The following is a 55233-nucleotide window of genomic DNA, read 5'->3' as shown; positions in this document are numbered from 1 at the left end:
ACCCTGCCAGGACGTAGCGATGAACCGAGTGCTGTACCCAGGCACCTTCGATCCCATCACCAAGGGTCACGGCGATCTGATCGAACGTGCTTCACGGCTTTTCGACCATGTGATCATCGCGGTCGCCGCCAGCCCCAAGAAGAACCCCCTGTTCAGCCTGGAACAGCGGGTGGCGCTGGCCCAGGAGGTCACCAAGCACCTGCCGAACGTCGAGGTGGTGGGCTTCTCCACCCTGCTGGCGCACTTCGTCAAGGAGCAGAAGGCGAATGTCTTCCTCCGCGGCCTGCGCGCGGTTTCCGACTTCGAGTACGAGTTCCAGCTGGCCAACATGAACCGCCAGCTCGCCCCCGACGTGGAAAGCATGTTCCTCACCCCGTCGGAGAAGTATTCCTTCATTTCTTCGACGCTGGTCCGGGAAATCGCCGCTCTCGGCGGGGATATCAGCAAGTTCGTGCATCCGGCCGTGGCAGACGCCCTGGCGGAACGTTTCAAGCGCTGATCCGCGTCTCTTCGCCGGCCTCCCGTCGGCGCCCCGCGTGCACTGCGGGCGCCGATGCGGCACAATTCCGCTATTCCCGTTACCGATGCCGTGGCTGTCCGTCGCGGTTGGAGTTGTTAGATGTCCCTGAAAATCACTGACGATTGCATCAATTGCGACGTCTGCGAACCCGAATGCCCGAACGGCGCGATCTCGCAAGGCGAAGAAATCTATGTGATCGATCCCAATCTCTGCACCGAGTGCGTCGGCCACTACGACGAGCCGCAGTGCCAGCAGGTCTGTCCGGTGGACTGCATTCCCCTCGACGACGCCAATGTCGAGAGCAAGGACCAGTTGATGGAGAAATACCGGAAGATCACCGGCAAGGCCTGATCCCCGCCGGCGCCTGTCCTTCAGGGACGGTTCGCGCCCCGTCCGACGCGCTTTTGGCTATCCTTGGCAATCCAGTCTGAGGCGTTCGCGGTCCCGTCCCGCGAACGCCGCTGAACAGTGAGCCGCCATGTCCTTCCTGAACCTGCCCGTCCGTACCCTGGTCGCCGCCTGCGGCCTGTCCCTGCTCAGCCTCGCGGCGCATGCCGACAGCTTTCGCGGCGACGCCCACGCACCGCAGCAGGCCGCCGTCGCCACGCCGCATCCGGCCGCGACCGTCGCCGGCCTGGAAACCCTGGCCAATGGCGGCAACGCCTTCGACGCCGCGGCGGCCATCGCCGCTGCCCTGGCGGTAGCCGAGCCTTACGGCTCGGGACTCGGCGGCGGTGGATTCTTCCTTCTGCGCCAGGCCGGCGCGCAGCCGACCTATCGCTTCCTCGACGCCCGCGAGCGCGCGCCGAAGGCCGCCTACGCCGACATGTACCGGCGCAACGGCAAGGTCGACCCCAGGCTGTCCGTCGACGGCCCGCTGGCGGCGGCGATCCCCGGCTTGCCGGCGGCGCTGGTCGAATTGAGCGGCCGCTACGGACGCAAGCCCCTGGCCGACAACCTGGTGCCGGCGATCCGCCTGGCGGTGGATGGCGTATCCGTCGACCGGGTCTACCGCGACCGCGCCGCCATGCGCCTGGAAGCGATGCGCAAGGACCCGGAAACCGCGCGGATCTTCCTCGACAAGGGCGGAATCCCCGACGAATGGAACCTGCTCCGCCAACCGCAGTTGGCACGTACCCTGGAACGCCTCGGGCGCTACGGGCGGATCGGCTTCTACGAAGGCGAGACAGCGGACAAGCTGCTCACCGGGGTCCGCGCCGGCGGCGGCATCTGGAGCGCCGCCGACCTGCGCGACTACCGGGTGATCGAACGCCGCCCCCTGGAGGTGAAGCTGGCCAACGGCCGCGAACTGATCAGCGCACCGCCGCCCTCGGCCGGCGGCGTGGCCCTGGCGCAGAGCCTGCAGATGCTGGAACAGCTGCCGTGGCAGAAAGCCGAGCCGGTACAGCGCGCCCATTACGTGCTGGAGGTCCTGCGCCGTGCCTACCGCGATCGAGGCCTGCTCGGCGACCCGGACTTCGTCGCCAACCCGCTGCCCAGGTTGCTGGCGCCGGACTACCTGAAGCGCCTTGCCGCCGGCATCGACCCGCGCCGCGCCACGCCCAGCTCGGCGCTGCCGGAGGCGCCGGCCTGGCGCGAAGGCGACCACACCACCCACTTCGCGGTGATCGATGCCCAGGGCAACGCGGTGGCCGCCACCCTCTCGGTGAACCTGCCGTTCGGCGCTGCCTTCACCGTTCCCGGTACCGGCGTGGTGCTGAACAACGAGATGGACGATTTCGCCGCCGACACCCAGGGCGCCAACAGCTACGGCCTGGCCGGCAGCCAGGCGAACGCGGTGGCGGCCGGCAAGCGCCCGCTGTCGAGCATGAGCCCGAGCTTCCTGGAAAGCCCGACCGACTTCGCCGCCTTCGGCACCCCTGGCGGCAGCCGCATCCCGAGCATGGTGCTGATCTCCATGCTGCAGTACTTCGACGGCCGCCCGGTCGGCCAATGGGTCGCCGCGCCGCGCTACCACCACCAGTACAAGCCGGACGTCGTCGAGTACGAACCGCGCGCCTTCAGCGATGCCGAGGCCGCCGAACTGCGCCGGCGCGGCTATCAGCTCAAACGCCTGGAGCGCAGCTACGGCAACCAGCAGGTGCTCTACTGGGACAAGCGCAGCGGCCGCGTCGACGCCGCCAGCGACCCGCGCGGGATCGGTTATTCGGCGTTTTCCCCGGAGATGCAGGCACAGCCCCAGGCGCACTGAACCCCAGGAGAGCGGCGAAACGAGAGACAGCGCTCAAAAACGCGGATACCAGCGATCGATGATGGCCTTTTGACATCCATCCATGCTAGCTTGCGCGCCGCCGCGCAGGCGGCTCACACGGATACTGGATAATCAAAAGCAAGGAAACCCGATGTCGCTGTTTCGTCCCCTCCTGATCGCCTCCACCCTCGCCCTCGCCAGCGGTTGCGCCAGCGGCCTCAACTCGCAGCAGACGGCCGAACTTGAGTATTACGAAGCCCGCAACCTGGCGGTCATCGAGAAATCCCCCGGCACCGGCGCGGCCCTCGGCCTGCTCCCCGGCGGCGGCTCCTTCTACGGCCGTTCCTACGGACTCGGGGTGGTCAACCTGCTGTTCTGGCCGCTGTCGATCCTTTGGGACCCGGTGAGCGGCTACGACGCATCCCAGCGCATCAACTACACCGCGACCCGGGTGCACCTGGAGAAGCTGCGCCAGCGCGACTTCGACGAACTGCAACGGCTGGCCGACAACGGCGCATTGGACGGTGCCACGCTGGCGCGGAAGCGCCAGGACGTGGAAACGAAATACCGCTACACCCCCTGAACAAGAAAAAGCCGATCGATGACCGGCCGGGTCCTCCTCGACCGACAGGGCGCCCCGGCCCACGCGTAGACGTCTCGCCGACGAGTCCGGCTGGCAATCCAGGCGGCGGGCCTCACTGGCTCGCCGCTTCAGCCGCCTGCTGCGCATCCTCCGCACTGGCTTCCACCGCCTCCGGCTCAGACGGGGCGCCCTCCATGCCTCGGCCGGAGTGCCGGCGATCGGCGACACCGGAGCAGTCGGCGACGCCGGACAGCTCTCCATCCAGCGCAGCGTGAATCCAGTTTTCCAGGCGGGTGTACCAGGCTGCGTTCGCGGCGCTCTCCAACCAGGCGATGGCATCCGCATCCTGCTGCTGTGCGGCCTTTTCCAGCCAGAGCCGCGCTTGCAGCTTGTTCATCCCGGCACCGGAACCGTTCCAGTAGGCCTCGCCCACCTTGAACTGGGCACGGGCATCTCCCTGGGTCGCAGCCTTGCAGAACCACTGGAAGGCCTTTTCCCGGCTGCCGGCATAACGGTCCAGCAGGGCGGCTTCCTCGTCTGAAGTGGCGGAATAGACGCCTTGCGAGTCGTCCAGGTAGAACCATCCCAGATTGGTTTCGGCGTCTTCGCTACCGCTGGCCGCCGCGCGTTCGAACCAGGTCCCGGCCTTCACCCGGTCCTGGTCGACCCCTTCGCCTCTCCAGTAGAGAACGCCCATTTCATTCTGGGCGGCGGCATCCCCCTGCTCCGCGGCCTTCCGGAACCAGCGTGCCGCCTCGGTCTTGTCCTGTGGCCCGCCGTCACCATCGCGATAGAGCATGGCCAGTTGGATCTGCGCGCGGACCATCCCCGCAGCGGCCGCCTTGCCCCACCATTCGCGCGCGCTGGCGTAGTTCTGTTGCTGGTAGAAGTAGGCGCCGAAATCGAACAGCGCCTGCGGCTCACCCGTCTCGGCAGCCTGGCGGAGGCGGGTGAATTCGGCGAACAGTTCATCGCCGCGCTTGTCGCCCTGCTCGGCCTTGAACTGCTCCGTGCCGAGGTCGGACACCGCATCCTCCGCCCAGGCGAACGAGGGTACGGCAAGAGCAAGGACGGACAGGAACACCCACTGACTGAACATACGCGAAATCCTTATCTTGGTTGAGTCGGTCGGCCACCCCTGGTCGACCTTGTGACCTTGCTGGTCAGCAGGACACTGTCACCATCGGAGAATCCGATCAAGTGCCGCGAACGATCCGTGCGGAGCATCTGTCATCGGCCGATGCGGCGCTATAGCTGCCGCCTGCCGTGGCGGAAGAAAAGACTTAGCCCAATCTCCGTGCCCCCTGCAATGCATCGAGAAAACAAAAAGCCGGTCGATGACCGGCTTTTTTCATTCCGTTGGAGACTCAGCTTTCGTCGTGGTTATAGCCGCTGGTGGTGCAGCCCAGGCAACGGACGAAGGCTTCCTTGCCCGGATCGACCACCAGCGCCTGGCCGGCCTTGCCGACGCTGCCGCTGGCCGCGGTGAACGGCAGGCTGACCACGAAGGCCACCGCCCCGACGGCCGTGGCGGCGATCAGGAAGGGACGGGCGATGAGCAGATCGCCGATCATGGCGTACGCGGGGGGCGCTTCGACGGTGTACATCGGGTCGCCGCTGGCGTTTTCCTGCACGGCATCCGCCAGCGCGGGCATGGACGAGAGCCCGGTGGTCAGCGCCAGCACGAGCGCGGTGGTGCGAAACAGGTTCATGGAGGCGGTCCTTTCTGGTTTTTGGTTGGGCAGATATCGCCTAACTATAACAGCGCTGCGGGTAGTGCCAGCGTGACCGCCTTCAATCGCCGAGGAATGCGTAGTGCGGCTTTTTCGGGATGAACGGCCGGTAGAAGCCGATCAGGCTGCACAGGTCGGCGTCCTCGTTGCCGGTCGGCCAGAAGGGTTCGCCGATGACGATCCGCCGGTTCTCGTAGTCCAGCGCCGCCGGCACCACCGGCACGCCGGCGCCACGGGCGATGTGGTAGAAGCCCATGCGCCAGCGGTCGACCTTCTTGCGCGTGCCTTCCGGAGCGATGATCAGCATGAACTCACGGTGCTCGCGGAAGGCCTGGATCGCCTGGTCCACGGTATTCAGCTTCAGGTGGCGCTGGATCGGGATACCGCCCCAGCGCCGCATCAGGCCGCCCAGCGGGCCGTTGAACAGGGTGTGCTTGCCGAACCAGCGGGCGTTCAGGCGCAGGACGAACTTGGCGGCAAGGAAGGCCACGAAGTCCCAGTTCGAGGTGTGGTGGGCGCCGATCACCACGAACTTGTCGAGCGCGGGCAATTGGCCCTCGATCTTCCAGCCGGAGAGTTTCAGCATGGCATGGCCGAGCGACTCGACCAGGGTGTTGCGAGGCAGGTAATTGCCGGACATCGTGCACCTTTCTTATGGCAGGCCGCTCACCGTGGCGGCCCTTCTTGTGGCGGTAGAGTATGCGCGGCGCGGCGCTTCAGCGTTGGCAGCGCGGGCAGTACACGCTGGCGCGCTGGCCTAGGCGGATCTCGCGCAGGGTGCTGCCGCAGACCTTGCAGAACTCCCCGCCACGGCCATAGACGAACAATTCCTGCTGGAAGTAACCGGGCTGGCCGTCGCCGCCGACGAAATCGCGCAGGGTGGTGCCGCCGCGCTCGATGGCGATCGCCAGGATCCGCTTGATCTCCTCCGCCAGGCGCAGGTAGCGCGCCTTGGAGATGCTCCCGGCGGGCTTGCGCGGATCGATGCCGGCGGCGAACAGCGCTTCGCTGGCGTAGATGTTGCCGACCCCGACCACCACCGCGTTGTCCATGATGAACGGTTTGACCGCCATGCTCCGCCCGCGCGACAGCTCGAACAGACGCTGGCCGGCGAAAGCGTCGGTCAGCGGTTCCGGGCCGAGGTTGCGCAGCAGCTCGTGTTCCAGTGGCGCCAGGCTCCAGAGCATGGCGCCGAAGCGCCGCGGATCGGTGTAGCGCAGGGCCATGCCCGAGGCCAGCTCGATGTCGACGTGCTCGTGGCGACTGGCCGGGGTGCCGCTCTCCACCAGCCTCAGGCTGCCGGACATGCCCAGGTGGCTGATCAGCGTACCGGCCTCGGCGCCCAGCAGCAGGTACTTGGCGCGGCGCTCGACGCTGACGATGCGTTGTCCGGACAGGCGCACGTCCAGGTCTTCGGGGATCGGCCAACGCAGGCGCCGCTCGCGCACGATCACGCGCTCGACGCGCTGGCCTTCGAGGTAGGGGGCGATGCCCCGGCGGGTGGTTTCGACTTCGGGTAGTTCGGGCATGGCGGCAGCAATCCGGTTGACCGCGGCACCTTAGCAGGAAGCGCCGCGGCGCGGCCAGTCAGTAGCTGCCCTGGCCGACGCCCAGCTCGAGGATCGAGCCCTTGAGGTTCTCGAAGTCGTAGTCGGTGAGCCCGACGTAGTCCAGCACCAGCGCGCCGATGCTGTTCCACTCGTGGTCTTCCGGCTGGTTGCCGAGAATCCGGTGCGAGCCGCAGATGTGCTCGGCCATCTTCAGGATCGCCAGCAGGTTCTTCAGCTGGGTGTCGCGGGCCGACTCGTCGCCGAAGATCGACAGCGCGTTGTGGTGGTTGGCGATCGCCTCGCAGACGTGCTCCGGCAGGCGCCAGGAACGCGCGGTGTAGTAGCCGACCACCGCATGGTTGGTGTTCAGCACGCGGTTCTCGGTGTCCACCACCCGGCGTTCGTCGCTGGCGGCGGCATAGGCCTCCTCCAGCACCGCCATGTAGTGCGGGAAGCGCTTGAGCATCAGCGGAATGCCGCAGTTGTGGAACAGGCCGAGGGCGTAGGCTTCGTCCACCGACTCGTAGCCGACCCGCTTGGCCAGGCTCAGGCAGCTCATGGCCACGTCCTGGGCGGTGTCCCAGAAACGGTTGAGGGTGACGATGGTGTCGTCGCTCATCTCGCCCTTGATCGACTGGGCATTGATCAGGTTGATCACCGAACGACTGCCCAGCAGGTTCACCGCGCGCTGGATCGAAGTGATGCGGTTGGCCAGGCCGAAGAACGGCGAGTTCACCAGTTTCAGGAGGGCGCCGGAAAGGCCCGGGTCCTGGCTGATCAGCCTGGCGATGTTCTTCAGGTCCGGATTGGGCATGACCTGCTCCATCTGCAGGTCGACCATGATCTGGGGTTGCGGCGGCACGCTGATGCCTTGCAGGGCCTGGCGGATCTGCTCGGCGGTGAGTTCTTGGACCATGAGGGCGGGGGCGAAAGTTGACGGTGTGCGCAGTTTACCCGGAGAACCCCGCCATGGGGCGGGCTTCTGCCGGAAAAGCGGCGCCAGGCAACGGGCATGGAACTTTTCCCGCAGCCGCCAGGGTCGGAATGTATACCCCCATCCGATATCGGGAGACACGCCATGACCCAATCCCTGCACGGCAAGGTCGTCGCCGCCCTGGTGACCGACGGTTTCGAACAGGTCGAACTGACCGGTCCGAAAAAAGCCCTGGAAGACGCCGGCGCCACGGTAAGGATTCTTTCCGACAAGGCCGGCGAGGTGCGCGGCTGGAACCATCACCAGCCAGCCGACGCCTTCCGCGTCGACGGCACCTTCGAAGACGCCAGCCTGGACGACTACGACGCCCTGCTGCTGCCCGGCGGGGTGATCAATTCCGACCAGATCCGCAGCCTGGCCAAGGCCCAGGAACTGGCGATCCGCGCCGAACAGGCGAGCAAGCCGGTGGCGGTGATCTGCCACGGCGCCTGGCTGCTGATCTCCGCCGGCCTGGTGCAGGGTCGTACCCTGACCAGTTGGCCGTCGCTCAAGGACGACATCAACAACGCCGGCGGCCACTGGGTGGACCAGGAGGTAGCGGTGGACGGCAAGCTGGTGAGCAGCCGCAAACCCGAAGACATCCCGGCCTTCAACCGTCGATTCATCGAAATCCTCGCCGGCTGAACGGCCCGCGTTCGCGCAGCGGCGAATCCCGTCGCTGCGCTATAATCGCGCTCTTTTGCCGGAGCCTTTCCCATGACCCTGCCCAGCTTGCGTCTCAAAGCCAACGCCGAGCGCCGCCTGCGCGCCGGCCACCTGTGGGTCTACAGCAACGAGGTGGATGTCGCCGCGACGCCGCTGAACGCCTTCGCCGCCGGCGACCAGGCGGTGCTGGAAATGGCCAACGGCAAGCCGCTGGGCATCGTCGCGCTGAGCCCGAACAATCTCATCTGCGGCCGCCTCATTTCCCGTGATACCAAGCACGTTCTCGACAAATCGCTGCTGGTTCATCGCATCAACATCGCCCTCAGCCTGCGCGAGCGGCTTTTCGACAAGCCGTTCTACCGGCTGGTCTACGGCGATTCCGACCTGCTGCCCGGCCTGGTGGTCGATCGCTTCGGCGACGTGCTGGTGGTGCAACTGGCGTCCGCGGCCATGGAACTGCGCAAGGACGAGGTGCTCGCCGCCCTGCTGCAAGTGCTCAAGCCCGCCGCCGTGCTCTGGAAGAACGACTCCAGCGCGCGCGACGCCGAGGGCCTGGAGCGCTACGTGGCCAACGCCTACGGCGAAGTGCCGGAGTGGGTCGCGCTGGAAGAGAACGGCGTGAAGTTCGAGGCGCCGGTGCTGGCCGGGCAGAAGACCGGCTGGTTCTACGACCACCGCATGAACCGCGCGCGCCTGGCGCCCTACGTGCAGGGCAAGCGGGTCCTCGACCTGTTCAGCTATATCGGTGGCTGGGGCATCCAGGCCGCCGCCTTCGGCGCCAGCGAAGTGATGTGCGTGGACGCGTCCGCCTTCGCCCTCGACGGCGTCGAGCGCAACGCGGCGCTGAACGGCGTAGCGGAGAAGGTCGCCTGCGTCGAGGGCGACGTGTTCGAGGCCCTGCGCGAGCTGAAGGCCGCCGACGAACGCTTCGACGTGGTGATCGCCGACCCGCCGGCCTTCATCAAGCGCAAGAAGGACCTGAAGAACGGCGAGGCCGCCTACCGCCGTCTCAACGAACAGGCCATGCGCCTGCTGAGCAAGGACGGCATCCTGGTCAGCGCCTCCTGCTCGATGCACCTGCCCGAGGACGACCTGCAGAACATCCTGATCGGCAGCGCCCGCCATCTCGACCGCAACATCCAGCTGCTCGAGCGCGGCGGCCAGGGCCCCGACCATCCGGTGCACCTGGCGATCGCGGAAACCCGCTACATCAAGAGCCTGACCTGCCGGCTGCTGCCCAACGGCTGAGCCCGTCCCGGCGGATGAGCGCCTGCGTTCATCCGCCCTACGGCCACCGCCTCTCGCGGCGCGACGGGCGGCGCAAGAGGCCAACCCTGGTCGCGACGCGCCGCTCCGCCGACCGCCAGCCTTCCCCATTCGCCCGCTCTGGGCTTAGAATCCGGGCATTCCTCGCCAATCATCCCCCGGCGGGCAGTGAGCCCAGGCCGTCGCCAATGGTGACCCCATTCAGACCCCGGCCAACTCCGTACACTCGGCTATTCCCCGTTTGCATCCGGTTCCTTCGACGCTCACGATACAGTCATAACCCGAACCTGATTAGCCGCAGGAAATCGTCATGCCCGATTACCGCTCGAAAACCTCCACCCACGGCCGCAACATGGCCGGCGCCCGCGCCCTCTGGCGCGCCACCGGGATGAAGGACGAAGACTTCAAGAAGCCGATCATCGCCATCGCCAACTCCTTCACCCAGTTCGTGCCCGGCCACGTGCACCTGAAGGACCTCGGCCAACTGGTCGCCCGCGAGATCGAGAAGGCCGGCGGCGTGGCCAAGGAATTCAACACCATCGCCGTCGACGACGGCATCGCCATGGGCCACGACGGCATGCTCTATTCGCTGCCGAGCCGGGAGATCATCGCCGACTCCGTGGAATACATGGTCAACGCCCACTGCGCCGACGCCATCGTCTGCATCTCCAACTGCGACAAGATCACCCCCGGCATGCTGATGGCGGCGCTGCGCCTGAACATCCCGGTAGTGTTCGTCTCCGGCGGGCCGATGGAAGCCGGCAAGACCAAGCTGGCCAGCCACGGCCTGGACCTGGTCGATGCCATGGTGGTGGCCGCCGACGACTCCTGCTCCGACGAGAAGGTCGCCGAGTACGAGCGCAGCGCCTGCCCGACCTGCGGCTCCTGCTCCGGCATGTTCACCGCCAACTCGATGAACTGCCTGACCGAGGCGCTCGGCCTGTCGCTGCCGGGCAACGGCTCGACCCTGGCCACCCACGCCGACCGCGAGCAACTGTTCCTGCGCGCCGGGCGCCTGGCCGTGGAACTCTGCCAGCGCTACTACGGCGAAGGCGACGACAGCGTGCTGCCGCGCAACATCGCCAACTTCAAGGCCTTCGAGAACGCCATGACCCTGGACATCGCCATGGGCGGCTCGACCAATACCATCCTGCACCTGCTGGCCGCCGCCCAGGAGGCCGAGGTGCCGTTCGACCTGCGCGACATCGACCGCCTGTCGCGCAAGGTGCCGCAACTGTGCAAGGTGGCGCCGAACATCCAGAAGTACCACATGGAAGACGTGCATCGCGCCGGCGGCATCTTCTCCATCCTCGGCGAACTGGCCCGCGGTGGCCTGCTGCACACCGACGTCCCCACCGTGCACAGCCCGAGCATGGCCGACGCCATCGCCCAGTGGGACATCACCCAGACCCGCGACGAAGCCGTGCACACCTTCTTCAAGGCCGGTCCGGCGGGCATCCCGACCCAGACCGCGTTCAGCCAGAACACCCGCTGGCCGAGCCTGGACGACGACCGCGCCGAGGGCTGCATCCGCAGCGTCGAGCATGCCTATTCCAAGGAAGGCGGGCTGGCCGTGCTCTACGGCAACATCGCTCTCGACGGCTGCGTGGTGAAGACCGCCGGGGTCGACGAGTCGATCCACGTGTTCGAAGGCAGCGCGAAGATCTTCGAAAGCCAGGACGCCGCGGTGAAAGGCATCCTCGGCGACGAGGTGAAGGCCGGCGACATCGTGATCATCCGCTACGAAGGACCGAAGGGCGGGCCGGGCATGCAGGAAATGCTCTATCCGACCAGCTACCTGAAGTCCAAGGGACTGGGCAAGCAGTGCGCCCTGCTCACCGACGGACGCTTCTCCGGCGGCACCTCGGGCCTGTCCATCGGCCACGCCTCCCCGGAAGCCGCCGCCGGCGGCGCCATCGGCCTGGTGCAGGACGGCGACAAGGTGTTGATCGACATTCCCAATCGCTCGATCAACCTGCTGGTCAGCGACGAAGAACTCGCCGCCCGCCGCGCCGAACAGGACAAGAAGGGCTGGAAGCCGGCCGCGCCGCGTGCCCGCCGCGTCAGCACCGCGCTCAAGGCCTACGCCCTGCTCGCCACCAGCGCCGACAAGGGCGCGGTACGCAACAAGGCGCTGCTGGACGGCTGAATCGTCCCGCGACGAAAAAAGCCCGGTCCCGCGCCGGGCTTTTTCATTCGCGCGTGCGCACGCCGAATGGCGGATAACCGCAAGCGGTCATTCGCCCTACCGCTCACCCACGCTCCAACCGTAGGGCGCATACGCCACCGGCGTTATCCGCCGACATGCGGCGCAGCCAGGCCTGGGCGAGACCGCGTTCGCCCAGTAAAATCGCGCTCTTTTTCCCCGGACCGCCACCATGAGTTCCCTGCAAAGCCCGTCGGACGCCAGCGCCCGCAACGACCTGGTCTATGGCCTGGACGACCGTCCCAGCGCTCCCATCGCCCTGCTCGCCGCCCTCCAGCACCTGCTGGCGATCATCGTGCCAATCGTTACCCCCGGCCTGCTGATCTGCCAGGCGCTGGGCGTATCGCCGCGCGACACCAATCTGATCGTGTCGATGTCGCTGGTGATCTCCGGCATCGCCACCTTCGTCCAGTGCAAGCGCTTCGGCCCGTTCGGCGCCGGACTGTTGATCGTCCAGGGCACCAGCTTCAACTTCGTCGGCCCGCTGATCGCCGGCGGGGCGCTGATGGTCAAGCAGGGCACGCCGGTGGAAAGCGTGATGGCGGCGATCTTCGGCGTGGTCATCGCCGGCTCCTTCGTCGAGATGGGCATCTCGCGCATACTGCCGTTCGTCAAGCGGCTGATCACCCCGCTGGTGACCGGCATCGTCGTGCTGATGATCGGCCTGACCCTGATCAAGGTCGGCCTGATCAGCATGGGTGGCGGCTTCTCGGCGATGTCCAACGGCACCTTCGCCAACGGCGAGAACCTGCTGCTGTCCGGCGTGGTGCTGGGCATCATCGTGGTGCTCAACCGCATCCCGGTGGTATGGATGCGCAGTTGCGCCATCGTCATCGCCCTGGCCGTCGGCTACGCGCTGGCCGGCTACCTCGGCCGCCTGGACTTCACCGGCATGCACCAGGCCGAGCTGTTCCAGGTACCGACCCCGCTGCACTTCGGCCTGGACTTCTCCTGGCCGCTGTTCATCCCGATGCTGGTGATCTACCTGGTCACTTCCCTGGAAGCCATCGGCGACGTCACCGCCACCAGCAAGGTGTCGAAGCAGCCGGTGGAAGGCCCGCTGTGGATGCAGCGGATCAAGGGCGGCGTGCTGGTCAACGGCGCCAACTCGTTCCTCGCCGGTATCTTCAATACCTTCCCCAGCTCGGTGTTCGCCCAGAACAACGGGGTGATCCAGCTCACCGGCGTGGCCAGCCGCTACGTCGGCCTGTGGATCGCCGCCATGCTGGTCCTGCTCGGCCTGTTCCCGAGCGTCGCCGGCGTCATCCAGGCGGTGCCGGAACCGGTACTGGGCGGCGCGGCGATGGTGATGTTCGGCGCGGTGGCCGCTTCGGGCATCAACATCCTCGCCGGCATCCAGCTGGACCGCCGCGCCCTGCTGATCATCGCCGTGTCCCTGGCCCTCGGCCTGGGCGTTTCGCAGGTGCCGGAGTTCCTCGCGCACATGCCCGCGGCGCTGCGCAACGTGCTGGAATCCGGGGTCGCCACCGGCGGCATCTGCGCCCTGCTGCTGAACTGGTTCCTGCCGGAAAGCCCGGTCCAGAAGGCCGGACACTGATAGGCGCGGCGCCACCTCCGGGTGGCGTCGCGGTTTTCGCCGAAGGGTTTTCGTACCCGGCCAATGGTTGGGTATGATCGACGGCATGGCCATGCCCGTCGGCCACCCTCTTCCGTCCCGCAACCCGGACCCGCGCCCATGCCCCAGTCCCGCCGCCCGTTGCGCATCGGCCTGATCGCCGACACCCATGGCCTGCTCCGGCCCGAGGCGCTGGAACGGTTGCGCGGCTGCGACCAGTTGATCCATGCCGGCGACATCGGCAAGCCGGAAATCCTCGCCGAGCTGGAACGCCTGGCGCCGCTCTCGGTGGTGCGCGGCAACAACGACACCCAGGACTGGGCGGCGGACATCCCCGAGCGCCTGCTGCTGAAGATCGGCCGGCTGACCCTCTACGTACTGCACGACCTCAAGCGACTCGACCTCGACCCGGCCGCCGAAGGCATCGACGTGGTGGTCGCCGGACATTCGCACAAGCCGCTGAAGGAAGAGCGCGACGGCGTGCTCTACCTCAACCCGGGCAGCGCCGGGCCGCGGCGCTTCAGCTTGCCGATCGGGATCGGCGTGCTGGAAGTGGCGGGGAAGAAGATCGAGGCGGAGCTGATCACCCTCTGACCCCGCCTGGAACCGTCAGCGGCGCTCCCATACCTCGAAGGCGTAGGCAGGCGCATCGTCAGCCGCGGCGTGTTCGATGCTCGACGCCAGGCGCCAGGCCGCACCATCGATCTCGGGGAAAAAGGCGTCGCCCTCCGGCGCCAGGCCAACCCGGGTCAGGTAGAGACGCGCGGCGCGCGGCAAGGCCTCGGCATAGAGCTGGGCGCCGCCGATCAGCATCAGTTCGTCGGCGTCCTCCGCCTGCGCCCACGCCTCGGCGCGCGCCAGCGCGGCGTCCAGGCTGGCGAACACTTCCGCACCCTCCAGTGCCAGGCCGGCCTGGCGGCTGACCACCAGGTTGAGCCGGCCCGGCAGCGGCCGACCCAGCGAGTCCCAGGTCTTGCGCCCCATGATCACCGGCTTGCCGAGGGTCATCGCCTTGAAATGCTTGAGGTCGGCCGGCAGGCGCCAGGGCAGGCGGTTGTCGATGCCGATCGCGCGGTTCTCGCCAAGGGCGGCGATCATCGCCAGCGGTCGTGCCATGGGGTTACCTCATCGTGGAAGGACAAAGGCGCGAGGATAAACACTCGCGCCGGCGGACTCCAGGCCCGGCCTACAAGGGATTGGCATACGGCGGCACCTGCATGAAGAAGGTGCCATCCTCGTTGACCTGGGTGGTACCGGTCGCCAACACCTTGCGGTAGTCCTGCAGGTTGAAGGTCAGCACCTGGTCCGGGGTCTCGGTCTTCAGCAGCACCTGGGCGTAGGTGATGAGGATTTCGAAGATCTTCAGGTCGCCGGACTGTAGCCAGAGGAAGGATGGGCCCGCCGCGGCCGGCGGGCTGAACACCGGCGACGGCTGGCCGGGCGCCTGGGAGAAACGCAGGTGCAGCCCCTGGTCGTCGAGCCAGGCCTCCTGTACGTGGCCATCGATGCCCAGCAGCGGGAAGACCTTGCGGTAGTCCAAGCGCATGGCGCTGCCGACCAGGCTCGCCCCCGGCCGATCGAGGCTGACCAGCGCCGACATCGGCAAGCCGACCAGGCTCATCGCCCCGTACAGCGGCAGACCGATCACCTTCAACTGGTCGGGCCGATAGACCAGCGCGCCGCTGGCCGCGTCCACCTCCACGCCGCCGCCCAGCCGCAGCGGCAGCCAGGGCCCTACGCCGAGCGGACGCACCCGCCCCTCCACCTCCAGGCGTCCCGCCGCACTGCTCATGCGGAAGTCCTTCAACATGGTCCCGTCGTAGGCGAGGATGTGCTCGTTGAACAGGTTGGCCAGCTGCCGCGGGCTGAGCAGCACCTCACCCTCCATCACCTGGAAATGCATGTCCTGCGGGCGGTCGAAGTCCACCGGCTGGCCGGCCCGGTTCGGCACCAGCCAGCCCTTCACCTCGGGCACGTGGAAACCGATGTTGCCGCGCAGGTACATGTCCACGTTGCGCAGCAGTATGCCGACGCCATCCTGGCCGGAATCCGCCGGCCCGGCCGTACGCATGGGCAGCGGCACCGGCGCCGGCGGGACCTGCCGGTACCAGCCCTCGCGCAGCAGGGCCAGTTCGCGTTGCTGCCGGTCGATGGCGCTTTCGGCCTGGACCGCGCTGGCCGCCAACAGGCACCAGCCAAGCAGCACGCCCCACGGACGCCGGCTCACAGCCGTGCCTCCAGCGGCGCCGGCGCCTTCACCGGCGACACGGCGATCTGCACCATGCCGTCCTCGCGCAGGCGGATCACACCGTTCTGCAGTTGCCGCCGGTAGTCGTAGAGATTGAACAGCAGCGGCTGCCCCGGGCTGAGGCTGGTGAACAGGGCGTAGGCCTTGACCAGCACGGTGCGCGCCATCTTGATATCGCCGCCCTCGATGAACATGTAGCTGTCCGGCGCCCGTAATGCCGGCCATTGCAGGTCGGCCAGGGAGTCGCCGAGGGCGAGTTGCATGCCGCCGTCCGCCAGGGCCAGGCGACTGACGCGGAAGTCCAGGCGCGGCGGCGGGAACAAACCGTCGAGGTCGACGCGGATGCGGTTGCCGACCAGCTCCATGTGCCGGGTCTTCAGCTTCAGCACCTCGGACATCTCGATCGAGGCCGCCGCCAGCGACGAAGTGACCTCGACCCCGTCGACGAAGATCCGCCGGGGTACCAGGGTCACCTCCAGCGGACCGCTCAGCTCGATCTCGGTGAGCATCCGCAGCGGCCGCCAGCGCCCCTTGCGCAACAACTCGCCACGCACTTCCTGGCCGTCCTTGCGGGTGCTCATCCTGAGGTTGCGCACGGCCGCGCGGGACGCGGCGAGGTCCTGGTTGAGCAGGGTCGCCAGGGTGGCGTCGCTGACGAATATCTCGCCGGCCTGGATCCGCGCCACCATCGCCGTCGGATCGTCGAGCGACAAGGGCGCGCCGGGACGAGTCGGTTCCATGCGGATCAGCATGCGCTGGATGAAGAAACCGATGTCGTCGTGCAGGCGGAAGTCGGTATCGGCGATCCACAGTCGCGAACTCGCCGATCCCGAGCCGCGGGCGCCGACGCTCGCCTCCAGCGTACGCGGCGGCACGGCGCTCATCAGGCTGTCCGGCTGGCGCCCCCAGTCATCGGTAGCGGCCGTCGGCACACGCGCTTCGACACGGGCCGGCGGCGCCACGGCCTGGCCGCCACCGTGGGCATCGAAGGCCAGCCAGGCGCCCAGCAACAGGCAGGCCAGTTGCAACGACAGGCAGGGAAACGCGGAGGCAGGTTGCGCGGAAGCCATCACCGATCCTCTTATTGTTATGCGAGCGCCGTCACCCTATACCCTGCCCCGGCCGTCCGCCCCTTTCGTTGGATTGGCCGGGAAAACGCCGACGTCGTCACGCTGGCGGCGATTGTCACGGGAATGTCGCGAAACGGGCAAAGAAGTATCACCTGGCTGCGTCACTCTGCTGGACTGGAACACTCCCGAACCGCCGACGAGGACCCGTCATGCAACCAGCCTTCCTGCGCCGCCACCTCGGCGCCGCCTGCCTGATGCTCGCCGCTGGCCTGGCCAGCGCCGCCCACGCCGACACCGGCAACGTACAACGCGCCATCGACTGGGCCCAGGGCCAGGCCTCCGTCCGCCACCCGGCCGGCCACGAACGCTCGCCGCTGGTCATCGCCCACCGTGGCGCCAGCGGTTACGTACCGGAACACACCCTGGGCGCCTACGCCCTGGCGGTGATGATGGGCGCCGACTACGTCGAGCCGGACCTGGTGATGACCCGCGACGGCAAGCTGGTCGCCCGCCACGACAACGAGCTGGGCCTGACCACCGATGTCGCCCAGCACCCGGAATTCGCCGACCGCAAACGCACGCAGAAAGTCGACGGAGTGGAACTCACCGGCTGGTTCAGCGAAGACTTCACCCTCGCCGAACTGAAGACCCTGCGCGCCATCGAGCGCATCCCCACGATCCGCCCGGGCAATGCGCGCCTGGACGGCACCTTCGAGATCCCCACCCTGCAGGAGATCATCGACCTGGTGAAAAGCCTGCAAATCAGCCAGCAACGCACCATCGGCCTGTACCCCGAGATCAAGCACGGCACCCACTTCCAGCGCCTCGGCCTGGCCATGGAACGCCCGCTGGTGAAGACCCTGCACCGCAACGGCTACCTCGGTCCGCGCGCGCCGGTATTCATCCAGTCCTTCGAGGTGAACAACCTGAAGGAACTCAAGCGCCTCACCGGCATCCGCCTGGTCCAGCTCTACGGCAGCGGCCAGCCCTACGACCAGCAGGCCAGCGGCGGCAGCCTGACCTACGCCGAGATGGCCACCGCCAAGGGCCTGCGCCAGGTGGCGCGCTACGCCTACGGGGTCGGTCCGGACAAGAGCTACGTGATTCCTCGCGATGCCAACGGCAACCTCGGCCAGCCGACCCGCTTCGTCGGCGACGCCCACGCCGCCGGGCTGAAGGTGCATCCCTACACCTTCCGCGCGGAAAACAGCTTCCTTCCGGCGGAGTTCCGCAGCGCCGACGGCAACCCACAGTCGCGCGGCGACCTGGCCGGCGAGATCAGGGCCTACCTCGACGCCGGCATCGACGGCCTGTTCAGCGACCAGCCGGACGTCGCCGTGCGCCTGCGCGAGCAGCGCTGACGCAGCCCGACCGGCGCTCGTACGCGGGCGCCGGCCTCATGGACACTCGATGTAGCCGTCGAAGGGCTGTGCCTTGCCCTTCTCCAGCGCCTGCCGCCTGATGTTCCGGCAGATCCGCCGATCGCGCTCGTGCATGGCGTCGATCGACGGGTTGCCGGTGGGCTCCACGTTCTTGTGGTCGTTGACGCCAAAGGTCACCAAGGGCTGCTCCGGCTCCACCCGGAAGCGCGACGGCGTTTCCTTCTCCTCCTTGCGCGACGGCGGATCCGCCGCCAGGGTCGGCAACTGGTCGGCCTGCACGCCATAGCGTTGCAGCAAGGAGCCATCGGGCAACTCGTCGGCCAGCGCGCCCGCCATCCCCAGCAACAGCGCCAGGGGGTATCGGCGTACTACCTTCATCTCAGTGTTCCTCTCGCTACCGGCGCCGAACGCTTTCGCCACGGCGCCAGTCAAAATCCCACACCCCGCCGCCAGCCGGCTGGCAAGCCAGCATGAGCCGCCGGGGCGCTTTTTGCTATGTTTGGCGCTGATCAGACGCCGTTGGCCGGGCACGATTCACGCTCGGCAGGGAAATCGACACAGGAGGTGACTTGAGTCACACGACGCATCCCGGCCTCGACGCCCTCTGGCTGACCGAAGCCGTTCGCCTGCGCGAGGAGCAGGCCGGTCCGCTGGAAGACAGCGAGGCGCTTCGCCAGGCGCTGGCCCAGGGCGGTTCCCTGCCGCGCCGTATTCTCACCCGCGCCCACTGGCTGGGCCGCCGCGAGGGCCTGCTGGACGCCCAGCGGACCTGGCGCCAGGGTTCGCGGCTGGCGCTGGCCCTGCTGCTGGTGCTGGCCCTGGCCAGCGGCGCCGGACTGGCCTTCGCCGCGCTCGGCGATGGCCAGCGCCCGGTCAACGTGTTCTGGGCGCTGGCCAGCCTCCTCGGCCTGCACCTGCTGACCCTGCTCGGCTGGGCCCTCGGCCTGCTCGCCGGCGGCGAGGCCGCGGGCGCGCTCGGCCGGCTCTGGCTGTGGCTCAGCGGCAAGCTGGCGCGCGATGCCCGCGCCGCGCACCTGGCGCCGGCGCTATTGGTCCTGCTCGGCCGGCGCCGGCTGGCGCGCTGGGGCCTCGGCGCGCTGGTCCACGGGCTCTGGCTGCTCGGCCTGCTGACCGCGCTGGCCATGCTCCTCGGCCTGCTGGCGACCCGCCGCTACGGTTTCGTCTGGGAAACCACCATTCTCGGCAGCGATACCTTCATCGCCCTCACCCAGGCGCTCGGCGCCCTGCCGGCGTTGCTTGGCTTCCCGTTGCCGGACGCCGAGCTGATCCGCGCCAGCGGCGACGCCGCCCTGGCCAGCGAAGCCGCACGGCACGCCTGGGCCGGCTGGCTGGTAGGCGTACTGCTGGTCTATGGGGTCCTGCCGCGCGCGCTGCTCGGTCTGTTCTGCCTGTGGCGCTGGAAACGCGGCCTGGCCGACCTCGACCTGGACCTCGACGACCCAGGCTACAGCCTGCTGCGCGAACGCTTGATGCCGGCCAGCGAACGCCTCGGCGTCAGCGACGCGGCGCCGGACTGGCTACCGGAGCCGCAGGGCGGCCAGTCCGGCCAGGAAGCCGCCGGAGCGGTGCTGGTGGCGGTGGAGCTGGACGATCGCCGGCCCTGGCCGCCGAAGCTCGCCGAAGGCGTCGCCGACGCCGGCATCCTCGACGACGGCCAGCAGCGCCGTCGCCTGCTCGAACAACTGACCCGCTACCCGCCGGCGCGCCTGGCCATCGCCTGCGACCCGCGTCGCTCGCCGGACCGTGGCACCCTGGCACTGCTCGGCGAACTCGCCCGCTGCGCCGCCAGCACCCGCATCTGGCTGCTCCAGGCTCCGCCCGGCGAAGCGCTCGACAGCGACCGCCTGGGCGACTGGCACACCGCCCTGGAGCGCCTGCAACTGCCGCACGGCGAGACCTCGCCGCTGGCCTGGCTGGAGACCGGCCATGACTGAGCCGCTGATCCTGGCCGTGGTCGGCCACACCAATACCGGCAAGACCTCGCTGCTGCGCACCCTGACCCGCGACCGCGGATTCGGCGAAGTCTCCCATCGCCCCAGCACCACCCGCCACGTCGAGGGCGCCAGGCTGTCGGTGGACGGCGAAGCGCTGCTGGAACTCTACGACACGCCCGGCCTGGAAGACGCCATCGCCCTGCTCGACTACCTGGACGCCCTGGAGCGCCCCGGCGAGCGTCTCGATGGCCCGGAACGCATGGCGCGGTTGCTGGACAGCAACGAAGCGCGCGGGCGTTTCGAACAGGAAGCCAAGGTGGTCCGCCAGTTGCTCGCCTCCGACGCCGGGCTCTACGTGATCGACGCCCGCGAACCGGTGCTGGCCAAGTATCGCGACGAACTGGCGGTGCTTGCCGGCTGCGGCCGGCCGCTGCTGCCGGTGCTGAACTTCGTCGCCAGCCCGCAGCATCGCGAGGAGGAGTGGCGCGCCGCCCTCGCTCGCCTGGGCCTGCACGCCCTGGTGCGTTTCGACAGCGTGGCGCCGCCGCTGGACGGCGAACGGCGCCTCTACGAGAGCCTGGCGCTGCTGCTGGAGCGCGCCCGGCCGCAACTCTACCGGCTGATCGCCGACCATGAGACCCAGGCCGCCGCGCGCCTGCGCGCCGGGCAACGGCTGATCGCCGAATTGCTGGTTGACGTCGCCGCCTGTCGGCGCCTGGTGCCCGGCGGCGAAAGCGCCGTGCAGGAGGCCACCCGCGACCTGCACCAGCAGGTGCGCAAGCGCGAGCAGGCCTGCGTGGAAGCGTTGCTGCGGCTCTACGCCTTCGCCAGGGACGACGCCCGCGCCGCCGACCTGCCGCTGCTCGACGGCCGCTGGGGCGACGATCTGTTCAATCCGGAGACCCTGCGCCAACTCGGTATCCGCCTCGGCGGCGGGGTTGCGGCCGGCGCCGCGGCCGGCGCCGGCATCGACCTGCTGGTGGGCGGCGTCACCCTTGGCGCCGCCGCCGCCCTCGGTGCCCTCGCCGGCGGCGCCTGGCAGACCGTCGGGCACTACGGCTCGCGCCTGCTCGGCAAGCTCAAGGGCGCCCGCGAGCTGACTGTCAACGACGCCGTGCTGCGCTTGCTTGCGCTGCGCCAACGGCAGCTCCTGGCAGCCCTGCAAACGCGCGGCCACGCGGCGATCGAGGCGATCCGCCTGGAGACCCCGGAGGACAAGCAGTGGCGCGAAGGCAAGCTGCCGGAAGCACTGCGCAAGGCGCGCGCGCATCCGGAGTGGTCGTCGCTGAACGGCAGGCGGGTGGGCGGCAGCGACCGCCAGGAACAGATCGACGCGCTGGCCGAATTGCTGGAGAGCGGGCGCGGGGAATGACAGACTGGGCGACGATCGCCCAAGAGGTAGGCCCATGCCCTTCGTTTCCTACGCGCAGAACCTGGAAGACGTCCGACTCTGGCGGGCCCTGAAGCTCTTTCCCAGGGGGTTCTACATCGACGTCGGTGCCAACCACCCGCGGATCGACTCGGTCACCCTGGCGTTCTACGAGCGCGGCTGGCGCGGCATCAACATCGAACCGCTGCCCCATCTGCACCGCGAGCTGGAGCGGGAGCGGCCGGAAGACCTCAACCTGAACCTCGCCATCGGTGAGCGCGAAGGCCGCGCCACGCTCTACGAGATGGCCGCCTCGGGTCTCTCCACCCTGGACCCCGAGCTAGCCCGCCAGCGCCAGGCCGAGGGCTGCACGGCCACCCCGCGCGAAGTGATGGTCAGCACCCTGGACGCGATCTGCGCGGCCCATGTCGAAGGGCCGATCCACTTCCTCAAGATCGATGTCGAAGGGCTGGAAGGCGCGGTGCTCCGCGGCCTCGACCTGAACCGCTGGCGCCCGTGGCTGATCCTCGCGGAAACTCCGTTCGACCACGACCCCGAGTGGAAAGCGCCGCTGCTCGCCGCGGGCTACCGTTTCGTCCACTTCGACGGCCTCAACGGCTATTACCTGGCGGAGGAACAGGCCCGCCTGGAAGGCGCCTTCGCGCTACCGCCGAACCTGCTGGACGACTTCCAGCTCTGCCATGGCCACGCCATGAGCCATCCGGTCGCACCGCTGGAGCAGGCCCTGGAGCAGGCGCTGCAACGCGCAGAAGATGCGGAGCGGGCTTTGCGGGACTGGCGCGCGCTTCCCTGGTACCGCCGCCTGTTCGGTTGAGCGGAGCCGACGGCTCCGCCGAAGGGTCAGACCGCGACCGGTGCCTTGATGTGCGGATGGGCCTCGTAGCCGACCAGCTCGAAGTCCTCGAAGCGGAAGTCGAACAGATCCTTCACCTCGGGATTCAGCTTCATGCTCGGCAACGGCAGCGGCTCGCGGGTCAACTGCAGGTCGGCCTGCTCCAGGTGGTTGGCGTACAGGTGGCAATCGCCGCCGGTCCAGATGAACTCGCCCGGCTGCAGGCCGGCGACCTGCGCCACCATCAGGGTCAGCAGGGCATAGCTGGCGATGTTGAAGGGTACGCCGAGGAAGATGTCCGCCGAACGCTGGTAGAGCTGGCAGCTGAGCTTGCCGTCGGCGACGTAGAACTGGAACAGCGCGTGGCAGGGCGGCAGGGCCATCTCGTCGATCAGCGCCGGGTTCCAGGCGGAGACGATCAGCCGGCGCGAGTCCGGATTCTTCTTCAGCATCGCCATCAGGTTGGCGATCTGGTCGATGTGGCGGCCGTCCGGCGCCGGCCAGGAGCGCCACTGGTAACCATACACCGGGCCGAGGTCGCCGTTCTCGTCGGCCCACTCGTCCCAGATCGAGACGCCGTGCTCCTTGAGGTAGGCGATATTGGTGGAGCCCTTGAGGAACCACAGCAGCTCGTGGACGATCGACTTGAGGTGGCACTTCTTGGTGGTCACCAGGGGGAAGCCCGCGGCCAGGTCGAAGCGCATCTGGTGGCCGAACACGCTATAGGTGCCGGTACCGGTGCGGTCGCTCTTGAAGGTGCCGTGCTCGCGCACGTGGCGCATCAGGTCGAGGTACTGTTTCATCGGAGGCTCGGATCGATATCGGTGCGGCGCCGACGTGGCGGCTCCCACCGAGGGATGACAGAAGGATGGCCAAGTCTACGGCGACGGGGCCGGCATCGCCAGTTCGGCGCGACCGGCGCAAGCCATGCACGCCCTGGAGCGGAAAGCCGGCTGCCCGGAGCGGATGACGCCTGCGACGTTATCCGCCCCGGGCACGAAAAGCGGCTCAGGCCGTCTTCGGCTGCGCCGCGTCGCGGCGGTAGGCCCAGACCATCAGGGCAATGCCGGCCAGCACCATCGGTACGCAGAGCACCTGGCCCATGGTCAGCCAACCCCAGGCGAGGTAGCCGAGCTGGGCATCCGGCACGCGGACGAACTCGACGACGAAGCGGAAGATCCCGTAGCACAGCACGAACAGGCCGGAGACCGAGGCGGTCGGCCGGGGCTTGCGGGTGAACAGCCAGAGGATGACGAACAGCGCCACGCCTTCCAGGGCGAACTGGTACAGCTGCGACGGATGCCGCGGCAGCGGGCCGCCGTTGGGGAAGACCATGGCCCAGGGCACGTCGCTGACCTTGCCCCACAGTTCCGAGTTGATGAAGTTGCCGATGCGCCCGGCGCCCAGGCCGATGGGCACCAGCGGGGCGATGAAGTCCATCAGCTGGAAGAAGCTCTTGCCATGGCGCTTGCCGAACCACCAGACCGCCAGCATCACGCCGAGCAGGCCGCCATGGAAGGACATGCCGCCTTTCCAGACCTCGAAGATCAGCGTCGGGTTGGCGATGTACTCGTCCAGGTTGTAGAACAGCACGTAGCCCAGGCGGCCACCGAGGATCACGCCGCAGGCGACCCAGAAGACCAGGTCGGAAAGGCGCTCCTTGGTCCAGGTCGGGTCGAAGCGCTTCATCCGGCGCGACGCCAGCAGCCAGGCGCCGCCGATCCCGATCAGGTACATCAGCCCGTACCAGTGGATCTTCAGCGGGCCGATGGCCAGCGCAACCGGATCGATCTGGGGATACGTCAGCATCGATAACTCCTACGACAGAAAAGCGAGATCGGGGGTCAGGAAACTTATGCCCACGCTGAACAGCAGCAGGGCGAACAGTCGCTTGAGTACACGCGGCGACAAACGATGCGCCAGGCGCGCGCCGAAGCGGGCGAATAGCATACTGGTGGCGGCGATGCCGACCAACGCCGGCAGATAGACGTAGCCCAGGCTCCACTCCGGCAACTGCGGGTTGTGCCAGCCGACCGCGATGAACGACAGGGCGCCGGAAATGGCGATAGGCAGGCCGCAGGCCGAGGAAGTCGCCACCGCCTGCTGCATCGGCACGCTGCGCCAACTGAGGAAAGGCACGGTCAGCGAACCGCCGCCGATGCCGAAGATCGCCGAGGCCCAGCCGATCACCGCGCCGGCCAGGGTCAGGCCGCCCTTGCCGGGCACCTGGCGATTGCCCTTGGGCTTGAGGTCGAGGACCATCTGCAAAGCGACCAGGATGGCGAACACCCCGATTATCTTCTGTAACAGCGGCCCCTTGATCTGCGCCGCGGTCAGCGCGCCGAGGGCGCTGCCGACGAGGATGCCGAGGGTCATCCAGGCGAACACCGGCCAGCGCACCGCGCCGCGCCGATGGTGTTCGAGAATGGAATTGATCGAAGTGAAGACGATGGTCGCCAGGGAGGTGCCGACCGCCATCTGGGTCAGGACGTCGCCGCCGAAACCGTGCGCGGTGAAGCTGAAGACCAGCGCCGGGACGATGATCAGGCCGCCGCCGACGCCGAACAGTCCGGCCAGCACGCCGGCACAGGCGCCCAGCACGATATAGAGGAGAAACTCCATGCACGCCCCCGTTGGAAAGCCGGCATGGTAACGGAATTGCGCGCCGCGCGGCAGGCGTCGTGCTTGAACGGCGATGGCGGATGCCTTTAGCCTGACGGCCAGCCCATTCCAAGGATCGCGCATGTGCCTGATCGTCTTCGCCTGGCAACCGGGGCACGCCCTGCCGCTGCTGGTCGCCGCCAACCGTGACGAGTTCTATGCCCGCCCGAGCCTGCCACTGGCGGCCTGGGAGGACACCGAGGGGGTATTCGCCGGGCGCGACCTGGAGGCCGGCGGCACCTGGCTGGGGCTCGGCCCGGCCGGCCGTTTCGCCGCCCTGACCAACGTCCGCGATCCGTCGCAGCCTCTCGGCAAGCGCTCCCGTGGCGAACTGGTGGCGGACTTCCTGCGCGGCGGCGGCAACCCGGCCGACTACCTGGCGCAGGTCGCCGAGCGCGCCGCGGACTATTCCGGCTTCAACCTGCTCATTGGCGATCGCCATCAGCTCTGGCACTACAACCCCCGCGTAGGGCCACCGCGCCTGCTGCCGGCGGGGATCTACGGGCTGTCCAACGCGGCCCTCGATACGCCCTGGCCGAAGCTGCTCAAGGCTCGCGCCGCCCTCGCCGAGCAGCTTGCCGAACCGCATCCGCAGGCCCTGCTGGAGCTGCTGGCCGACGCAACGCCGGCCGCCGACGGCCAGTTACCGGATACCGGCGTGGGTCTGGCCACGGAACGCCTGCTCTCCAGCGTGTTCATCGCCAGCCCGAGCTACGGCACTCGCGCCAGCAGCGTCGTACGGGTACACGCCGACGGCACGCGGGAGATGATCGAGCGCAGCTTCGGGCCGTCCGGCGCCCGGCTCGGCGAGGTCAGCCTGGTGCTGCCGCCAGGCTGACCCTTCAGCAACAGGCCACGCAATCGCGACGCTGCTTGGCCCGATAGAGGGCGTCGTCCACCCGGCACAGCAGCAGGTCGAGGGTCTCGCCATCGTTCAGCACGCCGACGCCGAAGCTGGCGGTCAACCGCTCGCCCATCTCGAAGGACTGCGAGCGAACCCGCTGGCGCAGGCGTTCGGCCAAGGCCGCCGCGGCCTCCAGGCCGGTTTCCGGAAGCAGCAGGATGAACTCCTCGCCGCCCCAGCGCGCCAGCACGTCGACCTCGCGCAGCTCGCTGGCGACCAGGCGGCCGAAGGCGACCAGCACGCGATCGCCGGTGGAGTGGCCGAACAGGTCGTTGATCCGCTTGAAGTGATCGACATCGATCATCACCAGTGCCGTGGCGCGTCCATGGCGCTGCCGGCGCATCCATTCATGGTGCAGGCACTGCTCGAACTTGCGCCGGTTGTACAGCTCGGTGAGCGGATCGATTTCGCTCAGGCGCTGGGCCTCGGCCATCTTCGAGGCCAGCGCCTGGTTGACCCGGTGCAGCGCCTCGGTGCGCTCGGCCACCAGGTCCTCGAGACGCCGGTTCCAGTCGAACAGTTCCTCGTTGCGCTGCTGCAACTCCAGCTCGACCAGCTTGCGCTGATGGATCTCGTGGTGCGCACCGATCATCCGCCGCGGCTCGCCGCGCTCGTCGAACTCGACGAAACGCCCGCGATCGCTGATCCACAGGTAATCCCCGCTGTAGGTGCGGCAGCGGTATTCCTCGCAGTATTCCGGGCTTTCGCCGTCGAGGTAGGCCTGGAAGCTGGCCATCACCCGCGGATAGTCCTCGGGATGGATGATGCTCCTCCAGGTCTCCACGCTCTCCGGCAGGCTATGCGGCGGATAGCCGAGCATCAGGTACCAGCCGGCGCTGCGGCTGACCTGGTTGGTCGCGATGTTCCAGTCCCAGATCCCGTCGCTGACGATCTCCAGAGCATATCGCAGGGTTTTCTCAAGGTCTTCGCGTGACAGCGGAAGAAGACCTGGCGGCTTCGACGCCCGTTCGTCCATTTTGCGGCAATCCCTCGCACGTTCGACTGGCCAGTGGCCTCTACCGAATGGCAGGCAGTCTATACGCTTGCGGGGAAAGCGTAAGCGCCGCACGACGAAGCGTCCGGCGCGCGGGAAATCAGGGCTGGACGGTAGCCGCCGGGTTGATCACGCGACCCAGGCCGAGGTTGCGCAACGCCAGGTGCAGCGAGCTGTGGATGACCTGCGGGTTGTCGAAGGTGAGCAACTGGCCGAGCAGGTCCCGGGCCTTGTCCAGGGTGATCTGGCGCAGCAGCCACTTCACCTTGGGCAGGTTGGTGGCGTTCATCGACAGGCTGTCGAAGCCCATCGCCATCAGCAGCACGGCAGCCGCGGGATCGCCGGCCATCTCGCCGCAGATGCTCACCGGCTTGCCTTCCAGGTGGGCATCGTCGACCACCTTCTTCAACGCATGCAGCACGGCCGGATGCAGGTAGTCGTAGAGGTCGGCGACCCGCGGATTGTTGCGGTCGACCGCCAGCAGGTACTGGGTCAGGTCGTTCGAACCGACCGAAAGGAAGTCGACCTGGCGGGCCAGCTCGCGGGTCTGGTACACGGCGGCGGGAATCTCGACCATCATGCCGATGGGCGGCATGGCGATGTCCACGCCCTCGTCGCGCACCTCGCCCCAGGCGCGGTGGATCAGGTGCAGGGCCTCTTCCAGCTCGTGGGTGCCGGAGATCATCGGCAGCAGGATGCGCAGGTTGTCCAGTCCTTCGCTGGCCTTGAGCATGGCGCGGGTCTGGACCAGGAAGATCTCCGGGTGGTCGAGGGTGACGCGGATGCCGCGCCAGCCGAGGAACGGGTTGTCTTCCTTGATCGGGAAGTAGGACAGCGCCTTGTCGCCGCCGATATCCAGGGTGCGCATGGTCACCGGCAGCGGGTGGAAGGCACTGAGCTGCTCGCGGTAGATCGCCAGCTGTTCCTTCTCGCTGGGGAAGCGGTCGTTGATCATGAACGGCACTTCGGTGCGGTACAGGCCCACGCCCTCGGCGCCACGCTCCTGGGCGCGGGCGACATCGGCGAGCAGGCCGGTGTTGACCCAGAGCGGCATGCGGTGGCCGTCGAGGGTCTCGCAGGGCAGCTCGCGCAGGGCCGCCAGGCCCTTGCTCAGCTCGCGCTCCTCGGCGACCACGTCGCTGTACTGGCGCACCAGCTCGGCGGAGGGGTTGGTGTAGACCTCGCCGTGGTAGCCATCGACGATCAGGTCGATGCCGTCGACCTTGGAGTACGGCAGGTCGACCGCCCCCATCACCGTGGGGATGCCCATGGCACGGGCGAGGATCGCCACGTGCGAGTTGCCCGAGCCGAGCACCGAGACCAGGCCGACCAGGCGCCCTTCCGGCACCTCGCCGAGCATCGCCGGCGACAGCTCCTCGCTGACGATGATGGTCTGCTCCGGGTAGGTCAGGTTCTGCTTGCGTTCTTCCTGCAGGTAGGCGAGCAGGCGGCGACCGATGTCCTTGACGTCGGAGGCGCGCTCGCGGAGATAGGCGTCGTCCATCAGCTCGAAGCGCTGCACGTGCTCCATCACCACCTGGCGCAGGGCGCCCTGGGCCCACTGGCCGGTACGGATGATGCGCTTGACCTCGTTGCCGATGGAGGCATCGTCGAGCATCATCAGGTAGACGTCGAACAGCGCGCGTTCTTCCTTGCGCAACTGGCTGGCGAGCTTGCTCGACAGCGCGCGCATGTCGGCGCGAACGCCCTCCAGGGCCTGCTTGAACAGGGCGATCTCGGCGTCGATGTCGTCGACCTGCTTGTCCGGCACCACTTCCAGGTCGGCCGGCGGCAACACCACCACCGCCTTGCCCACCCCGACCCCGGGGGCGCCGGGCACGCCGACGAACTTGGCTTCCTGGATGCCCTTGCCGAGCTTGCCCAGGCCGCGGATCGAACCGGTCGCCTCGGCATGCGCGATGACCCCGGCGAGCTGGGCGCTCATGGTGACGAGGAAGGCCTCCTCGCCTTCGTCGAACTGGCGGCGTTCCTTCTGCTGCACCACCAGCACCCCCATCACCCGCCGATGGTGGATGATCGGCGCGCCGAGGAACGACGCGTAGCGCTCCTCGCCGGTCTCGGCGAAATAGCGGTAGCGCGGGTGAGCGGCGGCGTTCTCCAGGTTGAGCGGCTCCTCGCGGGTGCCGACCAGGCCGACCAGGCCTTCGCTGGGGGCCATGCTGACCTTGCCGATGGAACGCTTGTTGAGGCCTTCGGTGGCCATCAGGACGAAACGCTGGGTCTCGGTGTCGAGCAGGTACACCGAGCAGACCTGGGTACCCATGGCTTCCTTGACCCGCTGCACGATGATGCCCAGCGCCGCCTTCAGATCCTTGGCGGAGTTCACTTCCTGGACGATCTTGCGCAGCGTGTTGAGCATGCTCGGGGCCTTGTCTCCGTGTTCAGTCCCGCGCCAGAAGGCGCGGGGCCAGTTCCTTCAGGGCGCGGCGGTAGACCTCGCGCTTGAAGGTCACCACCTGTCCCAGGGGGTACCAGTAACTCACCCAGCGCCAGCCGTCGAACTCGGGCTTGCTGGTGATATCCATGCGCACGCGCGCCTCGTCGGACATCAGCCGCAGCAGGAACCATTTCTGCTTCTGGCCGATGCACAGCGGCTGGCTGTGGGTCCGCACCAGGCGCTGCGGCAAACGGTAGCGCAGCCAGCCGCGGGTGCAGGCCAGGATGCGCACGTCCCCGGCCTCCAGCCCGACTTCTTCGTTCAATTCGCGATACAGCGCCTCTTCCGGCGTTTCGCGATCATTGATGCCTCCCTGCGGGAACTGCCAGGCTTCCTGATTGATACGCCGCGCCCACAGCACCTGCCCCGCCTCGTTGGCGAGAATGATGCCGACATTCGGGCGAAAACCATCGGAATCGATCACGCTGGGACATCCTCGAAATCGCATGTGCCCGCATTGTTCCATAAAGCTTGTGATAGCGGCAACGCGCGGCTTTGCGACTCGTGCGGGGAGGATACAGGGCCGGCAAAAGCCGGTAGGCTAGGGGTTTTCCCAAGGCCCGGTGGGAGCCTTCGCAAAAGGCTCTCGCGGCCCTCCCGCCACCCGCCAACCGATGGAGTCACCCCGTGCGTCTGGCCCTTTTCGATCTCGACAACACCCTGCTCGCCGGCGACAGCGACCATAGCTGGGGCGAATGGCTGTGCCAGCGCGGCCTGGTCGACGCCGCCGAATACCAGGCGCGCAACGACGCCTTCTATGCCGACTACGTGGCCGGCAAGCTCGACGTCCTTGCCTACCAGGCCTTCACCCAGGCGATCCTCGGTCGCACCGAGATGGCCCAGCTGGAAACCTGGCACCGCCAATTCATGCAGGAAGTGATCGAGCCGATCGTGCTGGCCAAGGGCGAGGCGCTGCTCGCCGAGCACCGCGCCGCCGGCGACCGGCTGGTGATCATCACCGCCACCAACCGCTTCGTCACCGGCCCGATCGCCGAACGACTCGGGGTGGAGACCCTGATTGCCACCGAGTGCGAGATGCGCGACGGCCGCTACACCGGGCAGACCTTCGACGTGCCCTGCTTCCAGGGCGGCAAGGTGGTTCGCCTGCAACGCTGGCTCGACGAGAACGGCCTGGACCTGGAAGGCGCCAGCTTCTATAGCGACTCGCTGAACGACCTGCCGCTGCTGGAAAAGGTCAGCCGGCCGGTGGCCGTCGACCCCGATCCGCGCCTGCGCGCCGAGGCGGAAAAACGCGGCTGGCCGATCATTTCCCTGCGTTGACCCACTGACAAGTGCGCCGTCCGACGGGCGGTGCCACGGCGGACCCAGGATGCCCCACACCGCCCCCGCTCCCGGCTCGCTGCGGCCGGTCGTGATCGTCGCCCTGGTCACCGCGCTATGCCTGGCCGGCGATTCGATGCTTTATATCGCCCTGCCGATCTACTGGCACGAGGTCGGCCTGGAAGCGCTCTGGCAGGTCGGCGTGCTGCTGTCGATCAACCGCCTGATCCGCCTGCCCTTCAATCCGCTGATCGGCCGCCTGTACAAGCACCTGGCACTGAAGACCGGCCTGCTCCTGGCGGTCGTCATCGGCGTGCTGAGCACCGCCGGCTACGGCCTGGCCAGCGGTTTCCTGGCCTGGGTGCTGCTGCGCGGACTGTGGGGGGTCGGCTGGTCGTTCTTCCGCATCGGCGGGCTCTCGGCGGTGGTCTACTGCGCTGCCGACCACCAGCGCGGCCGCGCCATGGGCCTGTACAACGGCCTCTACCGCCTGGGCAGCCTGGTAGGCATGCTGCTCGGTGGGCTGCTGGTGCCGGTCCTCGGCCTGCCGGCGCTGGCGCTGTCCTTCGCGATCCTGGCACTGCTCGGCCTGCCGCTGCTGGCGAAGGGTTTCGACCTGCCGGAGAGTCCCGCCGGACATGCGCGGACCTCCGCCGCAACGGCATCCACCAGCATCGCCAGGCGCCCGCCGCCGCGCGGCCTGGTGATCCTCAGCGGCTTCGCCACCGCGCTCCTGATCCAGGGCGTGCTCGCCGCCACCCTGAGCGCGCTGATCGCCCGCAGCTTCGGCACCGAGGTCAGCCTGCTCGGCCTGGCGCTCAGCGCCGCCGGCCTCTCCGGGATCATCCAGGCCCTGCGCTGGTCTTGGGAGCCCTGGCTGGCCGGGCGCTTCGGTGCCTGGTCGGATGGCCCGCGCGGGCGTCGGCGCTTCTACGTGGCTGCGCTACTGGTCGGCGCAATGGGCTTCGGCCTGCTTTCCAGCAGGCTGCCCATTCTCGCCTGGCTGGCCATCGCCCTGCTGGTGATGCTGGTCGCCACCGCCCTCACCACCCTGACCGACGCCCTCGCCGCCGACGTCGCCCGCGCCGGCGACGTGGTCGGCTTCATGACCCGCTACTCCATCGTCCAGGACCTCGGTGCCGCGCTGGGCCCGGCCCTGGCCTTCCTCCTGCTGGAGCGGCCCGGCGGCTTCGCCTGGTTGTACTGGGGCGGCTCCCTGGCGTTCCTGGTCCTGGCGTTGCTCTGGTTGCGCCGAGGGGACTCTCAGACCGGCTTGTTGACCATCAGGTAGAAGATGACCATGAAGGCGATGAAGGCCGGCCAGCCGAGGATGAACCAGGCGTTCATGTAGCGGTACGCCAGCGGTTCGATGGGCCGCGCCTCGCGCAAGGCCGCCTCGGCCATGTCGCGTACGCGGATCTGCAACCACACCACCGGTAGCCAGCAGAGCCCGGCGAACACGTAGAGGCCCAGGCTCCACAGCAACCAGCCCTGGGCCAGCGACCAGCCGGCGACATGCACCATGGCCAGGCCGCTGAGCGGCTGGAACACCGCGGTGGTGGCGATGAACAGCCAGTCGGCGGTGACCAGGTGGCGGAAGGTCACTGCGATCACCGGCAACTGCCCGCTGCGCCAGGCACGCAGGGCGTAGTAGGCCGACCCCAGGCCGGTGCCGAAAAGAATGGTCGAGGAAAGGATATGCAGGGTCTTCAGCAGCAGGTAAAGGTTCATCCACGGGCCTCCCTGGCTCGAGGTTCGTCGCCCAGCAGCCAGAGCGTGGCCACCATCAGCACGATGTTCTTGCCGACCGCCATGTAGGGGTCGTACCAGTAATGCGGCAGGATCAGGCTGATCGCCAGGCTGTAGCCAAGCATCAGCCAGAACTGCGCCAGCAGCGCGCGCCGACGCCAGCGGCGGAGCAGCAGGCCGACGCCGAGCGCGCCGTCGAGCAGGGCCCCGGCGATCACCGCCAGGCTCGCCGGCCAGCCGTGGATGCCGGCCTCGCCGAGGATCCGCAGGCCCCAGCCGTAACCCGGCCCCAGGCAGGCGACCAGGGTACCCAGCCAGATCAGCACCAGGGCCGCCAGCATCAGCGGCCGCATCAGAGCCGCCAGGCTGCGTGCCGCCTGCGGCCAGCCGAGCAGGCGACTGGCCAGCGGCGCGCAACGATAGCCGCAGGCCGCATCGAGGAGTGCCGGGTCGGCCAGGTTGTCGTGGCGCACCAGCTTCAGCATCGATGGACTCAGTGTCCGCCAGCCAGCACGCCGGCCATGCCCGCCCAACGCATCGAGAAGCGCCGCGGGCGGCACCACATAGCGGCCGCGCGGCCAACCCTGGGCGCGGCGCAGCTCGTCCAGCAGCTCGCCCTGGGTCAGCGCCTGCGGGCCCACCAGCGGAATCACCTGCGCCCGCTCCGGCCAGCGGCGCAGCAGGGCCAGCACCGCGCCGACCAGGTCCTCGACATGCAGCGGTTGCAGGCGCGCGCGATTGTCCAGCAAGGGAATCAGCGGTAGCGGCGACAGGCGTTCCAGCCAGGCGCTGCTGGCGCCGCCCGGCCCCAGCAGCAGGGACGGGCGCAGCACCAGCGCCGGGATGCCCAGTTCCAGCAGGTGGCGGTCGGCCGCCGCCTTGCTGGCGAGGAAGGCCACGTCCGGGTGCGCACCGGCGCCCAGCGCGGAAATCTGCAGGACCTTCGCCCCATGGGCCGCAGCGAGGTCGAAGAGTGTTCGCGCGCCGCTGTCCTGGACGCGAGCCATGCTCGCCTCGTCGAGGCTCATGGTGCCGGCGGCATTGATCAGCAGGTCGACCCCGGCGGGCCAGGCGAAGCTGTCCGGCCTTTCCGCAAGCCGCTCCAGGTCGAGCGCCAGCCAGCGTACGCCGGCAGGCGCATCGACCGGCGGGCGGCGCGCGGTGAGGAGCAGTTCGTGTCCGGCGGCGAGCAGCGCCGGGAGCAGGTGCCGCCCGACGAAACCTCCCGCGCCTACCAGCAGAATACGCATGCGTTCCTACAGAACCGGCGAAGGCCGGTGAAGTCCATTTCGTTGGCGTTTCAGAGCGGCTTGCTGACCATCAGTACCGCCACCGCGATGAAGCTGGCCGCACCGAGCAGGGCCATGACCAGGCCCACCTTGATCTCGCGCAGGGTCTGCTCGCCCAGCGCGGCCCCCGCCGTCTCGGCGGCGCCGGCCTGGTGCTGGACCCGCGCCAGGCGGCCGGCGAGGACCAGCCAGAAGATGCAGCCGAGCAGATAGAGGCAGGCGCCGAACAGCAGCCAGCTCTGGCCCAACGGCCAGCCGGCCAGGTGCGCCAGCCACCAGCCGCTGACCGGCAGGGCCAGCAGGCTGAGCCCCAGCAGCGGCCAGCCGATCAGGCGGACCCGCTTGAAACCGCGCGCGATCCGCGCCGCGTCGCCCGTCCGCCAGCTGCGCCAGGCGTAGAACGCCAGGCCGAGCAGGCCGCCGAAGAGCAGCACGGTGGCGACTCCGTGGAGAATCTTGATCTGGAGAAAATGTTCCATCAGCGCATCCTTGTCCGTGTTCCCGGCCCGTTTGAGGGGCCGGGGGCGGGCTCAGTTCCCGAGGAAGGAGATCACCTGCCCGTGAAGCTTAGCAGCCCGTGTCGGCGAGCCGCCGCGGGTCAGCCGAGGAACAGCTGGTAGGCCGGGTTGGCGGTCTCGTCCCAGTACGGATAGCCGATCGCCTCCAGGGTCTGCGGGATCAGGTGGCGCTCGTCTTCCGGCACCTGCAACCCGGCCACCACCCGGCCGTCGGCCGCGCCATGGTTACGGTAGTGGAACATCGAGATGTTCCAGCGCCCGCCGAGCTTGGTGAGGAAGTTGAACAGCGCGCCGGGCCGCTCGGGGAATTCGAAGCGGAACACCATCTCGTCGCTGACTTTCACCGCATGGCCGCCGACCATATGGCGGATGTGCAACTTGGCCAGTTCGTTGTCGGTCAGGTCGAGGACCGGGAAGCCCTTCTCGCGCAGATAGGCCACCAGCGCCTCGCGCGGGTCGTTCTCCGGGTGGGTCTGCACGCCGACGAAGATGTGCGCCTCGCTGCCGCTGTGGTAGCGATAGTTGAACTCGGTGATCTGGCGCTTGCCGACCGCCTCGCAGAAGGCCTTGAAGCTGCCCGGCCGCTCGGGAATGGTCACCGCGATGATCGCTTCGCGGCGCTCGCCCAGTTCGGCGCGTTCGGCGACATGCCGCAGGCGATCGAAGTTGACGTTGGCGCCGGAGTCGATCGCCACCAGGGTCTGCCCCTCGGCGCGCTCGCGCTCGACGTACTTCTTGATCCCGGCCACCGCCAGCGCGCCGGCCGGCTCGGTGATCGAGCGGGTGTCGTCGTAGATGTCCTTGATCGCCGCACAGATCTCGTCGGTGCTGACGGTGATCACTTCGTCGACGTGGTCCTTGCAGATGTCGAAGGTGTGCTGGCCGATCTGCGCCACCGCCACGCCGTCGGCGAACAGCCCGACCTGGCCCAGCACCACCCGCTCGCCGGCGGCCATGGCCGCCTGCAGGCAGTTCGACTCGTCCGGCTCGACGCCGATCACCTTGATCTCCGGACGCAGGTACTTGACGTAGGCGGCGATGCCGGCGACCAATCCGCCACCACCCACCGGGACGAAGATCGCATCGAGGCGGCCGGGCTGCTGGCGGAGGATCTCCATGGCCACGGTGCCCTGGCCGGCGATGGTGTCCGGATCGTCGTAGGGATGGACGAAGGTGTAGCCCTTCTCGTCGACCAGCTTCAGCGCGTGGGCCAGCGCCTCGGGGAAGGCGTCGCCGTGCAGCACCGCCTTGGCGCCGTGGGCGCGCACCGCCTGGACCTTGATCTCGGGGGTGGTCTTGGGCATCACGATGACCGCCCTGATCCCCTGCCGCTTGGCCGCCAGGGCCAGGCCCTGGGCGTGGTTGCCGGCCGAGGCGGCGATCACCCCGCGGGCCTTCTCCTCCTCGGTGAGCTGCGCGACCTTGTTGTAGGCGCCGCGGATCTTGAAGGAAAACACCGGCTGCAGGTCCTCGCGCTTGAGCAGGACCTGGTTGCCGAGGCGTTCGGACAACTGGCGGGCGGGTTGCAGGGGTGTTTCCACCGCGACGTCGTAGACGCGCGAGGTGAGGATCTTCTTGACGTATTGTTCGAGCATCGGAGGCGGTTCGGCGGACTTCACGGAAGCCCGGAGTCTACTCCAGGCCCGCCGGGCGGACTACCGGCGCGCCGCAGGAAAACACCGCGACTGCCGGTCATCCGGGGCAAGACCGGAGGACGCCAGGCCGCTATAATTCGTCCCTTCGTATCGCAGCGGCACAGGACGTGCCGGAAACCCGCCGGGCCGCCCCGGCCGCGCGCACCCTCCGCCTGCGCCGCCGGGACGGCCGGCCAGGCAACCAGACAGGCACCCGGGATGAACCAGGATCAGCTCAAGCAGGCAGTGGCACAGGCCGCCGTCGACCACATTCTTCCGCACCTCGACAGCAAGAGCATCGTCGGCGTCGGCACAGGCTCCACCGCCAACTTCTTCATCGATGCCCTGGCCCGCCACAAGGCCGAGTTCGACGGCGCAGTGGCCAGTTCGGAGGCCACCGCCAGGCGCCTGAAGGAGCATGGCATCCCGGTCTACGAGCTGAACACGGTCAGCGAGCTGGAGTTCTACGTCGACGGCGCCGACGAAAGCAACGAGCGCCTGGAGCTGATCAAGGGCGGCGGTGCCGCGCTGACCCGCGAGAAGATCGTCGCCGCGGTGGCCAAGACCTTCATTTGCATCGCCGATGCCAGCAAGCTGGTACCCATCCTCGGCCAGTTCCCGCTGCCGGTGGAGGTCATCCCGATGGCTCGCAGCCACGTCGCCCGCCAACTGGTGAAGCTCGGCGGCGATCCGGTCTACCGCGAAGGCGTGCTGACCGACAACGGCAATATCATCCTCGACGTGCACAACCTGCGCATCGACAGCCCGGTGGAACTGGAAGAGAAGATCAACGCCATCGTCGGCGTGGTCACCAACGGCCTGTTCGCCGCCCGCCCGGCCGACCTGCTGCTGCTCGGCACCGCCGACGGCGTCAAGACCCTCAAGGCCTGAGCCCGCTCGCCCCAGGCCGATGACCGGTGCGGGGCGACACTGCAACAAAAGCGGCTACGCTGTGTCTCAGCAGACGGCTGGTCCGTTGCGATCCGCCGCACCCCGTGAACAAGGAGCTAGACATGGCAGCCAAATTCCATCTGAAGAAAGCGAAAGACGGCCAGTTCCACTTCAACCTGCATGCCGCCAACGGCGAGATCATTCTCACCAGCGAACTGTACAAGGCCAAGGACTCGGCGCTCGGCGGCATCGAGTCGGTGCGCAAGAACTCCCAGCGCGACGGTGCCTTCGAGGTCAAGCCGGCCAACAACGGCAAGTTCCACTTCGTGCTCAAGGCCACCAATGGCCAGGTCGTCGGCCAGAGCCAGCTCTATGCCAGCCAGGCCAACGCCGAAGCCGGCGTGCAGTCGGTGAAGCGCGCAGCGCCGGAAGCCGGCCTCAGCGACGAAAGCTGAGGCCTGGCGGCGCCTGTGCCGAGGCACAAGCGCCGCCCATCCACCTCTGCATTCCCTTCCGCGGTTACTTCCCGTCCCAGGAGTTGAACGCAGCGCCCCATTTTCAGGCTCGCAAGTAACACTCCCGGCCGCTGCCTCTCTCTGCTTCGCCGTCCAAGCCGCTGCCAGTTACAACGTAGCGACACCTCAGGTCGCCCAGGCGTCAATTCGTGCTCCAGGGACATGAAACGGTCCGCATCCTGCTTGCGCGGCGCGAGCATCATTCGATGCACCATCGTACCGACACAGAGGAAAGTGCCGTGTTCAAACCATTAGCTGTCGCTGTAGGCCTGGGATGTGCCGCGCTGTCGTTGGGCGCCAACGCCTACCAATACGGGGAATACGCCGGGGAGACCCTGGAGCGCCTGATCACCGACTACCCGGGCCGCTATCGCGGCACCGCCAGCTTCGCCGGTGCCAGCGAACTGATGCAGTCGCGCCTGGGCTTCGGCTACCAGACCAGTCGCCAGGACTTCACCTGGGCCGGCAACCGCAGTTCGCAGAACGTCATCGCCTCGGCGCCCGGCAGCAGCGGGAAGTTCCTGGTACTCGGCGCGCACTACGACACCTACTACGGTCGCCCGACCCTGCAGGGCCTGGACGATAACGCCTCGGGCGCGGCGGTGCTCACCGAGATCGCCCGCAACCTCGGCGGCATCGCCCTGGAGAACGGCCTCGAGGTGGTCGGTTTCGGCGCCGAGGAGGAAGGCCTGCGCGGTTCGCGTGCCTACGTCGAGTCCCTCGACGCCAGCCAGCGCGCCAACCTGCAGGGAATGATCAACCTCGACAGCCTGGTCACCGGCGACAAGATGTACGCCCATGCCGGCTCCAACAGCGTGTCCAGCCCGGCCCTCGGCGCCTACCGCGAACAGATCCTGCGCATCGCCCGCGAGCTGGACATCCCGCTGTTCACCAACCCCGGCCTGAACGCCGAATACCCGGCGGGTACCGGCTGCTGCAGCGACGGCGAAAGCTTCAACGGGATGGACATCCCGGTGTTGTTCATCGAGGCGACCAACTGGGAACTGGGCGACCTGGACGGCTACGAGCAGACCGACAACCCGGCGATTCCCGGCGGCTCAACCTGGCACGACCCGGCCGAGGACAACAAGGAAGTACTGACCAACGCCCTCGGCCAGGAGCGCATCGAGCAACGCATGCGCGACTTTTCCCGCCTGCTGACGCGCCTGGTGCTGGAGCTGACCAACGCCGACCTGCTGGCCTCCACCGCCTCCGGCGGCGCCCTGGCGCGGCAGATGGAAGACCAGTTGCAGCGCCAGCACCAGGCACTGACCCGCCTGCACGACCGCCGCTGGCTGACCCTGCTCGGCAGCAACCGGCCGGTAGGCAGCTTCGACGGCGAGGTGGGCGCGGAGGGCGAGGTCTCGCCGGACAGCGGTTTCGACATGCCTGGCGATCCGGAGTCCAGGCGTGCCGGCGTGCATCTGCTCGGCGACTACCGCTACAGCGAGGCCCTGACCCTCGGCGGCAGCCTGGCCTTCCAGCGCAGCCGCGACAAGCTGGACCATGGCGGGCGCATCGAGGGCGACACCTGGCAGCTCGGCCTGTTCGGCCTGTACAACGACGGCGGTCCGGAATGGCTGGCCGGCGAGCTGAACCTCGGGCATACCCGCTACGACAGCAAGCGTTCGGTCTACCTCCAGGCCGCCGGCGGGCCGGTGCTGCTCGACCAGCGTCTGTCGGGCGACACCTCGGCCTGGTCCTGGGGCGCCCGGCTGGAAGGCGGCTATGACTTCAGCTTCGGCGAACTGCGGAGCGGGCCGCTGGCCGGTCTCGACTACATGCGCTACCGCATCGACGACTTCCGCGAGGACGAGGCCCTGCGTACCGCACTCGGCTACGAGAAGCAGGACTACGACTCACTGGAGGCGAGCCTCGGATGGCGCCTGCGCGGCGAGCTGGCGCTGGGTGCGAGAATGCGCCTGCAACCCTACGCCAGCCTGCGCTGGGTCCGCGAGCTGGCGGACGGACGCCTGGAGGACATGGACCTGACCAGCCGCGGCGACGGGCGTGTCCGGGTCGCCGACATGGGCGGCGTGGACAAGGATTTCGGCCGCGCCCAGCTTGGCGCGCAACTGGCGATCACCGAGCAGCTCGGGGTCTTCGCCGAAGCCAACAGCCGCTTCGCCCACAGCGAAGGCAACCAGGCGGGCTATTCGCTCGGGGTGAACTGGCAGTTCTGAGCGGGCCAGGGGACGCTCCTGCCGTCCCCGCAGCCGCGTCAGGGCTGCGCCGGCTCGTCCTTGCTGAACACGTAGAACAGGTTCGGCTCGCTGACCAGGTAGAGCACGCCACGGTCGTCCATCGCCACGCCCTCGGCCTGCGGCACGCTGCGCTTCAGGCCGTGCATGCCGCGCAGCAGCGACAGGGTGCTGACCGGCTCGCCGTCGGTGTCCAGCTCGACTACCAGACGCGACTCGTCGGACAACGCCAGCAGGTGCCCGGTGCCCTCGTCGAACTGCAGGCTGGACAGGTCGCGGACGAACAGGCGCTTGTCGCGCCCGGGGTCGTCCACCACGTGCACGGCGAACGGTTTGTCCGCCTGGGTGTGGGGGAAACCGTGGATCTCGTAGATGCGCACCGGGTCGCGCTCCTTGGCGACGAACAGGCGCTTGCCCTCGGCGTCGTAGGCCAGCCCCTCGAAACCCTTGTTGCCGTTGAGGCCGATACCCAGCGAAAGCTGCTGGGCATCGGCAGCGTCGATGAAGCGCGTATCGTCCTCCAGGCGCACCTTGACCAGGCGTTGCTGGCGCTCGTCGGTGATCACGTAGACACCGCGGCTGATGTACTCGATGGCCTCGGCGTCGCCGAAGCCGGTCAGCGGGATGGTCCGCAGTACCTTGCCCTGCAAGGACAGCTCGATGATCTGCGCCGGCTGGTTGGTCACGGTGAACAGGGTGCGCCGGTCGGGATCGAAGGTCAGCGCGGAAACGTCGTCGTTCAACCCCTCGATGGGCTGCGCCTCGATCCGCACGCGGTAGTCCGGCAGCCATATCGAGCGCTCTTTCCAGGCATCGGCGTGACGCCACTCCTGGACAGCGAACCAGGCCCGGTCGAAGACGCGGAAGCTCTGGCCGAGAAGGACCAGCGCGGTCAGCGCGACCAGCAGGACGGCCAGCAGCAGACGGCGAGGCGTAAAAGCTCGGGACATTGAAAACGGCTCGGGAGTTTGGGCGTGGATAGTCATAGCATAGAGCCTGTACGCTGTATGGAAACGGGCTGCGCCCGACCTTTCCTACGCAAGCTACGGCTCCAGGCTGAAGCCAAGCTTAAAGTCAGCCAGCCGCCCGGGCGACTCGGACAGGTCCGAGTTTCCTGTCCGAAAGAGACGACAAGAGAGCATCCGCAGTCTTCTTCCAGCGCCACCAGATTGGCCTGTTCGATCCCTTATTGGCCGCATCTATCGTTCTGCGCCCGCGGCGCCCCGGTCATTATCGAACCGCAGCAGGTGAAGCGGGCCCCAGAAACCGCAAAACCTCAACAATAACAACTGCTTGACTGCATGGAATTCAGCATGACCAGCGCGATAGCCATCGAGCGGATCTGCATGGAATTCGGTACCCCCGGCCAAGGCCTGAAGGCCCTTGACGATGTGTCCCTGGATATCCACGCCAACGAATTCTTCACCCTCCTCGGCCCTTCCGGCTGCGGCAAGACCACCCTCCTCCGCCTCATCGCCGGTTTCGAACAACCCAGCTCCGGCAGCATCCGCCTCTATGGCGAACGCATGGAAGGCCTGCCGCCGTTCCGCCGCCCGGTCAACACGGTGTTCCAGAGTTATGCGCTGTTCCCGCACATGAGCGTCGCCGAGAACATCGGCTTCGGCCTGGAGATGCAGGGCCGCCCGCGCAGCGAGATCGACGCCACCGTGAGCCGCATGCTCGAGCTGGTGAAGCTGCCGGAGGTCGGCAAGCGCCGCGCCGACCAGTTGTCCGGTGGCCAGCAGCAACGCATCGCCCTGGCCCGCGCGCTGGCCAGCCGGCCCAAGGTGCTGCTGCTCGACGAGTCGCTGTCGGCGCTGGACCTGAAGCTGCGCAAGGAAATGCAGATCGAGCTGAAGCGCCTGCAGCACGAGACCGGGATCACCTTCATCTTCGTCACCCACGACCAGGAGGAAGCGCTGACCATGTCCGACCGCATCGCGGTGATGAGCAAGGGCAAGGTGTTGCAGGTCGGCACGCCCAGCGACATCTACGAGGCGCCGCTGAACCGGGCGGTCGCCGACTTCATCGGCGAAACCAACTTCCTCGAGGGCCAGGCCGACGCCGACGGCGTGCGCCTGGCGGACGGCCAGCGGCTGGCCGCGACGACCCCGGGCAGCGGCGCGGTGACCCTGGCGATCCGCCCGGAGCGCACCGAACTGGCCGCCGACGGCCAGTTGGAAGGCGTGCTGGAAAACATCGTCTATGTCGGCACCGATACCGTCTACCACCTGAACGTGGCCGGCCAGCCGGGCTTCCGCGTGCGCCAGCAGAACCGCGACGGCGCACGCTGCCCGCACAGTCCGGGGGCGAAGGTGCGGGTGCGGATTCCCGCCGCCGCCATCCGGGTGCTCGCCGAATGAGCACCGCCGGGCGACCTACCGCGCAACAGTCGGCCGAACGCCGGCAGCTGCGTCGGCGCCTGCTGCTGAGCAGCCCGGCGATGCTGATGCTGGTGCTGTTCCTGGTGATCCCGCTGGGCATCATGTTCGCCGTGTCGATCCAGCAATCCGGCGACTACGGCGGAGTGAAATGGGGCCAGCACAGCCTGGAGGCCTACCTCAATTTCCTCTGGGAACGCGACCTGGACGACAGCCTGGTGTTCAACGCCGACTACCTGGGCATCTTCCAGCGCTCGTTCTGGCTGTCGCTGCTGACCACCCTCGGCTGCCTGGCGCTCGGCTTCCCCACCGCGCTGTACCTGGCGTTGCAACCGGAACGTCGGCGCAACCTGCTGCTGTTCCTGGTCACCGTGCCGTTCTGGACCAACCTGCTGGTGCGGGTCTACGCCTGGATCCTGCTGCTGCGCAACGGCGGGCTGGTGGACGCCGGCCTGCAAGGCATCGGCCTGACCGACACCGGGCTGGGGCTGCTCTATACCGACAACGCGGTGATCATCGGCCTCCTTTATACCTACCTGCCGTTCATGGTGCTGCCGATCTACAGCAGCCTGGAAAAGATGGACTGGCGCCTGGTGGAGGCGGCATTCGACCTCGGCGCCAACCGCTGGAAAGCGCTGCGGCGGGTGATCGTGCCGCTGGCGATGCCGGGGATAGTCGCCGGCTGCATCCTGGTATTCATCCCGGCCCTGGGCAGCTACATCATTCCGGAATTGCTCGGCGGCGGTAAGGCGCTGATGATCGGCAACCTGATCCAGCTGCAATTCGGTACCGCGCACAACTGGCCCTTCGGCGCCGCCCTTTCGTTCGCCCTGCTGGCCTTCGTCCTGCTGGCGATGCTGATCCACAGCCTGCGCTTCCGGGCCAACGCCGGCGGAGGCCAGCCATGAACGGCCGCAATCCACTCTGGACCTTCAGCGGCGTGCGCCAGGCCGCCTGGCTGTTCTTCGCCTTCCTCTACATCCCGATCCTGGTGCTGGTAGCGCTCAGCTTCAACAGCGGCCAGTCGGCGACGCTCTGGGAGAGCTTCAGCCTGAAATGGTACGCGGTGGTGGCCAACGATCCGGAAATCCTCCGCGCGGCGAAGAACTCGCTGATCGTCGCCACCCTCGCCACCCTGGCCTCGACCGTCCTGGCCACCCTCGCCGCGCTGGGCATGCGCGGTCGCGCCTTCCGCGGACAGACCCTGATGAACGGCGTGCTCGGCCTGCCGCTGCTGGTGCCGGAGATCGTCACCGCGGTGGCGACCCTGATGTTCTTCTCCTTCATCGGCCTGAAGCTGTCGCTGTTCACCATTCTCATCGCCCACATCGTGTTCTGCATCCCCTTCGCCTACCTGCCGATCCGCGCCCGCCTGGAGGGCCTGGACCCGCGCCTGGCGGAGGCCGCCGCCGACCTCTACGCCTCGCCGTGGAAGGCCTTCTGGAAAATCACCCTGCCGCTGCTGATGCCCGGCGTGCTGTCCGGGGCGATGCTCGCGTTCATCATCTCGATGGACGATTTCGTCATCACCTATTTCGTCGCCGGCGCCGGCGCAACCACCCTGCCGGTGTACATCTTCAGCTCCATCCGCATGGGCATATCCCCGAAGATCAATGCGATTTCATCGATCATCCTCATGATTTCCATCGCCTTCGTCGCCCTGTCGTACTACCTCGGCCAACGCCGCCGCTGAGAACCTGCCTCCACGAAGAAAAAACAGAAGATCGCCAGGAGTCCACCATGACCTACCGCACACCGCTCACCCTGCTCTTCGCCGCCGGTCTAGCCCTGGGCGGCCAGGCTCGCGCCGAAGGCACCCTGCACTTCGCCAACTGGTCGGACTACTACCCGCCGGAGTTGCTGAAGAAGTTCGAGAAGGACACCGGGATCAAGGCCACCCTCGACGCCTACGACAGCAACGAGACACTGCTGGCCAAGCTCAAGGCCGGTGGCGGCGCCTACGACGTGGTGGTGCCGTCGGACAGTTTCATAGAAATATTCGTCAAGGAGGGGCTGCTGCAAAAGCTCGACAAGAGCCAGTTGCCGAGCCTGGGCAATCTGAAGGAAAACTTCCGGACCCTTGGCTTCGATCCCGGCCACGACTACAGCATTCCCTATCTCTGGGGCACCACCGGCTACAGCTACGATACCGCGAAGGTGCCGGGCGGCAGGCTGGAAGAAAGCTGGAAGCCGTTCTTCGAACCACCAGCCGAGCTGAAAGGCAAGGTGGTGGCGCTGAACTCCATCGAGGAACTATTCATTCCCGCCACCTACTACCTCGGCATCGACGAATGCACCGAGGACGCCAGGGAAGCGCAGAAGGTCCTCGACCTGCTGCTCAGGCAAAAGCCGGCGCTGGCCATGTACAACAGCGACGGCACCATCGAGCGCATGGCCGCCGGCGAGGTCGCCATGCACCAGCAGTGGAACGGCGCCTTCCACCGCGCCCACGCCCAACGCGCCAGCCTCGAATACGTCTATCCGAAGGAAGGCATCCGGCTGTTCATCGACAACTTCGCGATTCCGCGCGACGCCAGCAACGTCAAGGAAGCCCACGTCTTCATCGACTGGATGATGCGCCCGGAGAACATCGCCGCCGCCTCCAACTTCGCCAAGTACAACAACGCCATCGTCGGCTCGGAGAAATTCATGGAGAAGGCACTGTTCGACGACCCGGCGATCAACACTCCGCAGGACAAGCTCGACCGCCTGAAGCCATTCAAGCTCTGCTCGCCGAAAGCCCTGGCGCTGCGCAGCAAGGTCTGGACCAAGCTTAAGAAATGATCGACGCGGCGCTGGCGGCCAGCTCGCGCCAGCGCTGGCCGGCCAGCCAGTTTGGCCATCTCGATCCCTTTTTGACCGTCTACAGGGTTCTCCCCGGCGAAACCGGATTGCTAGAGTCGAACCGCGCCCTCCTCGAGGGGTCGCCCGGAGCCGCGGAAACGGCGCCGGCAGAGCCCAAGGGAACCTCGCGACCGCGAGCTAGAAATCCAACAAGAACGCTTCCTGAGAACGCCATGAACACTATCGACGCCCCAACGCCCGTGCCCGCACACGCCGCGCGCCCTCTCGTCACTGCCATTTCCACCGACCCGGCGGAAACCCCAGCGGTTTTCCACTAGCCCGTCCATTCACCCGGCGCAGGAAAGGTCCGCCCACGCGGCCGCCTGCGGGATCGATACGGCATTTCGCGAGGAGCGGAACATGGCCAGCCAACGCAACAACGGCATCCTCATCGGCGGCAAGCGCCCCGAGTACGTCCACAGCGCCCAGGGTACCGGCCTGCGGCGCATCCTCGGGCTCCCCGCCCTGGTCTTCTTCGGGCTGGTCTACATGGTTCCGCTGACCATGTTCACCACCTACGGGGTAGTCACCGAGATCACCGGCGGTCGTACCGCCAGCGCCTACCTGATCACCCTGGCGGCGATGCTCTTCACCGCCTTTTCCTACAGTTTCATGGTGAAGAAATATCCCATCGCCGGCTCGGCCTATTCCTATACCAGCCTCAGCTTCGGCCCCTGCGTCGGCTTCCTCGCCGGCTGGTCGCTGCTGCTCGACTACCTGTTCCTGCCGATGATCAACTACCTGCTCATCGGCCTGTTCCTCAACATCGCCTTCCCGATGGTGCCGGCCTGGGTCTTCGTGCTCGCGGCGATCGGCCTGGTCACCGTGCTCAACGTGATCGGCATCAGCTCGGTGGCCGGCATGAGCAACGTGATCGTCGGCGCCCAGTTCGTCTTCGCCGTGGTGTTCGTCGCCATGGCGGTCAAGCACCTGGCCGGCATCCCCTCGCTGGACCTGAGCCTGCCCTTCGTCGGCGACGGCAGCCAGCCGGGCTTCGCCCCGTTGATGGCCGGCGCGGCGGTGCTGTGCCTGTCGTTCCTCGGCTTCGACGCGGTCTCGACCCTGGCCGAGGAAACCCGCGACCCGCAACGCGACATCCCGCGCGCCATCGTCATCACCACGGTCGGCGCCGGCCTGCTGTTCACCGTGCTGGCGGTCTTCAGCCAACTGGTGTTCCCCGGCAGCGTATTCCAGGACGCCGAGTCGGCGGCCAACGAAGTGATGCTGGCGGCCGGCGGCAAGTTCCTCGCCAGCTTCTTCACCGCCGCCTACGTCGCCGGCGCCGCCGGCTCGGCGCTGGCCTCGCAGGCCTCGGTGTCGCGCATCCTCTACAGCATGGGCCGCGACGGCATCCTGCCGCGGCGCGTGTTCGGCAGCCTCTCGGAGCGCTTCAAGACGCCAGTGATCGCGATCCTGGTGGTCTCGGTGATTTCCCTGCTGGCGGTGGTCATCGACCTCACCACCCTGGCCTCGATGATCAGCTTCGGCGCGCTGGTGGCGTTCTCCGCGGTGAACCTGGCGGTGATCCGCAGCTACCTGCTGCTCGACGGCCGCCGCGCCCCGCGCGACCTGCTGCGCTACGGGCTGGTGCCGGCCATCGGCCTGGGCCTGACCCTGTGGCTGTGGACCAGCCTCTCGGCGCTGACCCTGGTGATCGGCCTGACCTGGTTCGCCGCCGGCCTCGCCTACCTGGCGTTGCATACCGGCGGTTTCCGCCGCAAGGCGCCGACCGTGACCTTCTCCGAACAGAACTGAGCCCGGGAGCCCGACATGCTGACCATCTACAGCGACGACCATCGCCTGCACCACGGCCGGCACGAACTGATCGGCGGCCAGTTCACCCCCTGCTTCGAAAAACCCAGCCGCGCCGACATGGTCCTCGACCGCGTGAAGGCCGTCGGCCTCGGCGAAGTCCGCGCACCGCGCGACTTCGGCCTGGAACCGATCCGCCGGGTGCACAGCGAGGGTTTCGTGCGTTTCCTGCAGAACGCCTGGCAGGACTGGCTGGCCACCGGCCGCAGCCACGACATGCTGCCGATCGCCTGGCCGACCCGACGCCTGCGGCAGACGGAGCCGGACAACATCGACGGTCGCCTCGGCTACTACTCCTTCGACGCCGGCGCGCCGATCACCGCCGGGACCTGGCAGGCGATCACCAGTTCGGCCAACGTCGCCCTCAGCGGCCAGTCCGAACTCGCCAACGGCGCGCGCTCGGTATTTTCGCTCTGTCGCCCGCCGGGCCACCACGCCGCGGCCGACTACATGGGCGGCTATTGCTTCTTCAACAATGCCGCCATCGCCGCCCAGGCCTTCCTCGACCGGGGCGCCGGACGGGTGGCGATCCTCGACGTCGACTACCACCATGGCAACGGCACCCAGGACATCTTCTACGACCGCGCCGATGTGCTGTTCACCTCGATCCACGGCGACCCGCGCTTCGAATACCCCTATTTCCTCGGCTACGCCGACGAGAAGGGCAACGGCGTCGGCACCGGCTACAACCTCAACTACCCACTGGCGGCCGGCAGCGACTGGGCGACCTGGAGCCAGGCGCTGCAGGCGGCGATCCGGCAGATCCAGGCCTATGCGGCGGACGTCCTGATCGTTTCCCTGGGGGTGGATACCTTCAAGGAGGACCCGATTTCCCAGTTCCGCCTGGACAGCCCCGACTACCTGCGCATGGGCGAAGCCATCGGCAAGCTCGGCCTGGCCACGCTGTTCGTGATGGAGGGAGGCTACGCGGTGGAGGAAATCGGGATCAACGCGGTGAACGTGCTACAGGGTTTCGAAGGGGTTCACCGGTAAGCCCGCCCGCAACTTCGCCCGGTCGGAACGCGAAACGGCCCGCCTCCCGGAAGAGAGGCGGGCCGTTTCGATTCAGGGCCTTACTTGATCACTTCGACGAACTCGACGTCGATCTCACGGCCGACCAGGTCGCGGTCGACTTCGCCGGTCAGCTTGACCCGGGTCTTGTCGTTGATTTCCATCGGCGGGAAGTCTTCGTCGTCGATCTCGACCTTCATGCTGCCGGTGGCATCACGGAACTCGTAGATGTCGCCCTTGATGCGCTTGACGATGGTGCCCTGGAGGACCACCGGGGTGTCGTCGGCGGCTTCCAGCGCGGCCTTCACCGTGGTGGTGGTCGGGGTAGCGCCCGGGCCGGTATAGCCGGCGGCCAGGGTGACGGTGGAGAACAGGCCGATGGCAGCGATGAGGGGCAGATGACGAAGTTTCATGGGTAACGCCTCGTAGTTGGTTTCGATGGGTCCAGGCTACGAAGCCTTGCTGAAACCAGGCTTAATCGGCGCTTAAGCGAAGCTTAATCGGCGTCGCTGGTGGCCAGGCGCTCGCCGCTCTTCTTGCGGAACACGTAGAACAGGTTCGGCTCGCTGACCATGTAGATGGTGCCCTTGTCGTCGATGGCCACCCCTTCGGCGCGCGGGATCTTGCTGTCCAGGCCGTTGAAGCCGCCGAGCAGGCTGATGAAGCTGACCGGCTCGCCCTTCTCGTCCAGCTCCAGCAGCAGATGCGATTCGGCCGACAGCACCAGCGTATGCCCGGTACGCGGGTCGACGCTGAGCGCCGAGACATTGCGCATGTACAGGTCGTCGCTCGGTAGCGCGGTCATCGCCCCGCTCAGGCTCGGCCCGCCGTCGCTCTTCCAGCTGAACAGGGTCATCGGATCGCGCTCCTTGCTCAGCAACAGACGCTGCTGGCGCGGATCCCAGGCGATGCCCTCGAAGCCCTTGTTCTTCTTGCCGATATTGCCCAGCGGGAATTCGGCCAGGCTCTTGGTGCTCAGCTCGGCGGTCTGCGGGTCGACATGGAAGATGGTCAGGGTATTGCGGCGCTCGTCGGTCACCGCGACGTTGCCGTTCTCCAGCACCGCCACGCCTTCGGGATTGCTCAGGCCGAGCAGCGGGATGGTGCGCAGCACGTCGCCGGTGAGCGACAGCTCCACCAGCAGCGGCCGCTTGCCGGTAACGGTGAACAGGGTCCTGGTTGCCGGGTTGTAGGCCAGGTCCGAGGTTTCTTCCTCCTCCAGGCCCTGCAACGGCTTGGCGTCGATCACCACCCGATAGCCCGGCAGCCAGATGCTTTCGTCGCGCTGCTGCTGGCTGGCCTGGCTTTCCTTCCACCACAGGCCGGCGCGATCGTCCCAATGCATGACGATGGTCAGCACCACGCCGACGAGCACGACGAACGCCGGCAGCAGCCAGCGGAAACGGGGAAGCTTGGAGGCAAGGGACATGGGCGAGGCTCGACTGTTTGGCCAGGTGTTTTCTTGGGCGTCGCCATGAAAGGGCATTGCCCCCGGCCTGTCAATCGAAGCGTCGGCCAGCCGACCGACAGTCGCTTCCGCTGCCGGTGCTAGGGAAGTCGGCCGCCCCCGGCGGCCGCAGCGGTTCAGAGCACGCGGGTCTCGAAACGGCTGGCGCCCGGCAATTCGAGCAGCAACTCGTCGCCGCTGTTCAGCGGCCCGACCCCGGACGGCGTGCCGGTCAGCACCACATCGCCGGCCTGTAGCGAGAAATGCCCGGCGATGTGCTGGATCAGCGGCACGATCGGATTGAGCATGTCGCGGCTGTTGCCGTCCTGGCGTACCTCGCCGTTGATGGTCAGGCGGATGCCGATGTCGGTCGGGTCGGGGAACTGGTCGGCGTTCACGAACGGCGACAGCACGCCGGCGCCATCGAAGCTCTTTGCCAGCTCCCAGGGCAGGCCCTTTTCCTTCAGTTTCGCCTGGACCTCGCGCAAGGTCAGGTCCAGCGCCGGCGCATAGCCGGAGATCGCGTCGAGGACCTCCTCGCGGCTCGGCTTGCGCGACAGCGGCTTGCCGATCAGCACGGCGATTTCCGCCTCGTAGTGTACCGAGCCGCGCTCCTGCGGCAGGCTCAGCCCGCCGCTCACCGGCACCACGCAGGAGCCGGGCTTGATGAACAGCAGCGGCTCGGTGGGAACCGGGTTGTTCAGTTCCTTGGCGTGTTCGGCGTAGTTGCGCCCGACGCAGACCAGCTTGCCCAGGGGGAAGTGGATCGGGGTGCCGTCGATATATTGATGCTGGTAACTCATTTACCGACTCCTGAACGGGTGGAAAGGCATCCGTGGCGCCCGCCACAGACGAGAAGGGCCGGATGACCGGCCCTCTGCGTTGCGAAACCTGCTACTCGGCGAAGATCTTGCCGGGATTCATGATCCCGTTGGGGTCGAACACCGCCTTCAGTGCCTTCATATAGGCAATTTCGGTTTCCGAGCGGGTGTAGGTCAAGTAGTCGCGCTTGGTCATGCCCACGCCATGCTCGGCGGAAATCGAGCCGTTGTACTTCTCGACGGTCTCGAACACCCACTTGTTGACGGTCGCGCACCTGGCGAAGAACTCGTCCTTGCCGAGGTTTTCCGGCTTGAGGATGTTCAGGTGCAGGTTGCCGTCGCCGATGTGGCCGAACCACACCACCTCGAAGTCCGGGTAGTTGGCCTCGACGATGGCGTCGATGTCCTTGAGGAAGGCGGGCACCCGGGAAACCGTGACCGAGATGTCGTTCTTGTACGGCGTCCAGTGGGAGATGGTCTCGGAGATGTACTCGCGCAGCTTCCATAGGTTCTGCAACTGCTGCTCACTCTGGCTCATCACCCCGTCCAGCACCCAGCCTTGCTCGACGCAGTGCTCGAAGGTGGCCAGCGCCTCGTTGGCGACTTCCTCGGTGGTCGCCTCGAACTCCAGCAGAGCGTAGAACGGGCAGTCGGTCTCGAACGCCCGCGGTACGTCGCCACGGGCCAGGACCTTGGCCAGGGCCTTGTCGGAGAAGAACTCGAAGGCGGTCAGGTCGAGCTTGCTCTGGAAGGCGTGCAGCACCGGCATGATCGAGTCGAAGTCAGGCGCGCCGAGGACCATCGCCGTGAGGTTCTTCGGCGTGCGCTCCAGGCGCATGGTCGCCTCGACCACGAAGCCCAGGGTGCCTTCGGCGCCGATGAACAGCTGGCGCATGTCGTAGCCGGTGGCGTTCTTGATCAGGTCCTTGTTCAGCTCGAGCAGGTCGCCCTTGCCGGTGACGACCTTCATCCCGGCCACCCAGTTACGGGTCATGCCGTAGCGAATGACCTTGATCCCGCCGGCATTGGTGCCGATATTGCCGCCGATCTGGCTGGAACCGGAAGAAGCGAAATCAACCGGGTAGTACAGGCCGTTTTCCTCGGCGAAGGTCTGCAGTTGCTTGGTAACCACGCCGGGCTGGCAGACCACGGTGCGGTCGAAGGCATTGAAGTCGAGGATCCGGTTCATGTAGTCGAAGGCCACCACGACTTCGCCGTTGGCCGCCACGGCCGCGGCGGAGAGCCCGGTACGGCCGCCCGACGGGACCAGACCGACCTTGTGCTGGTTGGCCCAGCGGACGATCGCCTGGACCTGCTCGACGCTCTTGGGGAACACGATGGCCAGCGGCGCAGGGGCGAAATGCTTGGTCCAGTCCTTGCCGTAGGCGTCCAGGGAGGCGGCGTCGTCGAGCAGCTTGCCAGGCTCGACCAGGGGCTTGAGCGATTCGATCAGGGCTTCGCGGGTCATTCGGGAACTCTCAAATGATTCATGGTCGCCCTGAGAACAACTCAGGTCGCAACCGGGCAAGGAAAAGGGAGAACATGCTAGCATACGCCCCCCGCGCTTAGTGCCTCTGGGCGCCGAGTTGCGGGTGCCGGCCAGCGCCGGCCGGACCCGCTTCGCGCAGTTCGCTTTCCAGCCACTTCCTCCGGGACAACAGGTTTACGCAGATGAGCAAGACCTCTCTCGACAAGAGCAAGATCAAGTTCCTTCTTCTCGAAGGTGTCCACCAGAACGCCGTGGACACGCTGAAGGCCGCCGGCTACACCAACATCGAGTACCTCAAGACCGCGCTTTCCGGCGATGAGCTGAAGGAAAGGATCGCCGATGCGCACTTCATCGGCATTCGCTCCCGCACCCAGCTGACCGAAGAGGTCTTCGACTGCGCGAAGAAACTGATCGCGGTCGGCTGCTTCTGCATCGGCACCAACCAGGTCGACCTCAACGCCGCTCGCGAACGCGGTATCGCCGTGTTCAACGCGCCCTACTCGAACACCCGCTCTGTGGCTGAGCTGGTACTGGCCGAGGCGATCCTGCTGCTGCGCGGCATCCCGGAAAAGAACGCTTCCTGCCATCGCGGCGGCTGGATCAAGAGCGCGGCGAACTCCTTCGAGATCCGTGGCAAGAAGCTCGGCATCGTCGGCTACGGTTCGATCGGCACCCAGCTCTCGGTACTCGCCGAGGCCCTGGGCATGCAGGTGTTCTTCTACGACACCGTGACCAAGCTGCCGCTGGGCAACGCGGTGCAGATCGGCAGCCTGCACGAGCTGCTGGGCATGTCCGACATCGTCTCGCTGCACGTTCCCGAACTGCCCTCCACCCAGTGGATGATCGGCGAGAAGGAAATCCGCGCGATGAAGAAGGGCGGCATCCTGATCAACGCCGCGCGCGGCACCGTGGTCGAGCTGGACCACCTGGCCGCCGCGATCAAGGATGAGCACCTGATCGGCGCCGCCATCGACGTGTTCCCGGTCGAGCCGAAATCCAACGACGAGGAATTCGCCAGCCCGCTGCGTGGCCTGGACCGGGTGATCCTGACCCCGCACATCGGCGGCTCCACCGCCGAGGCACAGGCCAACATCGGCCTGGAAGTGGCGGAGAAGCTGGTCAAGTACAGCGACAACGGCACCTCGGTGTCCTCGGTCAACTTCCCCGAAGTGGCCCTGCCGTCGCACCCCGGCAAGCACCGCCTGCTGCACATCCACGCCAACATCCCCGGCGTGATGAGCGAGATCAACAAGGTCTTCGCCGACAACGGCATCAACGTTTCCGGCCAGTACCTGCAAACCAACGATAAGGTCGGCTACGTGGTGATCGACGTCGACGCCGAGTACTCCGACCTGGCCCTGGAGAAACTCCAGCAGGTCAACGGCACCATCCGTAGCCGCGTGCTGTTCTAAGACAGCGCCCGGCGGAAAGGAAAAGGAGGCCCAGCGGCCTCCTTTTTCGTTTCCGTCACTTGACGGTAACGGTGATCTTCTCCGACTCCACGGTCGGCTCCAGCGGCACGTGGTTCTTGTCGCCCACCAGCAGTTGCAGGGTGTGCTTGCCCGGCGGCAGGGTGATCTCGGTTTCGGTCTGGCCCTTGCCGAAGTGGCGGATGTTGTCGGTCATCGGCAGCGGCAGGTTCATCGCCGGCTGCTCCTTCAGGTCCACCAGCAGGTGATGGTGGCCGGTATCCGGCATGTCGACGCCGGCCGGCGCCACGCCCATGCCTTTCAGGCCGAATTTCACGGTGAAGGTCTTGTCGACGGTTGCACCATCGGCCGGCGTGATGAAATACACTTTCGCCCCTTCGGGCGCCTTAGTCCGAGGCAGGTCGGCAGCCATCAGGCTGGCGGATGCGCCGAACATCAGGGCGGCTAGACCGAGGCAAGGCAATGTCACTCTCATGGGAGTCTCCTGTTTTCACTTCCGTTAGCACCCGGGAAACGCCACTGGACGGAATTTCCCCGGCACTCTTCGTGCCTTCCGAATCAGGGAAAGGCATCGCTGGCACAGCGATTTCCACTGCGAAGCCCGTGGTAGAGCGGCGCTCGCGCACATAATCCGGGTCAATGCCCGCAACCCCTGGAAAGACCGCATGCAACCCAGTAGGTTCGCGATTGTCCAGGACGCGGGCCCGGCTAAGCTGAACGAACAGCATAGGCCCGACCGACGTTCATTCCCACCCGAGGAGTACTACATGCGATTTCTGCCCCGCCTGCTGATGCTGGTATCCCTGGCCGCCCCGCTGGCCCATGCCGAGCTGCTCGACGACGTCCACCAGCGCGGCGCCCTGCGCATCGCCCTGGAGGGCACCTATCCGCCGTTCAACTTCAAGCAGGGTGGCAAGCTCACCGGCTTCGAGACCGAACTGGGCGAACTGCTGGCCGCCGAGCTGGAGGTCAAGCCGGAATTCGTCACCACCGAATGGAGCGGCATCCTCGCCGGCCTGCAGAGCGGCAAGTACGACATCGCGCTGAACCAGGTTTCGGTGAACGAGCAGCGGCGCAAGGTCTTCGACTTCAGCGAGCCGTACACCATCTCCAGCGCCCAGTTGATCGTGCGCGCCGACGACACCCGCCAGTTCAGGTCGCTGGAAGACCTCAAGGGCCTCAAGCTCGGCGTCGGCCAGGGCACCAACTACGCCGACCTGGCGAAGTCGGTGGCCGGGATCAACGTGCGCACCTATCCGGGCGCCCCGGAATACCTGCAGGACCTGGCCAGCAAGCGTATCGACGCGGCGCTCAACGACCGCCTGCTGATCCCCTTCGCCATCCGCGAGGCCAAGCTGCCGGTCAAGCCCGGCGCGGCGGTGGGACCGGTGGCGAACATGGCGATTCCCTACCGGAAGAACAACCCGAAGTTCGGCGAGGCGCTGAACGCGGCGCTGGAGAAGATCAAGGCCGACGGCCGCTTCGCCAAATTGTCGGAAAAGTGGTTCGGCCTGGACGTCAGCCAGCCGCCGAAGTGAGTTCCCGCCCGAACGGGGGAAGCGGCCGCGTCCGAGGGACGCGGCCGTCGTGTTTGTCGATGGAGTGTTGAATGAATTCGCTGCAGAAATTGCTCGAATGGCTCGCCAACCTGGTCGAGCTGCTCGGGATGGCCTGGCCCTTCCTGCTCCAGGGCGCGATGTATACCGTGCTGTTCGCCGCGGTATCGATGGTCCTGGGCCTGGTCCTCGGCTTCAGCGTCGCGGTGGCCCGGGTGACCAAGGTGCCGGTGGTCTCGCAGATCGCCGCGGTCTACGTCAGCGCCTTCCGCGGGACGCCACTGCTGGTGCAGATCTTCGTCCTGTACTACGGGCTGCCGAGCGTCGGCATCGAGTTCACCCCGGTCACCGCGGGCATCCTGGCGCTGACCCTGAATGTCGCGGCCTATCTCTCGGAGTCCATGCGCGGGGCGATCCTCGGCATCGACAAGGGACAATGGGAAGCCGGGCTCTCGGTCGGCCTGACCTGGGGCCAGACCCTGTGGAACATCATCACTCCGCAGGCCCTGCGCCTGGCGGTGCCGAGCCTGTCGAACAGCCTGATCAGCCTGATCAAGGACACTTCGCTGATCTCCGTGATCACCGTGACCGAGCTGATGCTGGCGACCAAGGAGGTCATCGCCGAGACCTTCCAGCCGCTGCCGCTCTATCTCGCCGCCGCCGGGATCTACTGGCTGCTTTCGGCGCTCTTCGAGCGTGTGCAGAAAGCCCTGGAGAACCGCCTGACCGCGCCGCTGCGGCGCTGAGCGTTCAGCCGCCGGCGTCGAGGCCGGCCAGGCAGACCGCGGCGCGGTCCAGCTCGTCTTCGTTGAAGACCAGCACGCCCATGCGCTTGAGGGCGGCGGCGGTGACGCCCTCGCCGGCGACCCGGCTGCCGTTGAAGCGGCCGTCGTAGTTCTCCAGGTTGCCGCAGGAAGGACTGCGCGCCTTGAGCACGGCCATCCGGATGTCATGGCGGCGGACCAGCTCCACTGCCGCCTCCGCACCCAGCAGGAATGCTTCGCTGACATCCTCGCCGTCGACGGTGAAGACCCGGTTCAGCCGGTCCAGCACTTCGCCGCCCTGGCCGCCGGGGATCTCCGCTGGCGGGCGGGGCGTCGGCAGGCCGCCGGCGACCTCCGGGCAAAGGGCGACGATCCGCCCCTGCGCATGCCAGCGCGAGAGCAGGTCGAACGGGCCATGGCT

General features: G+C 67.3%; 54 protein-coding genes (1 of these 54 only partly in view). 28 read left to right on the top strand and 26 right to left on the bottom strand.

The genetic code is table 11. From position 1 onward, the window contains the following. The first annotated feature begins 19 nt into the window (after window positions 1-19). The 4 genes from coaD (at window position 20) to AC4OR5_RS11555 (ending at window position 3315) form a co-directional block, all read left to right on the top strand. The gene (gene coaD / locus AC4OR5_RS11570; RefSeq protein WP_003084466.1) at window positions 20-499 is read left to right on the top strand and encodes a pantetheine-phosphate adenylyltransferase; all 480 of its coding nucleotides are present in this window, start codon (window positions 20-22) and stop codon (window positions 497-499) included. Between the two features lie 120 nt (window positions 500-619). Next, the gene (locus AC4OR5_RS11565; protein ID WP_003084462.1) at window positions 620-871 is read left to right on the top strand and encodes a YfhL family 4Fe-4S dicluster ferredoxin; all 252 of its coding nucleotides are present in this window, start codon (window positions 620-622) and stop codon (window positions 869-871) included. 127 nt (window positions 872-998) lie between these two features. After that, window positions 999-2732 (top strand): gamma-glutamyltransferase, encoded by a 1734-nt coding sequence (gene ggt, locus AC4OR5_RS11560; protein ID WP_023436057.1) that lies wholly within the window; start codon window positions 999-1001, stop codon window positions 2730-2732. A gap of 151 nt (window positions 2733-2883) precedes the next feature. Then, window positions 2884-3315, top strand: a complete 432-nt coding sequence (locus tag AC4OR5_RS11555) for a hypothetical protein (protein ID WP_003084454.1) — start codon at window positions 2884-2886, stop codon at window positions 3313-3315. A gap of 112 nt (window positions 3316-3427) precedes the next feature. On the opposite strand, the gene AC4OR5_RS11550 is transcribed toward AC4OR5_RS11555, so the two are convergent. The 5 genes from AC4OR5_RS11550 to AC4OR5_RS11530 form a co-directional block, all read right to left on the bottom strand. Next, the gene (locus tag AC4OR5_RS11550) at window positions 3428-4414 is read right to left on the bottom strand and encodes a tetratricopeptide repeat protein (RefSeq protein ID WP_058160865.1); all 987 of its coding nucleotides are present in this window, start codon (window positions 4412-4414) and stop codon (window positions 3428-3430) included. Window positions 4415-4682: 268 nt separating this feature from the next. Continuing rightward, entirely contained in the window at window positions 4683-5027 is a 345-nt protein-coding gene (locus AC4OR5_RS11545; protein ID WP_003084452.1) for a hypothetical protein, read from the bottom strand. Window positions 5028-5109: 82 nt separating this feature from the next. Beyond that, the gene (locus AC4OR5_RS11540) at window positions 5110-5688 is read right to left on the bottom strand and encodes a lysophospholipid acyltransferase family protein (RefSeq protein ID WP_003084450.1); all 579 of its coding nucleotides are present in this window, start codon (window positions 5686-5688) and stop codon (window positions 5110-5112) included. 76 nt (window positions 5689-5764) lie between these two features. After that, complete coding sequence (mutM, locus tag AC4OR5_RS11535) at window positions 5765-6577, bottom strand: bifunctional DNA-formamidopyrimidine glycosylase/DNA-(apurinic or apyrimidinic site) lyase (protein WP_003102876.1); 813 nt, start codon at window positions 6575-6577, stop codon at window positions 5765-5767. Between the two features lie 58 nt (window positions 6578-6635). After that, window positions 6636-7460: an HDOD domain-containing protein gene (locus AC4OR5_RS11530; RefSeq protein ID WP_003128920.1), complete on the bottom strand. Its 825-nt coding sequence runs from the start codon at window positions 7458-7460 to the stop codon at window positions 6636-6638. Window positions 7461-7676: 216 nt separating this feature from the next. Between AC4OR5_RS11530 and pfpI the strand changes: the two genes are divergently transcribed. The 5 genes from pfpI to AC4OR5_RS11505 all read left to right on the top strand — a co-directional run bounded on the left by pfpI (window position 7677) and on the right by AC4OR5_RS11505 (window position 13879). Then, window positions 7677-8216: a protease PfpI gene (gene pfpI, locus AC4OR5_RS11525; protein ID WP_003110411.1), complete on the top strand. Its 540-nt coding sequence runs from the start codon at window positions 7677-7679 to the stop codon at window positions 8214-8216. A gap of 72 nt (window positions 8217-8288) precedes the next feature. Continuing rightward, window positions 8289-9485 (top strand): class I SAM-dependent rRNA methyltransferase, encoded by a 1197-nt coding sequence (locus tag AC4OR5_RS11520; protein ID WP_003084438.1) that lies wholly within the window; start codon window positions 8289-8291, stop codon window positions 9483-9485. Window positions 9486-9813: 328 nt separating this feature from the next. Beyond that, window positions 9814-11652: a dihydroxy-acid dehydratase gene (ilvD, locus tag AC4OR5_RS11515; RefSeq protein ID WP_003084436.1), complete on the top strand. Its 1839-nt coding sequence runs from the start codon at window positions 9814-9816 to the stop codon at window positions 11650-11652. A gap of 229 nt (window positions 11653-11881) precedes the next feature. Next, window positions 11882-13267, top strand: coding sequence for a nucleobase:cation symporter-2 family protein (locus AC4OR5_RS11510; RefSeq protein ID WP_003102887.1), 1386 nt, complete (start codon window positions 11882-11884; stop codon window positions 13265-13267). A 138-nt stretch (window positions 13268-13405) separates the two neighbouring features. After that, window positions 13406-13879, top strand: a complete 474-nt coding sequence (locus AC4OR5_RS11505; protein ID WP_003102894.1) for a metallophosphoesterase family protein — start codon at window positions 13406-13408, stop codon at window positions 13877-13879. Between the two features lie 15 nt (window positions 13880-13894). On the opposite strand, the gene AC4OR5_RS11500 is transcribed toward AC4OR5_RS11505, so the two are convergent. From AC4OR5_RS11500 to AC4OR5_RS11490, 3 genes are all read right to left on the bottom strand, one after another. After that, on the bottom strand, window positions 13895-14401 hold the full coding sequence (locus AC4OR5_RS11500; RefSeq protein ID WP_003084430.1) for a dihydrofolate reductase: 507 nt from the start codon (window positions 14399-14401) through the stop codon (window positions 13895-13897). Between the two features lie 70 nt (window positions 14402-14471). After that, window positions 14472-15512 (bottom strand): hypothetical protein, encoded by a 1041-nt coding sequence (locus tag AC4OR5_RS11495; protein ID WP_012613491.1) that lies wholly within the window; start codon window positions 15510-15512, stop codon window positions 14472-14474. Beyond that, complete coding sequence (locus tag AC4OR5_RS11490) at window positions 15509-16603, bottom strand: hypothetical protein (RefSeq protein ID WP_003110414.1); 1095 nt, start codon at window positions 16601-16603, stop codon at window positions 15509-15511. Before AC4OR5_RS11490 ends, AC4OR5_RS11495 begins: the two co-directional genes overlap by 4 nt. A gap of 209 nt (window positions 16604-16812) precedes the next feature. Here AC4OR5_RS11490 and AC4OR5_RS11485 point away from each other — a divergent pair, with 209 nt between their 5' ends. Then, the gene (locus tag AC4OR5_RS11485) at window positions 16813-17964 is read left to right on the top strand and encodes a glycerophosphodiester phosphodiesterase (RefSeq protein WP_003110415.1); all 1152 of its coding nucleotides are present in this window, start codon (window positions 16813-16815) and stop codon (window positions 17962-17964) included. A 36-nt stretch (window positions 17965-18000) separates the two neighbouring features. Here AC4OR5_RS11485 and AC4OR5_RS11480 read toward each other — a convergent pair whose 3' ends face one another. Beyond that, complete coding sequence (locus AC4OR5_RS11480) at window positions 18001-18363, bottom strand: hypothetical protein (protein ID WP_021263134.1); 363 nt, start codon at window positions 18361-18363, stop codon at window positions 18001-18003. A gap of 191 nt (window positions 18364-18554) precedes the next feature. Here AC4OR5_RS11480 and AC4OR5_RS11475 point away from each other — a divergent pair, with 191 nt between their 5' ends. Genes AC4OR5_RS11475 through AC4OR5_RS11465 form a run of 3 tightly spaced genes read left to right on the top strand, consistent with a single transcriptional unit; the run spans window position 18555 to window position 22144 of the window. Beyond that, a complete protein-coding gene (locus AC4OR5_RS11475; RefSeq protein ID WP_031693600.1) occupies window positions 18555-19940 on the top strand; it encodes a DUF2868 domain-containing protein in 1386 nt (461 codons plus the stop codon). Continuing rightward, window positions 19933-21312, top strand: a complete 1380-nt coding sequence (locus AC4OR5_RS11470) for a GTPase/DUF3482 domain-containing protein (protein ID WP_491952830.1) — start codon at window positions 19933-19935, stop codon at window positions 21310-21312. Before AC4OR5_RS11475 ends, AC4OR5_RS11470 begins: the two co-directional genes overlap by 8 nt. Before the next feature lie 34 nt (window positions 21313-21346). Then, window positions 21347-22144, top strand: a complete 798-nt coding sequence (locus AC4OR5_RS11465; RefSeq protein WP_003084414.1) for an FkbM family methyltransferase — start codon at window positions 21347-21349, stop codon at window positions 22142-22144. Between the two features lie 26 nt (window positions 22145-22170). On the opposite strand, the gene AC4OR5_RS11460 is transcribed toward AC4OR5_RS11465, so the two are convergent. The 3 genes from AC4OR5_RS11460 to AC4OR5_RS11450 all read right to left on the bottom strand — a co-directional run bounded on the left by AC4OR5_RS11460 (window position 22171) and on the right by AC4OR5_RS11450 (window position 24784). Further along, on the bottom strand, window positions 22171-22965 hold the full coding sequence (locus AC4OR5_RS11460; RefSeq protein WP_003110588.1) for a thymidylate synthase: 795 nt from the start codon (window positions 22963-22965) through the stop codon (window positions 22171-22173). 205 nt (window positions 22966-23170) lie between these two features. Continuing rightward, complete coding sequence (gene lgt, locus AC4OR5_RS11455; RefSeq protein WP_003128900.1) at window positions 23171-23971, bottom strand: prolipoprotein diacylglyceryl transferase; 801 nt, start codon at window positions 23969-23971, stop codon at window positions 23171-23173. A gap of 9 nt (window positions 23972-23980) precedes the next feature. Then, the gene (locus AC4OR5_RS11450) at window positions 23981-24784 is read right to left on the bottom strand and encodes a sulfite exporter TauE/SafE family protein (protein ID WP_058160863.1); all 804 of its coding nucleotides are present in this window, start codon (window positions 24782-24784) and stop codon (window positions 23981-23983) included. Window positions 24785-24905: 121 nt separating this feature from the next. On the opposite strand from AC4OR5_RS11450, the gene AC4OR5_RS11445 reads away from it, so the two are divergent. Next, window positions 24906-25661, top strand: coding sequence for an NRDE family protein (locus AC4OR5_RS11445; protein ID WP_023107612.1), 756 nt, complete (start codon window positions 24906-24908; stop codon window positions 25659-25661). A 4-nt stretch (window positions 25662-25665) separates the two neighbouring features. On the opposite strand, the gene AC4OR5_RS11440 is transcribed toward AC4OR5_RS11445, so the two are convergent. The 3 genes from AC4OR5_RS11440 to AC4OR5_RS11430 form a co-directional block, all read right to left on the bottom strand. Continuing rightward, window positions 25666-26703, bottom strand: a complete 1038-nt coding sequence (locus AC4OR5_RS11440) for a sensor domain-containing diguanylate cyclase (protein ID WP_031639649.1) — start codon at window positions 26701-26703, stop codon at window positions 25666-25668. A gap of 118 nt (window positions 26704-26821) precedes the next feature. Continuing rightward, window positions 26822-29101, bottom strand: coding sequence for a phosphoenolpyruvate--protein phosphotransferase (ptsP, locus tag AC4OR5_RS11435; RefSeq protein ID WP_003084404.1), 2280 nt, complete (start codon window positions 29099-29101; stop codon window positions 26822-26824). Between the two features lie 22 nt (window positions 29102-29123). After that, on the bottom strand, window positions 29124-29603 hold the full coding sequence (locus AC4OR5_RS11430; RefSeq protein WP_003084400.1) for an RNA pyrophosphohydrolase: 480 nt from the start codon (window positions 29601-29603) through the stop codon (window positions 29124-29126). A gap of 203 nt (window positions 29604-29806) precedes the next feature. On the opposite strand from AC4OR5_RS11430, the gene AC4OR5_RS11425 reads away from it, so the two are divergent. Both AC4OR5_RS11425 and AC4OR5_RS11420 read left to right on the top strand, forming a co-directional pair. After that, on the top strand, window positions 29807-30460 hold the full coding sequence (locus AC4OR5_RS11425) for a histidinol-phosphatase (RefSeq protein WP_003110585.1): 654 nt from the start codon (window positions 29807-29809) through the stop codon (window positions 30458-30460). Window positions 30461-30509: 49 nt separating this feature from the next. Then, on the top strand, window positions 30510-31751 hold the full coding sequence (locus tag AC4OR5_RS11420) for an MFS transporter (protein ID WP_058160862.1): 1242 nt from the start codon (window positions 30510-30512) through the stop codon (window positions 31749-31751). Here AC4OR5_RS11420 and AC4OR5_RS11415 read toward each other — a convergent pair. The 4 genes from AC4OR5_RS11415 to ilvA all read right to left on the bottom strand — a co-directional run bounded on the left by AC4OR5_RS11415 (window position 31724) and on the right by ilvA (window position 35635). Continuing rightward, the gene (locus AC4OR5_RS11415) at window positions 31724-32191 is read right to left on the bottom strand and encodes a DUF2269 family protein (RefSeq protein WP_003084393.1); all 468 of its coding nucleotides are present in this window, start codon (window positions 32189-32191) and stop codon (window positions 31724-31726) included. The two genes, AC4OR5_RS11420 and AC4OR5_RS11415, sit on opposite strands and share 28 nt — an antisense overlap. Continuing rightward, the gene (locus AC4OR5_RS11410) at window positions 32188-33459 is read right to left on the bottom strand and encodes an SDR family oxidoreductase (RefSeq protein ID WP_058160860.1); all 1272 of its coding nucleotides are present in this window, start codon (window positions 33457-33459) and stop codon (window positions 32188-32190) included. The genes AC4OR5_RS11415 and AC4OR5_RS11410 overlap by 4 nt, the downstream gene beginning before the upstream one ends. A gap of 50 nt (window positions 33460-33509) precedes the next feature. Continuing rightward, complete coding sequence (locus AC4OR5_RS11405; protein WP_058160858.1) at window positions 33510-33977, bottom strand: DUF2269 domain-containing protein; 468 nt, start codon at window positions 33975-33977, stop codon at window positions 33510-33512. 119 nt (window positions 33978-34096) lie between these two features. Continuing rightward, window positions 34097-35635, bottom strand: a complete 1539-nt coding sequence (gene ilvA / locus AC4OR5_RS11400) for a threonine ammonia-lyase, biosynthetic (RefSeq protein ID WP_017001827.1) — start codon at window positions 35633-35635, stop codon at window positions 34097-34099. 234 nt (window positions 35636-35869) lie between these two features. On the opposite strand from ilvA, the gene rpiA reads away from it, so the two are divergent. The 3 genes from rpiA (at window position 35870) to AC4OR5_RS11385 (ending at window position 39239) form a co-directional block, all read left to right on the top strand. After that, on the top strand, window positions 35870-36541 hold the full coding sequence (rpiA, locus tag AC4OR5_RS11395) for a ribose-5-phosphate isomerase RpiA (RefSeq protein WP_023086903.1): 672 nt from the start codon (window positions 35870-35872) through the stop codon (window positions 36539-36541). Window positions 36542-36663: 122 nt separating this feature from the next. Beyond that, window positions 36664-36996, top strand: coding sequence for a YegP family protein (locus tag AC4OR5_RS11390; RefSeq protein WP_003110581.1), 333 nt, complete (start codon window positions 36664-36666; stop codon window positions 36994-36996). A 299-nt stretch (window positions 36997-37295) separates the two neighbouring features. Further along, window positions 37296-39239 carry an autotransporter outer membrane beta-barrel domain-containing protein gene (locus tag AC4OR5_RS11385; RefSeq protein ID WP_024947355.1) on the top strand — a complete coding sequence of 648 codons (1944 nt, stop codon included), beginning with the start codon at window positions 37296-37298 and terminating at the stop codon, window positions 39237-39239. A 38-nt stretch (window positions 39240-39277) separates the two neighbouring features. Here the strand turns inward: AC4OR5_RS11385 and carP are convergent, their stop codons facing one another. Beyond that, on the bottom strand, window positions 39278-40243 hold the full coding sequence (gene carP, locus AC4OR5_RS11380; protein WP_004364984.1) for a calcium-regulated protein CarP: 966 nt from the start codon (window positions 40241-40243) through the stop codon (window positions 39278-39280). A gap of 327 nt (window positions 40244-40570) precedes the next feature. Here carP and AC4OR5_RS11375 point away from each other — a divergent pair, with 327 nt between their 5' ends. From AC4OR5_RS11375 to aphB, 6 genes are all read left to right on the top strand, one after another. Beyond that, window positions 40571-41620 (top strand): ABC transporter ATP-binding protein, encoded by a 1050-nt coding sequence (locus AC4OR5_RS11375; RefSeq protein ID WP_034048704.1) that lies wholly within the window; start codon window positions 40571-40573, stop codon window positions 41618-41620. Continuing rightward, window positions 41617-42546: an ABC transporter permease gene (locus AC4OR5_RS11370; protein WP_058160856.1), complete on the top strand. Its 930-nt coding sequence runs from the start codon at window positions 41617-41619 to the stop codon at window positions 42544-42546. Before AC4OR5_RS11375 ends, AC4OR5_RS11370 begins: the two co-directional genes overlap by 4 nt. Further along, entirely contained in the window at window positions 42543-43331 is a 789-nt protein-coding gene (locus AC4OR5_RS11365) for an ABC transporter permease (protein ID WP_003084366.1), read from the top strand. The genes AC4OR5_RS11370 and AC4OR5_RS11365 overlap by 4 nt, the downstream gene beginning before the upstream one ends. 47 nt (window positions 43332-43378) lie before the next feature. Then, window positions 43379-44422: an ABC transporter substrate-binding protein gene (locus AC4OR5_RS11360; RefSeq protein ID WP_003084365.1), complete on the top strand. Its 1044-nt coding sequence runs from the start codon at window positions 43379-43381 to the stop codon at window positions 44420-44422. Window positions 44423-44842: 420 nt separating this feature from the next. Further along, window positions 44843-46237, top strand: a complete 1395-nt coding sequence (locus AC4OR5_RS11355; protein ID WP_022581067.1) for an APC family permease — start codon at window positions 44843-44845, stop codon at window positions 46235-46237. Window positions 46238-46252: 15 nt separating this feature from the next. Next, window positions 46253-47287, top strand: coding sequence for an acetylpolyamine amidohydrolase AphB (aphB, locus tag AC4OR5_RS11350; protein ID WP_023107605.1), 1035 nt, complete (start codon window positions 46253-46255; stop codon window positions 47285-47287). A gap of 80 nt (window positions 47288-47367) precedes the next feature. On the opposite strand, the gene carO is transcribed toward aphB, so the two are convergent. The 4 genes from carO to AC4OR5_RS11330 form a co-directional block, all read right to left on the bottom strand. Further along, window positions 47368-47718 carry a calcium-regulated protein CarO gene (gene carO, locus AC4OR5_RS11345; protein ID WP_003084357.1) on the bottom strand — a complete coding sequence of 117 codons (351 nt, stop codon included), beginning with the start codon at window positions 47716-47718 and terminating at the stop codon, window positions 47368-47370. An 83-nt stretch (window positions 47719-47801) separates the two neighbouring features. Further along, entirely contained in the window at window positions 47802-48791 is a 990-nt protein-coding gene (locus tag AC4OR5_RS11340) for an SdiA-regulated domain-containing protein (protein WP_073647145.1), read from the bottom strand. A gap of 98 nt (window positions 48792-48889) precedes the next feature. Next, the gene (locus tag AC4OR5_RS11335) at window positions 48890-49555 is read right to left on the bottom strand and encodes a fumarylacetoacetate hydrolase family protein (RefSeq protein WP_003084353.1); all 666 of its coding nucleotides are present in this window, start codon (window positions 49553-49555) and stop codon (window positions 48890-48892) included. A 91-nt stretch (window positions 49556-49646) separates the two neighbouring features. Then, on the bottom strand, window positions 49647-51041 hold the full coding sequence (locus AC4OR5_RS11330) for an FAD-binding oxidoreductase (protein ID WP_023126889.1): 1395 nt from the start codon (window positions 51039-51041) through the stop codon (window positions 49647-49649). 203 nt (window positions 51042-51244) lie between these two features. On the opposite strand from AC4OR5_RS11330, the gene serA reads away from it, so the two are divergent. Beyond that, on the top strand, window positions 51245-52474 hold the full coding sequence (serA, locus tag AC4OR5_RS11325; protein ID WP_003084348.1) for a phosphoglycerate dehydrogenase: 1230 nt from the start codon (window positions 51245-51247) through the stop codon (window positions 52472-52474). Window positions 52475-52529: 55 nt separating this feature from the next. Here serA and AC4OR5_RS11320 read toward each other — a convergent pair whose 3' ends face one another. Continuing rightward, window positions 52530-52967 carry a DUF4399 domain-containing protein gene (locus tag AC4OR5_RS11320; protein WP_003084345.1) on the bottom strand — a complete coding sequence of 146 codons (438 nt, stop codon included), beginning with the start codon at window positions 52965-52967 and terminating at the stop codon, window positions 52530-52532. Window positions 52968-53259: 292 nt separating this feature from the next. Here AC4OR5_RS11320 and AC4OR5_RS11315 point away from each other — a divergent pair, with 292 nt between their 5' ends. Both AC4OR5_RS11315 and AC4OR5_RS11310 read left to right on the top strand, forming a co-directional pair. Continuing rightward, complete coding sequence (locus AC4OR5_RS11315) at window positions 53260-54030, top strand: cystine ABC transporter substrate-binding protein (RefSeq protein WP_010793552.1); 771 nt, start codon at window positions 53260-53262, stop codon at window positions 54028-54030. A gap of 71 nt (window positions 54031-54101) precedes the next feature. Continuing rightward, the gene (locus tag AC4OR5_RS11310; RefSeq protein ID WP_058160852.1) at window positions 54102-54794 is read left to right on the top strand and encodes an amino acid ABC transporter permease; all 693 of its coding nucleotides are present in this window, start codon (window positions 54102-54104) and stop codon (window positions 54792-54794) included. Between the two features lie 4 nt (window positions 54795-54798). On the opposite strand, the gene AC4OR5_RS11305 is transcribed toward AC4OR5_RS11310, so the two are convergent. After that, window positions 54799-55233, bottom strand: partial view of a 2-thiouracil desulfurase family protein gene (locus AC4OR5_RS11305; RefSeq protein ID WP_003084333.1) — the 3' portion only. 60 nt of this gene lie beyond the right edge of the window; only the last 435 of its 495 coding nucleotides appear in the window; the start codon falls outside the window, past its right edge; its stop codon occupies window positions 54799-54801.

The sequence above is a fragment of the Pseudomonas sp. YA1 genome (genome assembly GCF_058680555.1).
Note: the sequence above shows the minus strand (reverse complement) of the source record. Positions and strands in the feature narration are given on the sequence as shown.

Bases quoted from the DNA above. Each gene is read 5' to 3' on its own strand.
- coaD (WP_003084466.1), top strand. From the start codon at position 20: ATGAACCGAGTGCTGTACCCAGGCACCTTCGATCCCATCACCAAGGGT.
- AC4OR5_RS11565 (WP_003084462.1), top strand. From the start codon at position 620: ATGTCCCTGAAAATCACTGACGATTGCATCAATTGCGACGTCTGCGAA.
- ggt (WP_023436057.1), top strand. From the start codon at position 999: ATGTCCTTCCTGAACCTGCCCGTCCGTACCCTGGTCGCCGCCTGCGGC.
- AC4OR5_RS11555 (WP_003084454.1), top strand. From the start codon at position 2,884: ATGTCGCTGTTTCGTCCCCTCCTGATCGCCTCCACCCTCGCCCTCGCC.
- AC4OR5_RS11550 (WP_058160865.1), bottom strand. From the start codon at position 4,414: ATGTTCAGTCAGTGGGTGTTCCTGTCCGTCCTTGCTCTTGCCGTACCC.
- AC4OR5_RS11545 (WP_003084452.1), bottom strand. From the start codon at position 5,027: ATGAACCTGTTTCGCACCACCGCGCTCGTGCTGGCGCTGACCACCGGG.
- AC4OR5_RS11540 (WP_003084450.1), bottom strand. From the start codon at position 5,688: ATGTCCGGCAATTACCTGCCTCGCAACACCCTGGTCGAGTCGCTCGGC.
- mutM (WP_003102876.1), bottom strand. From the start codon at position 6,577: ATGCCCGAACTACCCGAAGTCGAAACCACCCGCCGGGGCATCGCCCCC.
- pfpI (WP_003110411.1), top strand. From the start codon at position 7,677: ATGACCCAATCCCTGCACGGCAAGGTCGTCGCCGCCCTGGTGACCGAC.
- AC4OR5_RS11520 (WP_003084438.1), top strand. From the start codon at position 8,289: ATGACCCTGCCCAGCTTGCGTCTCAAAGCCAACGCCGAGCGCCGCCTG.
- ilvD (WP_003084436.1), top strand. From the start codon at position 9,814: ATGCCCGATTACCGCTCGAAAACCTCCACCCACGGCCGCAACATGGCC.
- AC4OR5_RS11510 (WP_003102887.1), top strand. From the start codon at position 11,882: ATGAGTTCCCTGCAAAGCCCGTCGGACGCCAGCGCCCGCAACGACCTG.
- AC4OR5_RS11505 (WP_003102894.1), top strand. From the start codon at position 13,406: ATGCCCCAGTCCCGCCGCCCGTTGCGCATCGGCCTGATCGCCGACACC.
- AC4OR5_RS11500 (WP_003084430.1), bottom strand. From the start codon at position 14,401: ATGGCACGACCGCTGGCGATGATCGCCGCCCTTGGCGAGAACCGCGCG.
- AC4OR5_RS11490 (WP_003110414.1), bottom strand. From the start codon at position 16,603: ATGGCTTCCGCGCAACCTGCCTCCGCGTTTCCCTGCCTGTCGTTGCAA.
- AC4OR5_RS11485 (WP_003110415.1), top strand. From the start codon at position 16,813: ATGCAACCAGCCTTCCTGCGCCGCCACCTCGGCGCCGCCTGCCTGATG.
- AC4OR5_RS11480 (WP_021263134.1), bottom strand. From the start codon at position 18,363: ATGAAGGTAGTACGCCGATACCCCCTGGCGCTGTTGCTGGGGATGGCG.
- AC4OR5_RS11470 (WP_491952830.1), top strand. From the start codon at position 19,933: ATGACTGAGCCGCTGATCCTGGCCGTGGTCGGCCACACCAATACCGGC.
- AC4OR5_RS11465 (WP_003084414.1), top strand. From the start codon at position 21,347: ATGCCCTTCGTTTCCTACGCGCAGAACCTGGAAGACGTCCGACTCTGG.
- AC4OR5_RS11460 (WP_003110588.1), bottom strand. From the start codon at position 22,965: ATGAAACAGTACCTCGACCTGATGCGCCACGTGCGCGAGCACGGCACC.
- lgt (WP_003128900.1), bottom strand. From the start codon at position 23,971: ATGCTGACGTATCCCCAGATCGATCCGGTTGCGCTGGCCATCGGCCCG.
- AC4OR5_RS11450 (WP_058160863.1), bottom strand. From the start codon at position 24,784: ATGGAGTTTCTCCTCTATATCGTGCTGGGCGCCTGTGCCGGCGTGCTG.
- AC4OR5_RS11445 (WP_023107612.1), top strand. From the start codon at position 24,906: ATGTGCCTGATCGTCTTCGCCTGGCAACCGGGGCACGCCCTGCCGCTG.
- AC4OR5_RS11440 (WP_031639649.1), bottom strand. From the start codon at position 26,703: ATGGACGAACGGGCGTCGAAGCCGCCAGGTCTTCTTCCGCTGTCACGC.
- ptsP (WP_003084404.1), bottom strand. From the start codon at position 29,101: ATGCTCAACACGCTGCGCAAGATCGTCCAGGAAGTGAACTCCGCCAAG.
- AC4OR5_RS11420 (WP_058160862.1), top strand. From the start codon at position 30,510: ATGCCCCACACCGCCCCCGCTCCCGGCTCGCTGCGGCCGGTCGTGATC.
- AC4OR5_RS11415 (WP_003084393.1), bottom strand. From the start codon at position 32,191: ATGAACCTTTACCTGCTGCTGAAGACCCTGCATATCCTTTCCTCGACC.
- AC4OR5_RS11410 (WP_058160860.1), bottom strand. From the start codon at position 33,459: ATGCGTATTCTGCTGGTAGGCGCGGGAGGTTTCGTCGGGCGGCACCTG.
- AC4OR5_RS11405 (WP_058160858.1), bottom strand. From the start codon at position 33,977: ATGGAACATTTTCTCCAGATCAAGATTCTCCACGGAGTCGCCACCGTG.
- rpiA (WP_023086903.1), top strand. From the start codon at position 35,870: ATGAACCAGGATCAGCTCAAGCAGGCAGTGGCACAGGCCGCCGTCGAC.
- AC4OR5_RS11390 (WP_003110581.1), top strand. From the start codon at position 36,664: ATGGCAGCCAAATTCCATCTGAAGAAAGCGAAAGACGGCCAGTTCCAC.
- carP (WP_004364984.1), bottom strand. From the start codon at position 40,243: ATGACTATCCACGCCCAAACTCCCGAGCCGTTTTCAATGTCCCGAGCT.
- AC4OR5_RS11375 (WP_034048704.1), top strand. From the start codon at position 40,571: ATGACCAGCGCGATAGCCATCGAGCGGATCTGCATGGAATTCGGTACC.
- AC4OR5_RS11370 (WP_058160856.1), top strand. From the start codon at position 41,617: ATGAGCACCGCCGGGCGACCTACCGCGCAACAGTCGGCCGAACGCCGG.
- AC4OR5_RS11365 (WP_003084366.1), top strand. From the start codon at position 42,543: ATGAACGGCCGCAATCCACTCTGGACCTTCAGCGGCGTGCGCCAGGCC.
- AC4OR5_RS11360 (WP_003084365.1), top strand. From the start codon at position 43,379: ATGACCTACCGCACACCGCTCACCCTGCTCTTCGCCGCCGGTCTAGCC.
- AC4OR5_RS11355 (WP_022581067.1), top strand. From the start codon at position 44,843: ATGGCCAGCCAACGCAACAACGGCATCCTCATCGGCGGCAAGCGCCCC.
- aphB (WP_023107605.1), top strand. From the start codon at position 46,253: ATGCTGACCATCTACAGCGACGACCATCGCCTGCACCACGGCCGGCAC.
- carO (WP_003084357.1), bottom strand. From the start codon at position 47,718: ATGAAACTTCGTCATCTGCCCCTCATCGCTGCCATCGGCCTGTTCTCC.
- AC4OR5_RS11340 (WP_073647145.1), bottom strand. From the start codon at position 48,791: ATGCCCTTTCATGGCGACGCCCAAGAAAACACCTGGCCAAACAGTCGA.
- AC4OR5_RS11335 (WP_003084353.1), bottom strand. From the start codon at position 49,555: ATGAGTTACCAGCATCAATATATCGACGGCACCCCGATCCACTTCCCC.
- AC4OR5_RS11330 (WP_023126889.1), bottom strand. From the start codon at position 51,041: ATGACCCGCGAAGCCCTGATCGAATCGCTCAAGCCCCTGGTCGAGCCT.
- serA (WP_003084348.1), top strand. From the start codon at position 51,245: ATGAGCAAGACCTCTCTCGACAAGAGCAAGATCAAGTTCCTTCTTCTC.
- AC4OR5_RS11320 (WP_003084345.1), bottom strand. From the start codon at position 52,967: ATGAGAGTGACATTGCCTTGCCTCGGTCTAGCCGCCCTGATGTTCGGC.
- AC4OR5_RS11315 (WP_010793552.1), top strand. From the start codon at position 53,260: ATGCGATTTCTGCCCCGCCTGCTGATGCTGGTATCCCTGGCCGCCCCG.
- AC4OR5_RS11310 (WP_058160852.1), top strand. From the start codon at position 54,102: ATGAATTCGCTGCAGAAATTGCTCGAATGGCTCGCCAACCTGGTCGAG.